49 protein-coding genes and 4 pseudogenes (1 of these 53 running past the window's edge) are annotated in these 57,671 nt (G+C 34.6%); 7 read left to right on the top strand and 46 right to left on the bottom strand.

Translation table 11 applies throughout. The features are described 5' to 3' along the window. The 9 genes from OCV31_RS04580 to OCV31_RS04540 form a co-directional block, all read right to left on the bottom strand. On the bottom strand, nucleotides 1-1,739 hold the beginning of the coding sequence (locus OCV31_RS04580; protein WP_148473019.1) for an S-layer homology domain-containing protein. 4,798 nt of this gene lie to the left of the window's left edge; 1,739 of the gene's 6,537 nt are visible here — the first part of the coding sequence; the start codon lies at nucleotides 1,737-1,739; its stop codon lies off the left edge, out of view. 323 nt (nucleotides 1,740-2,062) lie between these two features. Next, nucleotides 2,063-2,287: a 30S ribosomal protein S18 gene (rpsR, locus tag OCV31_RS04575; RefSeq protein ID WP_108831068.1), complete on the bottom strand. Its 225-nt coding sequence runs from the start codon at nucleotides 2,285-2,287 to the stop codon at nucleotides 2,063-2,065. Nucleotides 2,288-2,308: 21 nt separating this feature from the next. Further along, complete coding sequence (locus OCV31_RS04570; RefSeq protein ID WP_148473017.1) at nucleotides 2,309-2,803, bottom strand: single-stranded DNA-binding protein; 495 nt, start codon at nucleotides 2,801-2,803, stop codon at nucleotides 2,309-2,311. A gap of 20 nt (nucleotides 2,804-2,823) precedes the next feature. Next, nucleotides 2,824-3,117, bottom strand: a complete 294-nt coding sequence (rpsF, locus tag OCV31_RS04565) for a 30S ribosomal protein S6 (RefSeq protein ID WP_317246788.1) — start codon at nucleotides 3,115-3,117, stop codon at nucleotides 2,824-2,826. A gap of 53 nt (nucleotides 3,118-3,170) precedes the next feature. Continuing rightward, nucleotides 3,171-3,992: a metallophosphoesterase gene (locus OCV31_RS04560; RefSeq protein ID WP_148473013.1), complete on the bottom strand. Its 822-nt coding sequence runs from the start codon at nucleotides 3,990-3,992 to the stop codon at nucleotides 3,171-3,173. 3 nt (nucleotides 3,993-3,995) lie between these two features. Then, nucleotides 3,996-5,000 (bottom strand): ABC transporter ATP-binding protein, encoded by a 1,005-nt coding sequence (locus OCV31_RS04555; RefSeq protein ID WP_148473010.1) that lies wholly within the window; start codon nucleotides 4,998-5,000, stop codon nucleotides 3,996-3,998. Nucleotide 5,001: 1 nt separating this feature from the next. Beyond that, nucleotides 5,002-5,781 (bottom strand): ABC transporter permease, encoded by a 780-nt coding sequence (locus OCV31_RS04550; RefSeq protein ID WP_148473008.1) that lies wholly within the window; start codon nucleotides 5,779-5,781, stop codon nucleotides 5,002-5,004. Then, the gene (locus OCV31_RS04545; protein WP_148473006.1) at nucleotides 5,778-6,623 is read right to left on the bottom strand and encodes an ABC transporter permease; all 846 of its coding nucleotides are present in this window, start codon (nucleotides 6,621-6,623) and stop codon (nucleotides 5,778-5,780) included. Before OCV31_RS04545 ends, OCV31_RS04550 begins: the two co-directional genes overlap by 4 nt. A 54-nt stretch (nucleotides 6,624-6,677) precedes the next feature. Next, nucleotides 6,678-7,769: an ABC transporter substrate-binding protein gene (locus OCV31_RS04540; protein WP_148473004.1), complete on the bottom strand. Its 1,092-nt coding sequence runs from the start codon at nucleotides 7,767-7,769 to the stop codon at nucleotides 6,678-6,680. A gap of 272 nt (nucleotides 7,770-8,041) precedes the next feature. Between OCV31_RS04540 and OCV31_RS04535 the strand changes: the two genes are divergently transcribed. The 3 genes from OCV31_RS04535 (at nucleotide 8,042) to OCV31_RS04525 (ending at nucleotide 10,316) form a co-directional block, all read left to right on the top strand. Next, nucleotides 8,042-8,581, top strand: coding sequence for an EamA family transporter (locus OCV31_RS04535; protein ID WP_148473002.1), 540 nt, complete (start codon nucleotides 8,042-8,044; stop codon nucleotides 8,579-8,581). 8 nt (nucleotides 8,582-8,589) lie between these two features. Continuing rightward, entirely contained in the window at nucleotides 8,590-9,864 is a 1,275-nt protein-coding gene (locus tag OCV31_RS04530) for an ISL3 family transposase (RefSeq protein WP_148473000.1), read from the top strand. A gap of 77 nt (nucleotides 9,865-9,941) precedes the next feature. After that, a complete protein-coding gene (locus OCV31_RS04525; RefSeq protein ID WP_267303811.1) occupies nucleotides 9,942-10,316 on the top strand; it encodes a DMT family transporter in 375 nt (124 codons plus the stop codon). Between the two features lie 130 nt (nucleotides 10,317-10,446). On the opposite strand, the pseudogene OCV31_RS04520 reads toward OCV31_RS04525, so the two are convergent. The 9 genes and pseudogenes from OCV31_RS04520 to OCV31_RS04480 form a co-directional block, all read right to left on the bottom strand. Next, nucleotides 10,447-11,681: pseudogene (locus OCV31_RS04520) on the bottom strand (tyrosine-type recombinase/integrase). 77 nt (nucleotides 11,682-11,758) lie between these two features. After that, a complete protein-coding gene (locus tag OCV31_RS04515; RefSeq protein WP_006700838.1) occupies nucleotides 11,759-11,968 on the bottom strand; it encodes an excisionase in 210 nt (69 codons plus the stop codon). Between the two features lie 435 nt (nucleotides 11,969-12,403). Next, the gene (locus tag OCV31_RS04510; protein WP_009345230.1) at nucleotides 12,404-12,814 is read right to left on the bottom strand and encodes a sigma factor-like helix-turn-helix DNA-binding protein; all 411 of its coding nucleotides are present in this window, start codon (nucleotides 12,812-12,814) and stop codon (nucleotides 12,404-12,406) included. Between the two features lie 398 nt (nucleotides 12,815-13,212). After that, nucleotides 13,213-14,937: an ABC transporter ATP-binding protein gene (locus tag OCV31_RS04505; RefSeq protein WP_094208730.1), complete on the bottom strand. Its 1,725-nt coding sequence runs from the start codon at nucleotides 14,935-14,937 to the stop codon at nucleotides 13,213-13,215. Beyond that, on the bottom strand, nucleotides 14,937-16,679 hold the full coding sequence (locus OCV31_RS04500) for an ABC transporter ATP-binding protein (RefSeq protein ID WP_019132793.1): 1,743 nt from the start codon (nucleotides 16,677-16,679) through the stop codon (nucleotides 14,937-14,939). Before OCV31_RS04500 ends, OCV31_RS04505 begins: the two co-directional genes overlap by 1 nt. A gap of 16 nt (nucleotides 16,680-16,695) precedes the next feature. Then, complete coding sequence (locus OCV31_RS04495; protein WP_055318213.1) at nucleotides 16,696-17,307, bottom strand: TetR/AcrR family transcriptional regulator; 612 nt, start codon at nucleotides 17,305-17,307, stop codon at nucleotides 16,696-16,698. A 169-nt stretch (nucleotides 17,308-17,476) separates the two neighbouring features. Continuing rightward, nucleotides 17,477-18,961, bottom strand: coding sequence for an ABC transporter ATP-binding protein (locus OCV31_RS04490; protein ID WP_019132795.1), 1,485 nt, complete (start codon nucleotides 18,959-18,961; stop codon nucleotides 17,477-17,479). Continuing rightward, nucleotides 18,958-19,701 carry an energy-coupling factor transporter transmembrane component T gene (locus tag OCV31_RS04485; RefSeq protein ID WP_055318214.1) on the bottom strand — a complete coding sequence of 248 codons (744 nt, stop codon included), beginning with the start codon at nucleotides 19,699-19,701 and terminating at the stop codon, nucleotides 18,958-18,960. Before OCV31_RS04485 ends, OCV31_RS04490 begins: the two co-directional genes overlap by 4 nt. Continuing rightward, entirely contained in the window at nucleotides 19,701-20,312 is a 612-nt protein-coding gene (locus tag OCV31_RS04480) for an MptD family putative ECF transporter S component (RefSeq protein WP_019132797.1), read from the bottom strand. Before OCV31_RS04480 ends, OCV31_RS04485 begins: the two co-directional genes overlap by 1 nt. A 264-nt stretch (nucleotides 20,313-20,576) precedes the next feature. Here OCV31_RS04480 and OCV31_RS04475 point away from each other — a divergent pair, with 264 nt between their 5' ends. From OCV31_RS04475 to OCV31_RS04465, 3 genes are all read left to right on the top strand, one after another. Then, nucleotides 20,577-21,569, top strand: coding sequence for a helix-turn-helix domain-containing protein (locus tag OCV31_RS04475; RefSeq protein WP_019132798.1), 993 nt, complete (start codon nucleotides 20,577-20,579; stop codon nucleotides 21,567-21,569). Between the two features lie 281 nt (nucleotides 21,570-21,850). Continuing rightward, nucleotides 21,851-22,207 (top strand): plasmid mobilization protein, encoded by a 357-nt coding sequence (locus OCV31_RS04470; RefSeq protein ID WP_148472995.1) that lies wholly within the window; start codon nucleotides 21,851-21,853, stop codon nucleotides 22,205-22,207. Nucleotide 22,208: 1 nt separating this feature from the next. Continuing rightward, nucleotides 22,209-23,540, top strand: a complete 1,332-nt coding sequence (locus OCV31_RS04465; RefSeq protein WP_001018680.1) for a relaxase/mobilization nuclease domain-containing protein — start codon at nucleotides 22,209-22,211, stop codon at nucleotides 23,538-23,540. A gap of 482 nt (nucleotides 23,541-24,022) precedes the next feature. On the opposite strand, the gene OCV31_RS04460 is transcribed toward OCV31_RS04465, so the two are convergent. The 8 genes from OCV31_RS04460 to OCV31_RS04425 all read right to left on the bottom strand — a co-directional run bounded on the left by OCV31_RS04460 (nucleotide 24,023) and on the right by OCV31_RS04425 (nucleotide 31,464). Next, nucleotides 24,023-24,376 carry a transposase gene (locus tag OCV31_RS04460; RefSeq protein WP_001895960.1) on the bottom strand — a complete coding sequence of 118 codons (354 nt, stop codon included), beginning with the start codon at nucleotides 24,374-24,376 and terminating at the stop codon, nucleotides 24,023-24,025. A gap of 204 nt (nucleotides 24,377-24,580) precedes the next feature. Then, entirely contained in the window at nucleotides 24,581-25,012 is a 432-nt protein-coding gene (locus OCV31_RS04455; RefSeq protein ID WP_316533178.1) for an IS110 family transposase, read from the bottom strand. 1,014 nt (nucleotides 25,013-26,026) lie between these two features. After that, nucleotides 26,027-26,551, bottom strand: a complete 525-nt coding sequence (locus OCV31_RS04445) for a phosphotransferase (protein WP_001176020.1) — start codon at nucleotides 26,549-26,551, stop codon at nucleotides 26,027-26,029. 216 nt (nucleotides 26,552-26,767) lie between these two features. Next, on the bottom strand, nucleotides 26,768-27,499 hold the full coding sequence (gene erm(A), locus OCV31_RS04440; RefSeq protein WP_023079061.1) for a 23S rRNA (adenine(2058)-N(6))-methyltransferase Erm(A): 732 nt from the start codon (nucleotides 27,497-27,499) through the stop codon (nucleotides 26,768-26,770). A gap of 57 nt (nucleotides 27,500-27,556) precedes the next feature. After that, nucleotides 27,557-27,616 carry an erythromycin resistance leader peptide gene (locus OCV31_RS09775; RefSeq protein WP_146743586.1) on the bottom strand — a complete coding sequence of 20 codons (60 nt, stop codon included), beginning with the start codon at nucleotides 27,614-27,616 and terminating at the stop codon, nucleotides 27,557-27,559. Between the two features lie 616 nt (nucleotides 27,617-28,232). Further along, on the bottom strand, nucleotides 28,233-29,846 hold the full coding sequence (locus OCV31_RS04435) for an ABC transporter permease (RefSeq protein ID WP_025194366.1): 1,614 nt from the start codon (nucleotides 29,844-29,846) through the stop codon (nucleotides 28,233-28,235). A gap of 25 nt (nucleotides 29,847-29,871) precedes the next feature. After that, on the bottom strand, nucleotides 29,872-30,753 hold the full coding sequence (locus tag OCV31_RS04430; RefSeq protein ID WP_101749679.1) for an ABC transporter ATP-binding protein: 882 nt from the start codon (nucleotides 30,751-30,753) through the stop codon (nucleotides 29,872-29,874). A gap of 84 nt (nucleotides 30,754-30,837) precedes the next feature. Further along, nucleotides 30,838-31,464, bottom strand: coding sequence for a TetR/AcrR family transcriptional regulator (locus OCV31_RS04425; RefSeq protein ID WP_000587963.1), 627 nt, complete (start codon nucleotides 31,462-31,464; stop codon nucleotides 30,838-30,840). A 352-nt stretch (nucleotides 31,465-31,816) separates the two neighbouring features. On the opposite strand from OCV31_RS04425, the pseudogene OCV31_RS09770 reads away from it, so the two are divergent. Beyond that, nucleotides 31,817-31,933, top strand: a pseudogene (locus OCV31_RS09770) (hypothetical protein); the annotation flags it as partial. A gap of 89 nt (nucleotides 31,934-32,022) precedes the next feature. On the opposite strand, the gene OCV31_RS04420 reads toward OCV31_RS09770, so the two are convergent. The 20 genes and pseudogenes from OCV31_RS04420 to OCV31_RS04330 form a co-directional block, all read right to left on the bottom strand. Then, nucleotides 32,023-32,679, bottom strand: a complete 657-nt coding sequence (locus OCV31_RS04420; RefSeq protein ID WP_148472993.1) for a DNA-binding protein — start codon at nucleotides 32,677-32,679, stop codon at nucleotides 32,023-32,025. Nucleotides 32,680-32,722: 43 nt separating this feature from the next. Next, nucleotides 32,723-38,683: pseudogene (locus OCV31_RS04415) on the bottom strand (helicase-related protein); the annotation flags it as partial. Between the two features lie 461 nt (nucleotides 38,684-39,144). Then, the gene (locus OCV31_RS09765) at nucleotides 39,145-39,381 is read right to left on the bottom strand and encodes a TnpV protein (protein WP_394800640.1); all 237 of its coding nucleotides are present in this window, start codon (nucleotides 39,379-39,381) and stop codon (nucleotides 39,145-39,147) included. 968 nt (nucleotides 39,382-40,349) lie between these two features. After that, a complete protein-coding gene (locus OCV31_RS04410) occupies nucleotides 40,350-41,315 on the bottom strand; it encodes a DNA cytosine methyltransferase (RefSeq protein WP_148472989.1) in 966 nt (321 codons plus the stop codon). Continuing rightward, the gene (locus tag OCV31_RS04405; protein ID WP_148472987.1) at nucleotides 41,308-43,029 is read right to left on the bottom strand and encodes a DNA topoisomerase 3; all 1,722 of its coding nucleotides are present in this window, start codon (nucleotides 43,027-43,029) and stop codon (nucleotides 41,308-41,310) included. Before OCV31_RS04405 ends, OCV31_RS04410 begins: the two co-directional genes overlap by 8 nt. A gap of 89 nt (nucleotides 43,030-43,118) precedes the next feature. Next, nucleotides 43,119-44,102, bottom strand: coding sequence for a nucleotidyl transferase AbiEii/AbiGii toxin family protein (locus OCV31_RS04400; protein ID WP_148472985.1), 984 nt, complete (start codon nucleotides 44,100-44,102; stop codon nucleotides 43,119-43,121). Next, nucleotides 44,095-44,706: a DUF6088 family protein gene (locus OCV31_RS04395; RefSeq protein ID WP_050152885.1), complete on the bottom strand. Its 612-nt coding sequence runs from the start codon at nucleotides 44,704-44,706 to the stop codon at nucleotides 44,095-44,097. The genes OCV31_RS04400 and OCV31_RS04395 overlap by 8 nt, the downstream gene beginning before the upstream one ends. Nucleotides 44,707-44,824: 118 nt before the next feature. Then, complete coding sequence (locus tag OCV31_RS04390; RefSeq protein ID WP_094208738.1) at nucleotides 44,825-45,640, bottom strand: CD1107 family mobile element protein; 816 nt, start codon at nucleotides 45,638-45,640, stop codon at nucleotides 44,825-44,827. Between the two features lie 14 nt (nucleotides 45,641-45,654). Further along, nucleotides 45,655-47,238, bottom strand: a complete 1,584-nt coding sequence (locus tag OCV31_RS04385) for a stalk domain-containing protein (protein WP_112890530.1) — start codon at nucleotides 47,236-47,238, stop codon at nucleotides 45,655-45,657. Then, complete coding sequence (locus OCV31_RS04380) at nucleotides 47,225-47,464, bottom strand: hypothetical protein (protein WP_110058823.1); 240 nt, start codon at nucleotides 47,462-47,464, stop codon at nucleotides 47,225-47,227. The genes OCV31_RS04385 and OCV31_RS04380 overlap by 14 nt, the downstream gene beginning before the upstream one ends. 14 nt (nucleotides 47,465-47,478) lie before the next feature. Then, on the bottom strand, nucleotides 47,479-50,058 hold the full coding sequence (locus OCV31_RS04375) for a CD1108 family mobile element protein (RefSeq protein WP_148472983.1): 2,580 nt from the start codon (nucleotides 50,056-50,058) through the stop codon (nucleotides 47,479-47,481). 7 nt (nucleotides 50,059-50,065) lie between these two features. After that, nucleotides 50,066-52,489 carry a VirB4-like conjugal transfer ATPase, CD1110 family gene (locus OCV31_RS04370; protein WP_148472981.1) on the bottom strand — a complete coding sequence of 808 codons (2,424 nt, stop codon included), beginning with the start codon at nucleotides 52,487-52,489 and terminating at the stop codon, nucleotides 50,066-50,068. After that, complete coding sequence (locus OCV31_RS04365) at nucleotides 52,380-52,790, bottom strand: PrgI family protein (RefSeq protein WP_148472979.1); 411 nt, start codon at nucleotides 52,788-52,790, stop codon at nucleotides 52,380-52,382. Before OCV31_RS04365 ends, OCV31_RS04370 begins: the two co-directional genes overlap by 110 nt. 1 nt (nucleotide 52,791) lies before the next feature. After that, on the bottom strand, nucleotides 52,792-53,082 hold the full coding sequence (locus OCV31_RS04360; protein ID WP_148472976.1) for a hypothetical protein: 291 nt from the start codon (nucleotides 53,080-53,082) through the stop codon (nucleotides 52,792-52,794). A 9-nt stretch (nucleotides 53,083-53,091) separates the two neighbouring features. Next, a complete protein-coding gene (locus tag OCV31_RS04355) occupies nucleotides 53,092-53,955 on the bottom strand; it encodes a VirB6/TrbL-like conjugal transfer protein, CD1112 family (protein WP_039121395.1) in 864 nt (287 codons plus the stop codon). A 10-nt stretch (nucleotides 53,956-53,965) separates the two neighbouring features. Beyond that, nucleotides 53,966-54,181, bottom strand: a complete 216-nt coding sequence (locus tag OCV31_RS04350) for a Maff2 family mobile element protein (RefSeq protein ID WP_000394203.1) — start codon at nucleotides 54,179-54,181, stop codon at nucleotides 53,966-53,968. Between the two features lies 1 nt (nucleotide 54,182). Further along, entirely contained in the window at nucleotides 54,183-54,494 is a 312-nt protein-coding gene (locus OCV31_RS04345) for a single-stranded DNA-binding protein (RefSeq protein WP_000373440.1), read from the bottom strand. Between the two features lie 195 nt (nucleotides 54,495-54,689). Beyond that, nucleotides 54,690-56,159 (bottom strand): PIN-like domain-containing protein, encoded by a 1,470-nt coding sequence (locus OCV31_RS04340; RefSeq protein WP_001105422.1) that lies wholly within the window; start codon nucleotides 56,157-56,159, stop codon nucleotides 54,690-54,692. A 17-nt stretch (nucleotides 56,160-56,176) separates the two neighbouring features. Further along, nucleotides 56,177-56,713: a ClbS/DfsB family four-helix bundle protein gene (locus OCV31_RS04335; protein WP_001258251.1), complete on the bottom strand. Its 537-nt coding sequence runs from the start codon at nucleotides 56,711-56,713 to the stop codon at nucleotides 56,177-56,179. A gap of 61 nt (nucleotides 56,714-56,774) precedes the next feature. Then, nucleotides 56,775-57,584 (bottom strand): annotated as a pseudogene (locus tag OCV31_RS04330) (VirD4-like conjugal transfer protein, CD1115 family); the annotation flags it as partial. Nucleotides 57,585-57,671 lie beyond the last annotated feature (87 nt).

Genomic DNA, 57,671 nt, shown 5'->3' with positions numbered 1-57,671 from the left:
GCATAGTAATCGACGCCTGCTACAAAATTATCCCCATCTTTCTTAAAGGAGAAAATATATTTCTTTTCCGAGGGAATATACTTAACGGGACCTGCCAAACACTTCCCTACGGCATCATCTGAACAAGTTACGGGGATGGAGTACATCACTTTCCCTTGTTTTCCCGGCTCATCTTCCTTGATTTCAGGCGGTTGCACGCCGGGTTTCGCTTGCAGTTCATTGATCGCCCGCTCCAATGCCCTTATATGATCCTGTGTTTCATCTAAGCTCGGCGAATAGGTCGCATTATCTTTAATCCACTTTTTCGCTTGAATCTTTACGACATTAAACTTGGCAAAGGATTCTTCTTCATAATATTCCGCCTTGTACTTTTCCGCCTGATCTACAAGTTTTTGTAAGGCTTCCGTATTGTATTTCAGGATGTTATTTTGGCTGGCAGTTTGCACCTCACTGATCTTTGAAACCAATTCCGGCACATCCATATCGCCTGCTTCTTGTTCCGTTTTCTCGAGATAATTTCTAAAAGCTTCCAAGCTTTCCTTGGTATACTTTTTATCATTGTAAATGGTGCCCGAATCTAAATCGTCCATGGCTTCATAAATACGCTCATTTAAAATTTCAAGCAATGTAAATGTATTTTCGATTTCGTAAATCGGCTGAGCGATGTTTAAAGCTTCCGTCATCGACGGCGTCTCGGAATTGCGCAATTGGTTAAGCTTTTCAATGCTTTTCCGCACCGTTTTAATCCGTTCTTGATCCTTCGGCACATCGGCATCCAAATACTTACCGATTAAAATTTCACCGCGCTTAATCCAATATTTAATTCTCGTCTTCGTCTTTTTCTCGTAACGGCTGTAATTATCCGCTGATTTAGTCATGGTATTGTAGTCAATTTTAATACCGAAAGGTCCCGTTCGCTTTGTGGCACCTTGATTGTCCACATAACTCATGCTTTCGACGACGAGTTGCGAGCCGTCTAATTCAGCAGGAATGGGGATGGCGACTAAGTTCGTCTTCGTCGGATCTTGTGCGTCACCGGAGCCGAGGGAAACGCGAATTTCTTTTCCCGCTACGCTCTTCATTACCATACTATTGATTTTAGATACTTTGTTTTTATTGGCGACAAAAAGCACTTCCAGCTCATTGCCCCATTTGGTCACTTCCATTTCTTGGAAGAGATCCTTTACATCCGCTTTTTCCGTACCTAAATCTTTGTAGATATTCGTTTGCCCGTCGCTGTCCACTAATTGAACGTCGACAAGCTTGTAATTGCCTTGATAGTCGCCGTCCTCTTTTAGTTTCGTGTCGCTATTTAAAGCATAGATTTGTAGAATCGTATCCAGTTCGCTGAGTAAACGTTGTGCTTTCGCTTCATCTAGGCTATTTATACTTCCTTTGGCGCGAGCCACCAAATTATAAATTTCGTACCAAGGTGTTTCGATGATTTGATCCGGCGTTAAAATATAGGAATCCTTGCCGTAAAGCTTTCCCTTGCCTTCCACATCTTCGTAGTCGCCGAGATCGATGCCCGGCGTATAAGTAGAATTATGTTTCGGAGCCAAGTAATCGGTGCCCAACAAATGCTTTTGAATGGCGGGATTGGTTAAAATGGCATCCGCCTTTGATACAATCGCCTTCTTTGTTTCTTCTTTCGCCGGCGTAAAAGCGAAAATCGGTTGAGCTGAGCCCATGACCGTTAAAAAAGCCATGGCCAAGCTTAGTTTTTGTCTTCTCTTCATTCTGTCCTCCTGTTAATTATGAATGATACCGAGGTATCGAACAAACTCCGATTCTCTTTATTTGATATCAAATATCATTTATAGAATATTCGAAGGCTTTTTCTCGGTCAAGCTTTTTCTTTTAAAAATTTGCGTAATCCAGGGTTCTTTTTAATTCCATACTTCCCGTACAAACAGCTGATTTTCAACTTTTCATCCCGAAATAACTCCGGTTAACAATTGAAGGATGTTTTCTTTTTATCAAATGAAGATGCCTTGACGACTGAATTTTTTCAATAAAAAAACTCCCGCCGAAGCGGGAGCTGTGTGTATTTAAAATGTGATTAGTCTGCGCTGTAAGGCAGAAGTGCCACTTGTCTGGCGCGTTTAATGGCCGTGGTAATCTTCCGTTGGTGCTTGGCGCAGGCGCCGGTGACGCGACGGGGAAGGATCTTCCCGCGGTCGGAAATAAAGCGCTTTAATGTTTGCGTGTCTTTATAGTCGATTTGTTTTTCCTTATCTGCACAGTAAATGCAGACTTTTTTTCTGGAACGATATCTTCTTTGCATGTTCTCACCCCTTAACCTTGGTTAAAATGGGATATCATTGTTGTCGATCGGGTAATACCCTTCGTCGTCGGATTTCGGACCGAAGCCGGAAGGATTGCTCGCTTGAGCTTGATTGTTCGATTGATAAGCCATATTCGTCGGCGGCGCCATGTTTTGGCCACCTTGTGCATTGCCCGCTTCTTTCGCACTTTCGATGAAGTGGACGCGGTTGACGATGACGTCGGTGGTATAGACGCGTTCGCCGTTTTTTTCGTAGCTGCCCGTGGAAATTCGACCTTCCACGGCGATGCGATTGCCTTTGTGGAAGTAATTGCCTAAAAGTTCGGCAGTGGTTCCAAAGGCTTTAATGCCGATAAAATCGGCGGTGGGCCGGCCGGCCGCTTCAGCTTCCTGGCGCTTTTCGCGACTCATGCCGCGATCCACGGCGATGGTGGCAAAGGTGTTTGCCATGCCGTTTTGGCTATAGCGAAGCTCCGGATCTCTCGTCAGTCTCCCGTAAAGTACAACTAAATTCACGATATCACCAATCCCGTTTCTTATTCATCTACGCGGACGACCATGTGACGCATGACCGTATCGGAAATACTTGCAATACGGCTGAATTCTTTGATTACGCCGGGTTCTGCATCGAATTCGACGAGCACATAGAATGCTTCTTTGTAATCTTCGATTTCATAGGCCAGCTTGCGCGTGCCCCATTCGTCTTCCGATTTAATGACGCCACCTTCGGCAATGATGCCTTTTAAACGTTCGTATTGTTTTACACGTCTTTCAGATTCGGCGTCGGGATAGAACATAAGGATTACTTCATAATTGTTCAAGTCTGTCACCTCCTTGTGGACTGACGGCTCGATTGATCGAGCAAGGATAACTATCTGATCCATTATAAGTGAGATGAAAGCTCCGTGTCAAGGCTTTCTTCCACAATTCGACTTTCAACGCCTGCATCCGTAAGCTCGATGAGCCGCGCCCCCCGGGGCAAGTCGCCGTAGGCGTTGTAGCCGGTGATGCGGCCGTAGTAAAGGTTCATCCCCCGCCAATTGGCGGTGAAGTCGTTGTCGTGATCGTGGCCCACGAAAATGTGGCGGACGGTGCTTTCTTTTAATAAAGCGTCTACCAGGCCTGTGTTTTTCACCGGAGCACAGACGGTTTCGTCTTTGTTGCCCACGGCCAGGCCGGCTTTTTTCGCGTCGTCGAATTCCACCACGGGAATGTGCATAAACAAGAGGCCTTCTTTTCCTTCCCCGCCGTCCAGGGCGATAAGGTCTCGGATCTGCTCTTCGTAGACGTAGGCGTAGTTGTGGTCCTCGTCGTAGTCGCCGCTGTCTAAAAAGTACAGGCGGTAGTTTCCTGCGTCGAAATAGTAGAGCTCCCGCCCTTCCACGGAGGCGAGGCCCCGCTTTTCCACGTGGTGTTTCATGTGATACACCAGTTCCTTCAGCACCCGGCGATTATAGACGCTTTCGCTGTCGTGATTGCCCCAAGTAATGGCGATCGGGACGCGCAGGCTGTCGAAAAAGTCCAAAACGCCGGATAGAATCGTAAGACTTCCCGATTCCAGGGACCAGTGAATGTCGCCGGTGAGGACGAGGAGGTCCGGCTCCAGGGCCTTGACCATGTTCCGCACCAGGGCTTCCGTGCGCTTGTCTTCTCCTTTAAAGGGAAAGGAGCCGAAGTGAAGATCGGTGAGTTGAAGCAGTTTCATGGCCTACACCATCCCGATGATTTCCGATTTCGGCATATACACTGTCACCTTGTCGCCGACGCGCCGCATATTGGCGCTTCGGTTCAGCTGATCCAGCTTCAGCATCTTTTTCCCGTCCAATTCGATGTACAGGCGATAGATGGAGCCGCGCATGGAGGTGCGAATGACCTTGCCTTCGTAAACGTAGGCGTCGTCGATGGCTTCCAAGGAGAGCACTTCCGGGCGAATGGCCACGTAGCTGTAATCCGCGTGATCGTCGGCGCCCATGGCGGCCGCTTCTTCTTTCGTAAAGAGATTGTAGTCGCCGATAAAGCGGGTGGCGAATTCCGATTGGGGATGGCGGTAGATGTAGGTGGGCGAGCCTTCCTGCACGATGTGGCCCTGATTCATGACGAAAATGTAATCGCTCATGCTCATGGCCTCTTCCTGATCGTGGGTGACGAGGATCACCGTAATGCCAAGTTCCGCCTGAAGGGATTTAATGAGCCCCCGTAGCTGCACGCGGATCTGCGCGTCCAAGGCGCTTAAGGGCTCGTCCAAGAGAAGGACGTCAGGCTTGGTGACCAAACTCCGCGCCAGAGCCACCCGCTGTTGCTGCCCGCCGGAGAGATTGGTCGGATAGGCTTCTTCTTTTCCCGCGAGGCCCACCAGGTCGATCATCTTTTTCGCTTCCGTGTCTCGAGTCTTTTTGTCCACGCCTTTCATATCCAGGCCGAATTTTACATTGTCCAGCACGTTCATGTTGGGAAAGAGGGCGTAGTGTTGAAAGACCATGCCCAGGCCGCGGTCTTTCGGGGCCAGACCGTCGACGCGCCTGCCGTCGATAATGATTTCGCCTTCGTCGATGGTATTTAGTCCGGCAATGGCCCTGAGCAATGTGGATTTTCCGCAGCCGGAGGGGCCCAGGAGGGTGGCCAATTGGCCGCGGGCAATTTTTAGGTTCAATCCGTGAAGCACTTCCGTGTTACCGAAGGATTTTCTTAAATTGTTGATTTCGATAAAGCTCATATTACGCCTCGTATCCTTTCTGTTTTCTCGTAAGGCCTATGGCGCCAAAGGTAATGACGCTGATGACGATAAAGTAGAGAATGACAATGGCCGAGGCCATGTGCCCGTTGACGGAGAGGGATTTTCTTAAAAAGATTTGCACCGTTTCAAATTTCGATCCCACCACCAAGTTAATGATGACGAATTCGCCGAAGAGGGTGGAAAAACTGAAGAGACATGCGGAAAATACGCCGGGCATAATCGTCGGCAGGATGACTTTTCTGAAGGTCGTCCAGGGGCTCGCCCCGAGGATTTCCGCCGACTCCATCAGGGTCTGTGCGCCGATGGCCCTGAGGCTGTTTAGGGTGCCCTGGCGAATCATAGGATAGATGAAAAGAATGTAGGATCCCACCACCACGGTGAGCATGGGGATGCCCAAAGCGGCGTAGGTGTTCATTAAAGCGAATGCCAGAATGACACCGGGAAAGGCGTAGCATGCGATGACCATGCCCTCCGCCACCTTCTCGAGGCGCGGGTAGTAGACGTAAATGGCAAAGATGCTCGGCACGATGATCGCGGCGCCCAGGCTGACAGCGATAAGCGACAGAATGCAAGTGCGTCCCAAGGCGCGGAGGAAGGTTTTGTTCGTAAGAAGCTTCCCGAACCAGGCGAGGGTGGCGCCTCTGGGGAGCATGGTGGAAGACCAGTCCGTGGAGGTGGCGTAAAGCAATGTGGCCAGCAAGGGCACGAAGAGGTACAGAAGCATGAGGACGATGGCGGCGTTTTTAGCAAATTTTTTCATCCTTTACTCACTTTCTCGGCCCGCTTGGCCAGTTTGTCGCCCAGAATCATATTGACGAGAAGAATCATCGCCAGCAATACGGAGAGGGCCGCGCCGATTTCCGGCCGGGCGAAAATATCCCCGGTCACCGTGTTGGCGATGCGTATGGAGAGGAGGTTCACTCCGGTGCCCGTCAAGGCCTCGGCGGAAGCGTAGGCGCCCATGGCGTTGGCAAACATCATGGCGAAGACGCCGACGATGGAGGGCATGAGCACGGGCAGGCCGATGCGCCGCCAGTATTGAAAGCTGCTCGCCCCTAAAAGCTCCGCCGATTCCCTCCATCCCTTGTCCAGAGCGTCGTAAATGGGCAGAAGGAGGATAATGCCCATGGGCAGTTGAAAGTAGAGGTACACGATGCAAAGGCCCCAGGGAGAATAGAGATTGTAATTCGCCAACCAGTCGATGCCGGCGCGGCGGCCGAAGATAAGGAGCACGCCGGAGGAGCCCAGGAGAATAATGTAGGCGAAGGCCAGGGGAATGCCGGCGAAGTTTGAGGTCATGTTCGCGATGACCACAAAGGTTTCTCTGAGCTTTTTCGACCGGCTCACGATGGCGTAGGTAGTCACCGTGGTAAAGACAATGGCCACGACGCTTGAAAAGAGGGAAATCCCCACGGAATTTTTAATGGCCGCGGTGTACATGGACTCGGTGAGGATCTCTCGATAATTGGCCAAAGTCCATCCCCCGCCTCCCGTGGGCTTGAAGCTCATGAGGACCATATTCGCCGAGGGATAGATCAATACGGCTACGGCGATAAGAGCAAAGAGAATCATGGCCAGGTGAAAGGGCAGCCGTCGTTTCATAAATATCTCCTTTCGAAATAAAAAGGGGCCCGAAGGCCCGAAGTTGTGCTGTATCTACTTCATATAAGCCATGACGTTTTCTTGCCACAGCTGAGCCAGTTGCTTGGTGCTCTCTTCCCAGGCCTTGCTGTCTTTGACCTTGTAAATGTCCTTGTAGGCCGAGGGAGGTAGGAGTTTTTTCTTGGCTTCGTCGGAAATCTTGGCATTTTCGCGAATGGGCCGCGCGTAGCCCTTAGCCAGATTGTCCTGTCCTTCGTCGGAGAGGATAAATTCCCGAGCCAAAGCGGCAGCGTAGGGATTGGCGGCGTAGCGATTGATGATGGTGGTGTAGCCGGTCATAACCGTCACCGGCGGCACGGTAATCACGAAGCGATCCCGATCCACGGCATCGGCGTAGTTCAAGGCGTTAAAGTCCCACAACATGCCCACTTGCACTTCCCCGGTTTCCAAATTGGCCAAGGACGCGTCGGTGGTCTTCAGGCGGCCTTGTTCGGCGAGTTTCTTGAAAAAATCCAATCCGGGCTTGAGGTTTTTTTCGTCCCCGCCATAGGTGACTGCGGCATTTAAGAGGGCGAATTGACTTTGATTGGCCGTTTCCATATCGCCGATGGTCAAGACAAAATTGCCGTTTAAAATATCGTCGAAGGTCTTCGGCGCTTCGACCCCTTCAGGCAGATTTTGTTTGTCCGTAATGAAACACATTTGTCCCGTGTAGGCCAAGAGCCAGTCGCCGTCGTCGTCCTTCGCCCACTCGGGAATGTCGTCCCAGTAAGAGGTCTTGTACTTTAAGGACAGGCCTTGTTCTTCGGCCACGGGACCGAAAGCGATGCCCACATCCCCGATGTCCGCCGAAGCATTGGTTTTTTCCGCGGCAAACTTCGCAAGCTCTTCCGCCGAGGACATGTCCGTATCCGTGTGGCTGATGCTGTAGGTCTTTTCAATATCTTCCCAGGTTTCTTTCCAGTTGGCCCAGGCATCGGGCATGCCCACAGAGTGGACTTGGCTCTCTTCCTTCGCCTTCTTTTCCAACTCTTCCACTGTAATCTTGCTTAAATCCAAAGCGTCCGTGGCCGTGGATTCATTTGCGCAGCCCACGAGCAGCAGCATGCCCAAAGCCACAACCAACCATTTCATTCGTCGAATCATTGCATCCTCCTTGTGCATTTGTAAATTTTTCATCCCTCACAGCATAAACCATGTAAATTATAGGAAAAGCAAATCCTTATTAAATCCTCGTTAGCCCTTGTAAAGTTTCCGTTTTCTCCCATAAAAAAACCGACTTTCCCTTTCCTTCCCGGAAATCGGCCTTTCACCTTGACTTTCCTCGAAGGCGGCCCCCATAATAGACATAGTATTAGGTGATTTTCGACGGGCTTCGTCCGAAGATTGTGAACCGACGCACGGAGAAAGGAGTTGTCATGCTCAAGGGTATCCTTTTAATTTTCTTATGCACGTTTATGTGGGCACTCAACGGCAATGTGGGCGCGTACATATTTCAATACAAAGCCTTCACCCCCGACGTCCTCGTGGCCATTCGGCTGACGACCGTAGGCGTCATACTCTTTGTCCACGACCTGTACCGCAGCGGCCGTTACGCCTTTCGCGTGGTGCGCAAGCGGGAAAATATCCCCGCCTTTCTTCTCTACTCCATCGGCGGGATTTTATGCATGCAATACGGCTACTTCACCGCCATCTCCTATTCCAATGCGCCGACGACGACCTTAATTCAATACACGGGGATGTTTTTCGTCATCTTCGTCGTGGCCATCAAAGAGAGGACCTGGCCCAAGCCCATCGTCTATCCCATCCTGGCACTGTGCAGCCTCGGGCTCTTTCTCATGGTCACCGGCGGCGATCCCACGAGCCTCAAGGTGAGCAGCAAAGCGCTTTTCTGGGGACTGGTCTCCGCCGTGGGCTTTACGAATTTTAATGGCTCTATAATATCCATTGGGGAGTAAGCTCCTCAATGGATATTTTTGTGCAAAAAGATAGCACTTGTTTTCCCTATCGCCTAAAATTAAATCACCACAAAATAATAAAGGGGGTCAAACAAGTGCAAAACAATATTACCACATTACTTTTAGGAATCCAAGATGTTGAGGTCACCGGTGTTTCAAAAGAAAGACGGCTCATTACCATTGACTGCAAACCCGTTCATGATCGGGTTTGTCCTCACTGTGGCTCGACCCACGCCTGGGTCCACGATCACCGGGAGCAAGTCCTTCGGGACGCACCGATGCGGCGCAAGCACGTGTTTCTTCGCGTCAAGAAGACACGCTATGATTGCAAGGATTGCGGGGCGCGCTTTGAGGCACCTCTTTCCTTTGCCGCCAAGGGCAAGCAGATGACAAAGCGTTTAATTGCTTATGTGGTGGACGCCTTCCGGGATATCCGATCCGTGTCAGAGCTAGCTAAGGAGGTGGGGATCTCAACGACGAGCATTTTCCGCATCGTCGCTTGTCTGTTTGTGCCCCGTCAACGGCTGCCTCGCGTCTTTTGCATCGACGAGTTTAAGGGCGATAGCGGCGGAAGCAAGTACCAAACCACCTTGGCCGATGGGGAGGCCCATCGGATCATCGACATTCTTCCGACGCGCTACGGCAAGGATTTAGCCGCTTATTTCTCTTCCATTGATCGAGCGGAACGACGCGGCGTCGAGATCTTTGTCAGCGATATGTGCGGCACCTTTAAAGGCGTGAAAGAGGCTTTCTTTCCACAAAGTACCCATGTCATTGACCGCTACCATTTCATCCGCCAAGTCCATTGGGCCTTGGAAAATGTGCGGAAGCGGGAACAGAAACGGATGACGGCGACGGAAAGAAAATGGTTTAAACGAAGCCGCAGCCTCCTAAAAAAGCCGGCGAAAGACCTGACCGAAGCGGAGAAAAGCCTTGTCGCCACCATGCTTGAAAAGAGTGATGCCATTCGAACCGCCTACGTCCTAAAAGAAGGCTTTTACACCTACGTCCTTTCTCAGAAAGACAAAGAAACAGCGAGTGTGGCTCTTTCAAAGTGGATGGAAGAGGCAAAGAAAGGCGGGCTAAAGGAGTGGCGCTACTGCTTGCGCGCCTACAAAAACTGGTTCGATGAGATTACCAACAGCTTTGATTACCCGTGGAGTAACGGCTACGTGGAAGGAACGCACAACAAGATCAAGACGGTGAAGCGCGTGGCCTTTGGGATGCAAAACTTTCATCATTTCCGAACAAAACTGCTTTTTGTCTGTTCGAAAGATCGGTGATGAATGGCATTTGGGAAAACAAAAAGGAGCCTAGTTTTCACTAGACTCCCCAATGGTTGACATAGAACCATTTTAATCTGGCGCCCACCGGCCTATCCAAAACCTATCGCTCCATGGAAATCATGGGGCCCTCCATGCTCTTGGGCGGCCTGCTCCTCATCCTTCTGACTCGACCGGATTTCACCGCGCCCACTTGGGATGCGACCTCCATCCTTTGCGTGCTCTACACCATTATCGGCGGCACCATGATCCCCTTCTGGGCATTTCTGGAAGGGGCCCGCTACACCGGCGCGCAGAAATCCAGCATCTTCTCCCTGTCCGAGGCCGTGTTTTCCACCATCGTCGCCATGGTGCTCTACCATCTGAAATTTCAAGCCACCGACCTCGTCGGTATGCTCATGATTTTCGGCTCCGTGCTTCTGCTCTCTGTCGGAAAATCCCCTCTACCTTAGATAATTGTCTAAATCTCTATAAAAGTCTATTTTTTGGTACTTCTCCATTTACGACGATTTGCTAACCCTCTATAAGTGCCCATAGATTTCTACCAAATTGTCGTAAATTTGTCGTAAGCTGTCGTAAATTCTAAAATATAAATTTTATCGCTTTTTCAAATTCCCCCATCTGTTCTATCTTAAAATCTTCTGTTGCATCTACATATATATCCATTGTTATACTAATATCAGAATGACCTAGAATAGACTGCATTGCTTTTGTATTTATATTTTGTTCATTAAGCCTTGTAGTAAAGGTGTGTCTGAAAATGTGATTGCTTAATGTGGAACTAATAGAATATCATTAGAGTTCGATTTATTTTTATCCATTATACTTAAATTGCAATCTCTAACAATTCTTCTTAAAGCTTTATTAAGTGTTCCATTATTGTAAACCTTTCCGAATCTATTTAAAAATACAAAGTCTTTAAATCCATCGATTGAATCACAACATTCGATTCCAAAAGTCTTTTGTAACACTCTTTCCATAAGAAAAGCATCTTTTACTTTTTGAACCATAGGAATACTTCGCTTACCTGATGCTGTCTTCGGTGTATTAATAGCATATCTATTGTTTAATCCTTTACCTTTACTATAATATACCAAAGTCCTATTTACACTTATAAGACCATTATCAAAATCTAGATCGTCCCATTGCAATCCTGTAACTTCTCCAACTCTCATACCTGTCCAAAGCATAACAATGAATATTGGATACCATTTTTTATATTCATCACTATTAGATAAATATTCTTCAAATAGTACCTGTTCTTCTATTGTCATGGCTTTTTTCTTCGGAGATTCATTTCGATAAGCTACTTTCAGTTCCTTTAAAGCATTGTCAGACGGATTAAACCTTATATATTCGTCATCCACTGCTAATTCTAAAACCTGATGTAAGACAGTATGAACACAATCTATGGTAGAAACCATCAATCCCTGATCTTCCTTTAATCTGTTATAAAAACTTCTAACATCAGATCTTTTAATATCAGATAGTTTAATGCGACCAAAAGTCGGTTCTACAAATTGTTGATACATATAGATGTAATTTTTAAAGGTATTATCCTTTAAACCTCTTTTTACCTTTGTCCATAGCTTAAAAGTATCATTTACAGACAAGCTACTTCCTTCGTTGTTGATTCCATCTATAGTATTGCGTAAAATATCTAATTCTTTTTCTCTTAATTCTTTTAGAGTTTTCGCATAGATAGATTTTCTACGACCTATTTTGTCTTGCCACTTAAATTCATAAGTGCCATTTGACCTTTGATATTCACCGTCTTTTAAAACAACCCCTTTACTATCTTTGCGTCTTTTTACCATAAAAATTCTCCTTTTTTGATAAAAGACACGCTATAATTATTATACCGCATTAAGCGTGTTTTATATATAGTTTTAGATTAAATAGAGAACTGTCTATTTAAATATTCTTCCATTAACTTTTTCTTAATAAGACGCTTACTACCATTAAATAATACAAAATCGCAATCATCTTCATCCGTTAATTGTCTAACTTTATCTTGACCAATATTAAAATATTCAGATGCTTCTTTTAATGTTAGAAATGCTTTCTCAGAAACACGAACACCTTTTATATTTTCGTTAATCATAAATCCTCCAAATAATATATTTAAAATATTTATTTTAATATTTTTAAAGTTTTTTGACATTGACAAGTGCCTTGGATTAGCAACATAGGAATCTCACCTCCGCCTCTGTTCAGGATGAGCCGGCTTCAACCTTAGAAGTATCATTATCCTCATTTTCTTCTAAGCGGATAGGGTATCCATCCCTATATTCAAACTCTTACTTATCGCTCCCTTTCTTCTTCCCTTGCTTTTAGCTTAGCAGTACTTGTTTTGCCGAATTATTCAGCAGAAAGATCTTGGCGAATAGGTTATCACGCTCCAAAAATGATTAATGTCTTGTCTTGGTCTATTTAATTGTTATGGTTCAAGTATTGTTTAAATTTCTTTTAACATAGAAAGAGGACAAAACTCCCCTCACTTTATAAAGGAAAATTTGCCCTCTTTGGTAACCAGAAACTATATTTCTTCTATAAATTTCTTTAGTTTTTCTAAAATCTTATCTCGCCTTTTTATTAAAGCAGGATGTGATATATTTTGAGTCTTTGCTACTGCACGAAGTGTTTCATCATTGAAATATAATCTTTCGATTATTTCCCGTTCCTCCTCATTTAACTTTGACATAGCATTTCTTAGTGCTTCAATCATTATTTGTGTAGCTACAACTTTTTCAACATCAACATTTTTATCTTCTAGATTATTTTCAAAATTCCCATCGTGATTTAGAGATGAAAAAAAGAGCAAGTGGTTTTTCTTATCCACCTGCTCCAAATACTTTTCGTGTTCTTTTTCTCGCCAGTAGACTTTATATATCTGCTCGCTGACTTTAACCCTTTGTCCGTTGACATAAAGGTAATACTCTTTTGCCATAAAGTTTCCTCCATTTCTTTTTTGTCTATTTGTTATTCAGACAAAAAAGGAGGACTCCTGCATCTTGGCATAAGAAGTCCTCTGAAATGAAAGAAATCCGTTCTTTCTTTTACTATATTTAATTGTTTAGACGAGAATATATAAAGACAGACAACTACAAGAATTATAGAAAAAAGGAGTATTTTTATTCCATTTCAATTCTACAAGGTAACTTATACACTTGTTCATCTCCTTTTCCCTCCGTTCATTATAGATAAATATAAGCATCATAAGTACTCCATAAATAAGTGGATAAAGACCAATAACTATCATTGTTATTACTGCTGGAATAGATAACTGAAAGAATAAATCTATCGGTCTTTTGCTATTAATTGTTCTTTCATATTTAACTATTTCTCCTAATACGAATACATTTCAGTCAAATCAGATTTTTCAATCATATTTCTATATAACTGTGATTCATTATAAATTTCATCATGTGTACCATTTGACACAACTTTGCCCTCATCAAGCAAAATTATCTGGTTTACATTTTGAATAGATTTTAATCTATGTGAAATAATGACAACCGTTTTATTCTTTATAAGTTTATTTAATCCTTCTTGAATTTTTGCTTCATTTTCTACATCCAATGAAGCTGCAATTTCGTCAAGAAGAATAATTGGTGCATCTTTCAAAATGGCTCTTGCAATTGAAATTCTCTGTCTTTCACCTCCTGATAATTTTGCCCCATTTTCTCCCACAATTGTTTGTATGCCCTCAGGAAGCCTGTCTATAATTTCTTGACAACCGGCAATTCGAGCTACTTCTCTCACTTCATCGTCCGTTGCATTCGTATTTCCTATGCGTATATTTTCCATAATAGAAGTGTTAAACAGCACAACATCTTGAAATACGACTGAAATTTTTTTAAATAAGCACTCAGTATCTACTGTTTTAATATCATGACCCCCAATTAAAATCCGACCGCTATCATAATCGTAAAGTCTTGACATCAATTTTAATAATGTTGATTTTCCACAACCTGATGGTCCAATAAGTGCAGTAATTTGGTTCTGTTTTGCTGTAAAAGTAACATTATTGATAACTTTCTTATTTTTCCCTGAATATGAGAAATCCACATTTTGAAAACTAATATCATAATTATCAAAATCTACATTATTTCCAATTTGGGCTTTAGTATTTCTTAACTCTTTAATTCTATTAATTCTTGCATCAAGATAAAAAATTTCTCCAAGATACATATAAATACCTTCTAAACCTTCAGAGATTTTAGTTGCTGCAATAATATATCCAACTAAATATAACAAAGGCACCTCATTACTTATAAACATATGGAGTCCAACAACGCTTGTAATACCTATAGATAACTTTGTGATCCATCCAGCCAAGCTTACTGGGAAAGCTTGAACAATTTCTGCTCTCATTTGAATTTTTTCGGATTCGTCAAGCTTTTTAGAAATGTTTTCTATCGTATTTTCCTTTAATCCATAACTTTTTATTTCTTGACTCATTTCAATAGATGATTGAAATTCTTCTGAAATCTCTCTTAATTTTTCGTAATGATTTCCTCTCACCTTTATTTGGCTTTTTTTTGATAAATATAAAATACCTGCTGAAATAATCAGTGGAAGTAACACACAAATTCCAAGTTTAAAATCTCCTATTAACATCATCACGCCTATCACAATGAAAAAGTAAACATAGCCAATTGTATGACCTATTGCGTGAGCTAAAGCATGTTCAATTGCCGCAACATCTGCCATAACTGTCTGTGAAAGATCAGAGATATCATGTTTTGAAAAATAATCTAATGGCAATTTTTTTAGTATATCCGCTATTTCGATTCTTAAATTGGCAGATTCTTTATAAGTTTCGTTATATGTGGTTTTATAATTCATATTTGTTGCCACATAAACAAGTATTATGATTATCCCAATTCCTAAAACATAAGTTTCAAGTCCATGCCCTTTATTTTCTAAAATAGATTGCACAAAAAACATCATTAAAATCATTGGAAGCATATAAATAGCATAATATGCAAATGAAGACCATACGGATTTTTCCAGACCTTTTGCTCCGGCTTCAGTTAATTGAAATTTCTTTTGTAAATATTTTCTCATTACATTACCCTCCAATCATTTGCTTTTTCATACAAGTTTTGAAGTTCTCTATATCTTCCATTTAAATTCATTAGATTTGTATCATTACCTCGCTCAATAACTTTGCCATTTTCAATGAACAATATCTCATCAACATTTCTAATTGAAGATAATCTGTGAGCAATCATAATGGTTGTTTTCCCTTTCATTAAATTTGAAAAAGCTTGTTGAAGTTCATACTCGTTTTCGGGATCTGCGGCAGCTGAAGCTTCATCGAGTATAATAATCTTAGATTTTTTCAAAATAGCTCTTGCAATGGCAACCCTTTGTACTTCACCACCTGATAAATGCACTCCCTTTGAGCCTATAATGGTATTCTCCTTTTCAGGAAATTTTGCCAAAATACTTTCGCACTTTGCCAAATGCAGAGCATTCATAATTTCTTCTCTTGTCGCATTTTGGTCACCCATTTTTACATTTTCATAAATAGAGGCTTTAAATAATTTTGAGTTTTGAAATACAAATGAAATATTTTGAAGTAATGTTTCCTCGCTATATTCTCGTATATCATAACCACCAATTTTTATACTGCCACTATTTAAAGAATAAAAACCTGATATCAATTTCGCTATCGTTGACTTCCCTGACCCAGATGGTCCAACTAAAGCAAAAGTTTTTCCCTCATCTAACTTAAAGCTCAAATTTTCTATAATATATTTTTCATCATATTTAAAGAAAACCCTATCAAACTCAATATCATAATGTTTAAATTCTTTTCTTTCACCATGTTCTAATTTTTCATTCTTCATTCCATCTATCAAATTCTCTAAACGATCTATTACCTGTCCGGCATTAAAGTTATTTTGTGAAGCAAACATAACTTTCATAAATGATGAAAATATAACCCCAGAAAAACAAGTAAAGAAGATTACTTTTGCAAGAATCATCCCAGCTTGTTCTCCTTTTGTTATAAAATACATACTGCAAGGAATACATATCAAATAATAGGTATTAAATAACGTTTGAAATGACACATACGGCTTTCTGCAACTTAAGGAATATTCATAAGTGTTTTTTGAGTATTGGAGAATTGCATCCAATAAACTTTTATAGGAACGAACGGTTATCCCAAAAATCTTCAATACTTGCATTCCTCTAACATATTCAATTATCTCTGAACTCATTTTCTCCAGAGAATTAGAATATGCCATCATAAATTCTTCTCCACCATACATTGATTTGTATTGAAAAATACCTACTACAATTGTTATAGCCAACAAAATACCAAGTCTATAATCAACAGCAAAGGTCATAATAAACATTAAAATTGGCAACATTCCTGCAACAACATTATCAGGAATCAAATGTGCCACTGTAGAATGTGTTTCTCCAGCATTATCGTCAATAATCTTTCTTACTTTCCCTGACGGATTCGTATCAAAGAAAGCAAAAGAAGCATTGATTAGATTTTTTAACCCAGTTTTTCTGATATTTGTTTCTAATCTAAAACCAAGCATATGTGATACCATCAATGCCACAAAGTAAATAACTCCATACGATACCATATAGATTACAATCAATTTACTATCTTTTATAGCCGCACTATAATCTTTGGTAACTAATAATTCGCAAAACAAATCCCACAAATACCAGTAAGAAGCCATTAAACATATTGTGGAAATAGCAGCTAATAGCATTGAACCATATGCGAATGTTTTTCTTTCAGGAACATACTTAAATAATTTTTTGTATAATTTAAACATTTTTCTTCTCCAAATCTTATATTCTCAGCAAATCTTTCCATCCAGCATAGAAAAATTTTTTAACGTGTTGAATGTAAATATTAGCTTCATTTAAATTCATATTTTGGGAAAGAGGTACTAAAATTCCCTTTATATATGAACTGACTAATATATGAACAAGTTCATACAAAATAAATTCATCTACATCACTTTTATTGTTAGTTCTAATAAATTGTATGGTTGCATCTGTAATTATTTTAGAAATTTCATCAAAATAGAACTCATATTTTGTTCCACCTGATAAATTTAAAATCATTAAAAATTCTTCCTTGTATTCATATATCAATCCAATAAATCTATCTTCATTCTCCCAATTTTTAAAGACACAATTTATTTGCTCCTCTTTGGGTAATTTTTTGTAATCTCTATGTTCTTTATCAAGGAATTCTTTGAGTCTATTTGCGGGTTTTTCAACTAGGCTATTAAATAAATCTTCTTTAGTACTAAATCTCTTGTATAACGCTCCAGTAGTTATGCCTGCATTTTTACAAATTACATTTAAAGAAGTTTTTTCAAACCCATTTCGTTTAAATTCTTTTTTTGCATTTTCCAATAATCTAGGAGTAATGCTAATATCTTGGTTCGCCATAAAATTCCCCCTTGTACATTGATAATAGTACTATCAATTATGTTATTTTTTTTGCAAGAGGCATCTTAGTACCTCTTGCAAAAGCAAAATCAAAACAAACAATCAAAGTTGCTGATTTATTTTGTCCATTATTTTAAAAAAGAACCTAAAGCTTAATTCATCATTTCATCTACATGTAAACCTGATTCCAAAATTCTTGAAGTGTCTCCTGTATTGCCATATCATCTATATTTCCAATACATTTTACTTCCCCACATTCAAGAAATAGAATATAATCACAGCATCTTGAAACAAGCTCCGAATCATGCGTAATCACAAATTGCGTTCGTCTCGCCGCCTTCATACGCTTTATAGCATCTGCCACCTCAATCATATGCATATAATCAAGTCCACTAGTTGGTTCATCATATAGGAGAAATCTTTTATCAGATGCAAGCGCACTAGCCATTGCAACACGTTGTTTTTGCCCTCCGGACAAAGACATGGGATGAGAGTCTTTAAATTCTTCCAACCCTAACTCTTTCAGAATAATATTTGTTCTTTTCTCCTGTTCTTCATGAGACAATCCTAACCTCTCCATAGATAACCTGACTTCTTCAAATACACTTTCGGTAAAAAGCTGCTGATTTACATCCTGCATAACAATATAAGTACTTTCGATTCGATTTTTTCTTTTAAAACTTTCTCCATTTAGAAAGATATCCCCTTTCGACCTTTTTTCCAAACCACAGAAAGCATGTCCGAAAGTAGATTTACCTGCTCCATTGTTTCCAACAATGCCGATAATAGAGTTTTCCGGAAGGTTTATATAAGGAATAGAAAGAGCCGGTTTATTTTCTCCTTTGTAAGTATAACTAAAATCAACAAACTCTATTTTTCCAGCATTATCCGTTGCTCTATTCTCTTTTTGAAATTCAGGCTTACTTCTAAGCCCCATAATTTTTAATTGTTCTTTACTGATTTTCTTAAATTGTTCTATTGTATAATCATTTATAATTCGTCCATTTTTCATATATATCACACGATCAGCTAAATCCATAAGCCATTCCAAACGATGTTCAGCAATTATCACCGTTTTTCTATCCTGCTTCCATTTTTTAATAATCTTTCGCAGCTGTGCGATAGTATGCGTGTCTAAATTGGAAGTAGGCTCGTCCATAACGACTATTGGAGGATTAGGTGCTATAGCGGAAGCACAAGCAACCCTCTGTTTTTCCCCGCCAGATAGAGAAAAAAGACTTTTCCCTAGCAATGCAGTAATATCAAGAGCCTCAACAATATTTTCAAAACGTTCAAAAATAAGTTGTTTCTCCATTCCGAGATTTTCACATGTGAATACTACTTCTGTATCTGTTTTAACTGTATAAAACTGGGATTTTGGATTCTGAAATACTGATCCTACATAATACGCTAGCTGATACAGTTCACATTCAGCTACATTGTTTCCGCAAACAAAAACTTCACCTGACATTTCCCCTTCATAAAAATGCGGAACTAGACCATTTATCATTCTTGTAAGAGTTGTTTTTCCACAACCAGATTCACCACAAAGCAGGACAACTTGACCTTCCGGAATATTTAAGCTCACATCTCGCATACCATTATTTCTCTGCCCGTTCTTATATACAAAACTTGCATTTTCAAATTTAATCATAAAGCCCCCTTTTGCTTGAACATAAGAATAAAATAAAGGATATAAAAAATAATTAAACTGCCGAAAACAAGATAGTCTCTCCACGTAAACCCAATATTACTTACATTAGTTCTTTCATTAGGTGCTGCAAGTCCCCTTGTAAGTGCAGAAGCAGCCAAATCATTACCAATAGATACAATGCTTGTTAAAAATGGAACCATCCTAAACTCTAACATCATAAGAGGGTTGCGAAAAGAACCTATCCCTCGCAATTTCATAGCATCTCGCACATTTACATATTCTTCTCTAATGGTAGGAAAAAAACGAAATGTTACCGAAATAGGAATTGTAAGTTTTTTCGTAACATGCATTCTATCCATAGCTGCAATAAACTCGCCTACAGATGTTGTTGAAAAAATAAAATATGCCATCATATAACCAGGAATAATTTCTACCGAAAATGCAATTATTCCCGTAAACAAGAGGTTAAACCAAGTTGGTAAATGCGGTGCAAGAAGATCTGGAACAAATAGTGCAAAAAGATACAAAGCAAAAAAATAAACTACTGCTCGCACCTTCTTTAAAACAATCAAAAAAACAAACGGCAAAAGTGAAAGTATCGTGTGAAAAACTTTTAAGTATCCAACAGGAGAACCACTGAGCAAAGTAGTTGATACAAGCAAACACATCAATATCTTTGTTCGTGGATCAAGATATAGTTTATCCGCCGTTGCATTTTTCTGATATAGTTCAGAAATCATTACACCAACCCGCTTCTTTCAAAATGTTTCCTCAAAACCTTACGACCAATCATCCCGCCAAGAAAGCCGCCCACAAAGCAAGAAACAATCAAAAGAGGGAATAACCACCAGTTACTATGAAACCATCCATAAACAGAATACATAAATGTTTCTCCATAGCTAGCTGCCTTATTCTTTAACCATTCCTGACTCGCTGTGAGCCAATGTACATAATTTCCCGCAATACATATACTCGATACTGCATATGCAAGAACACACCCCATGCTCTTTTGGTATTTGGAAGCTTTCAAAATAAGTTCTCCAACAATTCCTGTTATGATTGCCCAAATCAATAGATCATATCCCATTCCTGTTAAAATCATGGCAATCCCAATTACTGCCTGTAAAATTATTAGCATTCCAAATTTCTTTATCTTTGTAAAATAAAGCATCATTGGAATACCTTCTACAAATGGGACAACAAAAGTGAGAAGTAAAAAGCCAATTGGAATCAACCCCAAAGTGCATGCGACTGCAATAATAATAACCACATAAATCGCTGAAAAAATCCCAGCATTGATTAAATCTTTACCATTTAATCTGTTTGGATTCAAACCTTTCTTATCTGTCATGTAATACATCCTCCTTAATTTTTTATATTTACGCTTGATACTCAAGAAACATCATTTAGTATTTTATCCAATACATATTATTAATTTATAAACTCATTTTACTTGATTTCCCTTGTGGTTCAGCATATAATATATACAAAAGGTTAGACCTAGCTAACTCATATATTTATTATAATATGCAAAGTTATCCTTTGCAATATCTCCAAATTTTGTTTGGACATTATACTAAAAATTTTGGACATTTTATAAAAAGGAGCGCCGCAAATGTATGCTGATAAATTTTATTCCGGTTTATTTTCTCAACTAAATCTAAATCCTGATAAATCTGGTATCAAACCCAGTGGTGGTTTTACCATGGTGCCAAAAGATAGTACTGGCGAAGGATATCTATGGACATACCCTGTAAATGCATTTTGTTCTATAAATATTTACCATCTTTGTTTTTATAATGAAATGCATTACAGATATTATCACCCTAAAATGTTGGTACTTTCCCAAAGTTCATTTTATGTTGCAAGAGCAATTAAAAAAAATTCTTGTAATCAAAAAAATCAACTTATTGGTTATTACCTTGATAATGGCGAGCATGAATATATAATTCCTGCTGGGATTTGGTTAGACAGTGTTGGAGTTTCAATTTTCCCTGAATATTATGAAGAATACCTTCCAAAAATATTTCATCAAGACTTTTCTTCACTTTCAGAAATAGTCCCTCGAATTGGTACAGACCTATTTATACCAAAAATCTCAACAATACTTGATGATATTGCCACATACACACCAACATCAGAAATCTCGGAACTATTCTATGAGGCTAAAATATTAGAAATAATCGAAGCATTTTTATCTTGGAAAAGCAATGCTGTTCACAATGTTATAGACAAAGAAGATTCAGAAGCACTTCATCGTCTTGGTCACTATTTAGAACAAAACTTTTCCAATCCAACGAACATTCAAATGTATGCACGCATGTGCAATATGAGCAAATCTAAACTGTCTGAACTATTTCACTCAATATATGGATATACAATTGTAGAATTTATTAAGAACTGCCGCATAGATAAAGCAAAAAGATTATTATTAGAAAATGATTTATCAATACAACAAATCGCTAGCGCTGTGGGGTATTCTCATCAAAGCAGTTTTACTTATATTTTCAAACAACATGTAGGATGCACGCCACGTGAATATAGAAAAGATAATTCTAATTTTCACAGCATTAGTTCTACAATTTCAACTTCTAAAAACCATTTATGATATTAACAGTTCTGTAACCTCAATCATTATCTGTATTTTGGCAATCTTTATATAGAATAGCCCACGATTATTTGTTATAATATAGTTACAAATTCAAAACTTGCTTAACGCTTGATATCTAATTTATTCTTATGTAGCTTATGTAGCAAGCACAGTAAGTGTACGGACACTTACGAAAAAATTAATGGAGCATACCTTTACGGAATGCTCCATTTTTTTAATTTTTACCTTGTTAGGGAGAACCCTAAGACCCCGAAATATATTTTATAAAGGAGAATAAGATGGCAAATAGATTTAGAAATGAAAGAATAGAAATAAAATTAACTAGAGAAGAAAAAGAAGTTTTTGAAAAGAAAATGAAACTTGCTAATTGCAAAACTATGTCCCACTTTCTTAGAAAATGCGTATTAGAAAAAGAAATTTATGTTGTAGATTTAGAACCATTTAGAAACTTACAATGGCTACTTTCAAATGCAACAAATAATATAAACCAGATCGCCAAGGCTACTAATACAACTGGTGTTATTTACAAAAATGAAATTGAAGCAATGAATAAAGAAATAGAAAAATTATCAAGAGAAATATGGCAGATTCATTCCCTACTTCTTAATAAATCAAAAGAAAGTTCTGGTGATTAATATGGCAATTACAAAAATAAATCCTATAAAATCAACTCTAAATTTAGCAATAGATTACATTACTAAGAGCGAAAAAACTGATGAAAAAGTCTTAGTATCTTCATTCAAATGTCATCCATCTACTGCCCATATTCAATTTTTGAAAACTCGAGAAGATAATGATACTAAAGGAACAGTCTTAGCTAGACATTTAATTCAATCTTTTCTACCAGGAGAGGTTGATCCTATAAAAGCTCACGAAATTGGAATGGAATTATGTAAGAAAATTTTAAAAGAAGATTATGAATTTGTTCTTGCAACTCATATAGATAGAGGACATATCCATAACCATATAATTTTTAATAATGTTAATTACAAGACTGGTAAATGCTACCAATCTAACAAAAAATCTTACCACAAAATCAGGTATCAAAGTGATGAATTATGTAAAGAAAATAAGCTTTCAGTCATTGATAAATACTATGAAGCTTACAAGAGAAAATATAAAACTGCTGGTAAGTCTTGGTACGAATATGATCAAAACAAGAAAGGAAATTCTTGGAAGTCTAAACTTCAATTTGATATAGATAGAATGATCAATAAGTCTAACTCGTGGGAAGAATTTTTAGATAATATGAAATCTATTGATTATGAAATTAAGTTTGGTAAACACATTGCTTTTCGTCATAAAGATAAGCAAAGATTTACAAGAGCTAAGACTATCGGAGAAGATTATACTGAGGAAAAAATCAAAGAACGAATAGATTTAGCAATTAAAAATAAAGCTAATCCTATTAAAAAGCGTGTAGGAAATGTTATTGATATATCCACTAATGAAAAAGCTCAATCCTCAAAAGGTTATGAAGTTTGGGCAAGAAAACATAATATCAAAACAATGGCTGACTCGATAATTAAGCTTAGAGAACAAGGAATTAAATCTATTACTAAACTCGATGATCTAATCAAAAAATCTGCTGATGATAGACAAGACTTGTTAGATAAAATAAAGAAAATCGAAAGTGAAATGAAAAGTTTATCCCAAGATATGGAAAATATAAATACTATAAATAAGTATCGTGAAATCTATAAATACCACAAGAAAAATCCTGAAGATAATCAGTTTGCAGAAGAATATTATAGTGAACTTTCTGTTTATAAAATAGCCGCTAAAGAAATTTTAGAAAACTATAAAAAGCTTCCAAGCACAAAAGAAATACTATCAAATCTCGATAAATTGCAAGAAAAAAAGAACACCCTTATGCAAGAGTATTCTTTGAATAAAGAACAATTTTCTGACCTTGTTCAGTATAGGAAAAACTATGAAAATTATTATGGAAAGGAAGTGGAGAGATAAAAAGCTATAAGCGGATAAACTTATAGCTTTTTTAAAATTATTTACAAATTTTTATTCTAAACTTATTATCTTACTTAAAGAGATCCTACTAGATGACTAGCAAACATTGCTATAGGAAGTAATAAGATAAAAAGGACATTTAATGCCATAAAAAACCTATCTTTTTCCCTTACCCCAAGTATTAAACCTACTAGTCCAATAATTGGACAGACAAGCATGTGAGAATAAGCAATAAATACGCATCTCATAATTTATTATATCATTTTTTATAAAAGAAACCTGCTAACAAAAGTCAAGTATAACCTGATATAAATTTCAGGTTATTTGATTATTTGAGTTATTAAATTAGCGTATAGCAAACAAGCCGAGTGTAATCAATCGGCTTGCTTTTTAGTGTTATTTTAAATCTTATGCTACTTTTAATTCTTTTTTCTCTGCTTTTGATTCCATAACTCTTGCATAGTAGATTCTTAAGAATTTGTTTAAGCCTGCAAATTTGCAAACGTTTTGGCTTTCCCTTCTTTTTCTTTTTTTATCATATACTTATATATTTCATTTTCTGGATTTTTAGCACTCATCATACATTTCATTGCTTGGTAGCCTACTTTTCTTAGTATTGCGTTTCCTCTTTTACTTATTTTTCTTTGATCTGCTTTAAAGTTTCCTGATTCATATGGTGGTGCGTCTATTCCTATAAAGGATATTAGGCTTTTTTTGTTTTTAAATTTTGATAGGTCTCCAAATTCTGCTACTATTTGTACTGCTAATTTTTCTGATATGCCTGAGAATTTTTTTGCTTCTTTATATTCTTCTAAGGGCTCGGATATTTCTATCATTTGTGATAAAATTCTATTTAGAATCTGATTTATTTGTTTTATCAGGTTTATTCCTTCTCTGATATTCGTTTCTAGTTTTGAGTTATGAGAAGGTTGTGTTGAGATACTATCCTCTGCTATTTTGTAAATGGTTTTTGCTTTGTTTGCATTTGGATGGTATCTCTTTTCCTTTGCCCAAGTTTTATATTCTTCTACAAATTCTTCTTATGTTTTTTCTAATACTAGGTCTTTATGCCACCATTTTTCTAGAAAGTCCAATAGTTTGTCTTTTGAAAAGTCTCCTGAATTATGTGGTATTAGTTTTTTTATGCCTGGAAATGTTTGATGTATTGTTTGATCTATGTAGTTCATTTGGTCGATTCTTAGCTCCATGTAATGTTGGTAGCTTCTATTTAATTCTTTTAGGATTCTGTAGTTCACTTCATCTATTTTGTATTCTTCTAATTCTTTCCAATACATTAGTCCATATTCTGCTATTTGTTTTGCATCTATCTTGTCGTTTTTTGCTTTTCTAAAGTTTAATGCTCTACAGAATTGTTTCATTTTTAATGGATTTATTACTGTTACAAAGTAGTCTTTATCTTTTAATTCATAAAGTATTGGGAGATGATATTTTCCTGTTGCTTCCATTGTTATTTTTACTTCTTCTTTTATTTTTTCTAGTTTCTCTAAAAATTTTTCTACTTCTGTTTTTTTAGAGAAACATCAAAGGGTTTCCAGATTATTTTGCTTCCTTGTCCTAATGCACAAACTGTGATTTTTTCTTTTGATATGTCTATTCCTACAGATATCATGTTTTTTCCTCTTTCTTTTTATTTTGTAGTTTCTACCTGCACCATTACACTCTTTTTAGCTTGTGACACGGGCGTTTTGCCCAACCTGCTTAACCGAATATGAATAATGAAAAGGTAGTTGACAGTTTTTGTGGCGGATGTTTCAACCCTAAAACAGCCTCGTCATACTACTTCTTCATTATACAAAAATAGTGCAAGATAGGAATTACTTCCTTTCTTACACTATTTATGGTACTAAAAAACAGCCCACAAAAATCTGTTTAAATCCTCTAATTGAACAAGTTATGATACTAGAACTGTAAACATTACATAGGAAGTAATAAGAGTGTTGGTAATTTAACACTATAAATAACTTGTTTTTTTCTTTCCTCTATTATTCCATGCTATTCTCCTGTAAATATCCCCACATATAGAGCAGTAGACAATACTTGAAAGGGCGTATTTACTGGAATAGATTCTTCTTTTCCCTTTGCCACTTACCATATTAGCTCGTCTATCCATTTCTTCTTAGACTTGCATGAAGATTTCTTTTGGTATGATCGCTTCGTGGCTATTTTCTATATAATATTGAGGTTCTTGATCCTCAATTTATTCTTTAATTATAATTAAGATATTTATCTAAATAGAAAAATGGCTTTTAGGATTTCTTCTAAAACCCCAAAACCATTAATTTCAACACTTTTATAGCCTATTATCTTATTTTCCTTGACATCAATACCACCGTCTCCACATGCCCTGAAGTTCCAAAGTTCCGTAACTTTTTATGATTAATTATACTGAAAGCAATTTGATATAATTCTTGTTTATTCATTTTCTTCTCCAATATTATTTAGCTTAATAATACATTATTCTTTTTTCAAAACACTAAGTTATTCAGTTCACCATCAAGAACTTTTATAGTTTCATTTCTTTCCTTATCCTCTTGATTGTCATATAAAAGTTGTTCAATAAACTCCCATATATCTTCTAGTTTACGTCTAATATGATAGAATAACAAAGCATCCGTATTGATTAAAAAATCTTTGTGTAATTTCAGGTATATGTTCATAAATACATCATAATATGGCTTATCAACAAAAAACATGAGATCAGCTTTTACTGGAGCCAATTTCAAGCCTTCCCAGTCAATTAGAACTAACTGCTCATCCCGTTGCATCAAGTTCCAATTATGAATATCTGTATGGCATAGGGCCATTTTAGGATTACTTCGTCTTAGAATCTCCGACAGTCCTTCAACTCTGTCAATAGATTGTTCAAGGGGTTTTATGTGTGCCCCAAGCAAGCATTTTAAGTCCATGGGAAGACTGGCGCATTCTTTACGCAATACTTGTTTTAGCTGTTTCAGAAATGGCAAGCTAAAATCTTCCCTAATTAGTTGCACATATACCTACTATATCAATAAATTTTGAGTTATCATTGACTATATTAGTTGCTATTATCAGAATAGTCGTCGATAACTATATTTTCGTGCAAATATGCAAATAAGTAAAATGATAGTTATGTTATATCATAATAATTGAAAATAATAGAATGCATTTTTCAATGTAATAAGATTAAGCGTTCTCTTAAAGTTAGAGAACGCTTAATTATTTTTAATTTATTGAAATAATTTGTAACTATTGAAAACAGACAAAAATTGTTCATTGGATAATTTATCAAGATCAGTAACATTCGCATGCTTCAGCACCTGTCTTAATTGATTTTTAGTAAAAAGAACATGATATTCCCTGTTTACCCATTTATAAACGAAAAATCTATACTTTTTGTAGTCCTTCTTTAAAATAAATGGTTTATGCCTTTCAAGTACAATCAATACAGAATCTACATTAGGCTTAGGGTGAAAATATGCTCGTGGCACTTTTTTAAGAATTTTTATATCCATTTCCACCATTAACAGCAAACCTAAAGCTCGTTGGGTATTTTGCAACCTTTTAGCAAATCCCCTCTCTACAATAAGGTAGCTATATTTCGCTTGACTATCAAAAGCAATCTTTTTTACAATATCAGTACTAATATTGTAGGGAATATTACCAAATATTTTATAGTCTGTATTTTTAGGAAAGCTAAACTTCAAAATATCCTCATGAATAACTTTTATATTCTGAAAAGGTTCAACTGCTTTTTTCGTGGCATGACATAAACCTTCATCAATCTCTATAGCATTCACCCGTTGACTCATTTCCACAAGTTCCTTGGTAAAATGTCCTTTTCCTGACCCAATTTCTATTATTTTATCTTGTTTATTGATATTCGTATATTTTAATATTTTCTTTACATGCTTTTTAGATGTAATGAAATTTTGCGTATTTTTCGGGTTTTTCTGTTTCATTATACCCTCCTCCTTGCCGGTTATAATGAACTAATCTTAAGAGCTCATTATAACCAATTATTTTTGGTTTGGTTGATAATGAAATCTCTCAATAACAAATATAGAAAACATACCCATACCTTTACCTCCTTTAATTTTTTTCATTATAAATGAGATAAAGTAATATCTACTACTGCAATACATGTACACATATTTAACTCCTCCTTATGCAACTGATTATATCACTTTTAATTTCTCTATTCAATAAAGTTCTGTGCTAATCTACCTCACCCTATGGATTTTTAATCCCGAAACATCAAATGTCATCTGTCAAATGCCCTATTTAAAAGGGTCAAAAAACGGTATTTTTTAGCCTGTTTTTGACCCAATTTTCGTACTCAAACCACTACATGTTGTGGTTGACTCCTATTATTCCTTGTCCAAACCACAATACGTCATCAGAATTGCTGCTTCAACGTGGGACGAGTTGATAGAATTGATGTATTTATGATTTTTAGCGAAACTGTTGTATATGGGAACATATCGACTAATTTGTACGTTCGTGGGAACATAACGACTAGCTTTCTAATGGTCGCCAAAAGAATCGAAATATAATTCTAGTTTAGAATACTTCTATCCTTATCAAATATATGAAACTGTAATAATAAAATTTAATTGCTTTCATCGACTAATGTTAAAACCTACAACACAAGAATTTAAATCATTAGATTACACTATTTACTATTCAATCAATTTAAGCTCCTTCATTCATATCCCTTCTACTATACCCCAAGAAACCTATTACTATTAAAGCAATGCTAATTATAGTAACTGTAAGAAAAACTGATGCTTCAAAATCATCCATTGGCATTTGAGGCATCCAACTTTGTATAGCAGTATTTAAAAACCATTCCGGGAGGTCTATTAAGCCGCTAAAATAATTTAATAAAAAAGAGAATGTAAGATAAATATACACTATTTTACCTAGTTTCGGTGCCCATCCAAGAGCTAACGCTGCCAGACCTATAAAGAATAAAACAGTAGGGAAAAGGTTAAAGCCAGCAGCAAAAAAGTCAACTATATCCATCTCTCCGCTATTCCCCATCGCAGAGATAGCAGTACCTCCAAGACTACCTGCTGCTAATAAAACTCCTAATAATCCGCTTAATATCGATAACCCTATACTAGTCCAATATAATTGACTGCGGGTTACTTTTGTTGCATAAATCTGACTTAAGTGTAATCGTCTTTCTTCAGAAAAGAGTTTATTTACAATCGCAATTGGTAGAATGGAAACTAAACCAATCAAAACCATCATAACTGTGCCTGTGAATGATTCTTCAATAGAAAATCCTGTATGAGAAAACATTTGTTTCATCATTTCATTACTTTCTAGGAATGTCTGCATATCTCCATAAATCGAACCATAGGCAGCACCCATAACAACATATGCGATTAACCAACTAATAATGACACCTTTATTAATATTTATAAATAATCCTCGGACGGACAGCAAAGACTGCTTTGCACTTTCACGCCCTTCTCTTTGCGGTAAATATCCAGCCCCCATATCGCGGCCACCTTCAAGTGAAAAAGCTATGAACACCACTATTATACTGAAAATTAAAGCAAAAATAAGTGGAAACCAATTATTATCTGTAAAAGGAAAAGTTAAATATGTCCAGCCCAAAGGATTCATCATAGATAAGTCAACATTGGAGACATCTGTTCCAGCACGAACAATGTATAGTAAGCCTACAATTCCTAATGATGATCCTGTTGCAGCCGATGACGTGGGCATAATTTGTGCCATTATTAGAGCAATCCCAGCACCAATAATCCCTGCCATTCCAATTGATGCCCCGTATAACACGGAACCAAAAATAGAAATCGTATCGGCACCGAAACTTATCATTACTACTGCAATAAAAAGTGCTAGTATACCATTGATAAAGACTATCTCTGCTATTGCTGCAAGAGAATTTGCCTGACGACCTATTTGAAAGGAACGCAGTAGCTCAGTAAGGCCAAGATCTTCTTCTTTACGAGTATGACCTATCACGTGTAAAATAGACATTATCATCGCAAACAAACCACAAAACAACAACATTTCATGTGCATACATTGCTCCTAAGGTATAATCAGCTCCTGTTTCAACTGGGGTCGGCCCTACCATAGATATCATTGCAGGGTTTTGCAAAGTTTCGAACATGCCGACTAAACCTTGCCCTTTTGCTATTTCTTTGAAAGCTGGAACAAATCCAGCCGAAAACATGCCAAGTCCCAATACCCATATAATAATTTTTTTCCAATCTCGTTTTAAATACTGTAAAAACAATATGTTCCAACGAGCAAATTTTTCTTTCATAATAATTTTTCCACCTTCCCACGGTTTAGCTTTCATAATGACGCATAAACAAATCTTCAAGTGTTGGCGGTATAGATTCAAACCTTGTGACACCTAATTTGCTAGCTTCAATTAAAATACTATTGAGATATTGATTATCGAAAGAGAATGTTGCTTGGCTATCATTTTGAACAAAATCATGTACTCCATCTACAAAAGCCATTTTTGATACATCTCCACTTGTCACTAAAGTGACAGTAGACCTAGTTAAATGTCGTAATTCATCAAGGGTTCCAGTTTCAACAATTTCACCTTGGCGTATAATTACAACCTTATCTGCTAATCGTTCTACCTCACTTAAAATATGGGAGGACAATAAAATAGCTTTACCAGATGCTTTAATTTTTTCAACTTCTTCTTGGAAAACTTGTTCCATTAGAGGATCAAGACCAGATGTTGGTTCATCAAAAATATATAAATCAGAATCAACAGATAATGCTGCAATCAATCCAACTTTTTGACGATTTCCTTTTGAATATCCTTTGGCTTTTTTCTTAGGGTCTAATTCAAAACGTTTAATTAAATAATCGCGCTTTTCTTTATCTCCACTACCATGTAATTTAATGAAGAGATCGATAATTTCTCCTCCCGTTAAAGATCCCCAAAGGGCAACATCTCCAGGGACATAAGAAATTCGCTTATGAATTTCAAGGCTATCCTTCCAAACATCCTTACCGAATATCTCGGCAATACCAGCATCACGTTTTATAATTCCTAATAGGGCACGAATAGTTGTAGATTTCCCAGCACCATTAGGACCAATAAACCCTACCACTTCCCCCGATTTTATCGTGAACGAAACGTCACGCAATGCTTGAAATTTACCAAACTTTTTTTGTAATCCTTGTACTTTTACTATATCGGTCATAATATAGACACACTCCTTTAAAATTTTTTTAGATAAAAATCTAAAGCTATTATATTTTCATTTCAATACACCTTTAATTTAGTTTTATTTATAAAAGCTGTATTTCAGTAATTCGGCATAAACGTTCCACTCTTCTAGATATTTCTCTCCAAATCTACCAATATCATCAAAGGTAAACAATTCCTTTAGTCCTTTCTCTCCTACACCAAACATCGTCCAATTCAAAATCTCAATTGCTTTTTCAATATCAACTCCTTCCCTGAATTTAGAGTAATCAATGTCTTTATATAATTTATTTATGGCTTGATTATAGATTGGATTGAGCCTTTGTTTAATGATATCCTTTACTTCTACAGACTCCTCTTGTTTAGTTGATGCCAAGAATTCAAATGCCTGTGGGTACTTTTGTTGAACATAGAACTTTTGTAAAGCAACTCTTTCGATTCTTTTAAATAAATCAGTTTCAGACAAATCAATTTCTTCATTTAGATTCACGATTGCTTTACTACTATACTCAATCAAGTACAAGTAAAGATCCTTTTTACTGTTAAAATAGTTAAACAGCGAGCCTTTTGAAATATTAGCTCTTTTTACAATTTCGTTAGTAGATGCTTTTTCAAAACCATTTCGAACAAATTCTTTTATAGCTGCGTTAATAATTTGCTTTTGTTTTTCTGGTTTTAAGTTATTAAATTTTGAATAAATGATCAAAACCACCTTTCTTTATAAACCGATGACCCAACTGGTCATTTAGAGTATATCAAAATTGACCGATCCAGTCAATATGAAATGAAGCAATTAAAAATAACATATACTTAAAAATAATATTCATTTACATCCATCTACATAATATGATAAAAATAAAAATTCACCTTTGTTAGATAGGTATTTTTTAAGCTTTAGCATTGCTCTTTACGTAAATTCACCTCAAAGCCTGATTATGTTTCATTTGATAAGATAGGATGTGAGATTCCTTAAACTCTTATCATCTAGAATTGATAAGGAATCAATAATTTTAACAATGAATTTGAACTTTGAAAGATGGGAGTAGGTTTTTAAAGATTCTATGCTTACTGGGGCTATCGTTGATAGACTTGCTCATAGGGCCCATATTATGGATATGTCTAGGGAGAAAAGTTATCGGATGGAAGATACAGTAGAGTGGTCAAAAAATATATGAAATATATTTAAAACGCCTTTCCCCTATTACGTCATTATACAACCTATATACATATAAAAAAATAAAGGCAGTCCGAAGACTGCCGATATTTACCTCTCTGCACCTTTGCTATGGTCTTTCTTGTTTGACTTAACTTTGTCATCTGTCTTAAAGCTTTTTATTTGCCCTAATATGGACTTTTTATCTTTATCTTGACTCTTTACTTGTTCTTTTGCTTTTAAGAGCTTAGAAGACAAAATACGAACATTCTTATGTTCCTTGCCGTTGTTATCAATGCTTGTTTTTACTTGTCCGAAGATTTTAACAAAATCTCCTTGTTTAAAGCTCTCTATATCTTTTGTCTTATCTCCATATGCGGAACAATTAGTATAAATTTTATTCCCATCGTCATCTTTTGAAACAATTGAAAAGTTGCTTACCTTGAACTTTTCTCCATTGGCATTTTCTCTTTCAAGATTTTCTACTTTGCCTGCTATATTACCCACGAGATTTATGAGGTCATCTTTTTCTTCAAGTTCATTGGTATTTTCAACAATCTTACCTTGTTCTTTCATATCATCAATCATATAGTCAAAGTCATCACTTAGTAGACCTGTTGTGTCATTGTTCATATATAAAACATAGACTTCTTCAAGTGCCTTTTCATCATTAACACCTTTTTCTATACTAACAAGTGCTTTTATAAAGTCCTTGTAATTATCATTCATCATTTCCTCTAAATTTTCTCTAATATCTTTGTATTCCATATTTTCCTCCTTGTACTAAATAAGGAGAGCTATTCGCCCTCCTCTACCTTTCTTGTCCTTTTTCACTTTTTTCTTGGTTTTTATCTTTTTCTTCTTCTGATTTGAATTTTGATATTTGTCCCAATATTGATGGTTTTTCTTCCTTTGCGTGAAGATTATCCTCTACATCATAAGTTGATTCAAAGTAATCACTATCTTTAAAATCATTGTCATACCTATCTGGTATTCCGTCATTATCAAGATCTTTTGCTAGTGGATCATAAAAGTTTCCATCATCATCTATTTCTAGTCCTAGTGCTTGTTTTAAATCTTCTTCATCTACTGATACCAGATCATCAAAACTTGACATCTTTATGGCTTCAGTCATATCTTTAATAGCTTGTGAGTTAGATATATCTTCCTCTACAAAAGATTCTGTTCTAATGGCTACATTATCTACATACTGAGTCCATGTTTTTTCTTCCAAATTTACCTCATATTGAATCGTGTGCTTACCATCAGGTGTTTCTGTATAGGCAAGTCCTATATGGCTTAAATCAGGATATAGTTTGTCAAAGTCTTCATAGCTATTAGATTCTGAAAACTCATAGTTAGAATAATCAACTATCGCCCTCTTTAAATTTTCTAATAGTGGTGATTGGTTTTCTAATTCTTCTACTTCTCCCATATCTAAAAGTTTATTAATCTCAGCTAGTCTTAGTGTCTTATCCCTTAACTCATCAGCTTTTTCAAATGGTTTAGTTAATTCTAACTTGGCATTTTCTAAAGATTCTTTATAGTTTTCAAGGTTTTGATTTAATCTTTCAAGTCTTGAAGACATTTTTTCAATTGCATTATCAAGCCTTGTTATATTGCCATCAGTGGAGTTTGAAAACTCTCCAAAATATTCTGCTTTTCCTAGGAGTTTAAAGGTGTGAGTATTAGTCATAAAGTTATATGAAACTTGTAAGTCTAAATTTCTATATTTACCAATAACCTTGCTATCATTTATCTTTACCTTTTTTATTTCTTCTAATAGCTTCTCTCCAGCCTCTTTCTTATCTAAAATTTTATTTTCTCCAAGACTGATTGAAGTAAATTTGCTATCTCCTTCTCCTAATTTTTCAATACTTGAAATATCTTCTTTAACTGCTTGTATTTCCATTTCAGTTTTTAAAATACTTTGAGGATAAATCTTATTTACCTTATCTTCAAGCTTATATTTATTAGACTTGTAGTTTGCTTCCAGCATTTTTAGTTTTGTAACTTCGTTATCTAAATCCATTTTTTCTTTAATTAGAGGATTGCCAGTAGCTAAAGCCTTAATTTCTGAATAAGATAGACTTGCTTCATCAACATCTTCTGCAACTCTTACTGGAGTTTTTGAAGTCATAATTTGAGAAATGAATTTTTGCTTATTCTCTATTGTCTGCCATAAATAAGAATCAAAAGTATTTTCTGTTACATATCTAAAAATATTTACCTTATCATTTTCATTACCTTGACGAACAATTCTACCACTTCTTTGCTCTAGGTCAGACGGTCTCCATGGGACGTCTAAATCGTGTAAGGCTATTAGTTTGTTTTGTACATTAGTACCTGCTCCCATTTTTTGAGTAGATCCTAATAATACTCTTACTTCTCCTCTTCTTACCTTTGAGAACAATTCATCTTTTTGTTTGTCTGTATCTGCCTCGTGAATAAAGGCTATTTCTTCTTTAGGTATTCCCATATTCACCAGCTTATTTCTAATATCATCATAGATATTAAATTCTCCATCCCCTTTTGGTGTAGACATATCTGAAAATACTAATTGGGTCGATGAATTTTCTTTTGTCTTATCCCAGATCGAAAAGATATTTTTAACGCATACATTTACCTTTGAATTAGGATCATCGGGTAGTAGTGGATTTATTAATCTTTGATCAAGGGCAAGTTTTTTACCATCATTTGTAATCTTTAGCATATTATCTTCTGTCGGCTCTACTTGGTTATTTCTAACTGCGTCAGCTCGTTCTGAAATAGCTTCTAATATTTCTTTTTGTTCCTCAGTAGGTTTTGTTTTAATAACTTCAAAATTTGCTTCAGGAACTGGCAAATTCAACATATCTGAGGTCTTTATATCTGCTACTTCTTTAAACATAGACATCAATTCTGGCAAGTTATAAAACTTTGAAAATCTTGTCTTTTGCCTATATCTAGTACCTTCTGGAGATAATTCAAAGGTGTTTTCTGTTTCTCCAAAAGTAGAAGCCCAAGCGTCAAAATGTTCTAATCCTCTTGCCTTTAAATCATCATACTGAAGGTATCTTTGCATGGTATAAAGCTCTGTCATTGAATTTGATATTGGTGTACCAGTAGCAAATACAACGCCCTTTCCATCTGTCATTTCATCCATATACCTACATTTCATATACATATCCGAAGACTTAAAGGCTTCACTTTGACCGATACCCGCCACATTTCTCATCTTGGTATGCAAGAATAAGTTTTTGTAATTATGAGCTTCGTCTATAAATAACTTATCTACTCCTAGCTCTTCAAAGGTTATAACATCATCTTTTTTAAAGTCATCATTTAGCTTTTCAAGTCTTACCAAAAGCTTCTTCTTTGTCTTTTCTAGTTGTTTTACTGTGAAATTTTCTCCTCTATTTCTTTTATTCTCATCAATAAAGGAAACTATATCATCTATTTGGTCTTGTATATGTCTTACCTGGTATTCCTTAGACATTGGTATTTTTTCAAATTGAGAGTGTCCTATGATGACTGCGTCATATTCTCCAGTTGCAATCCTACCAATAAATCTTTTCCTATTTTTAGGTTGAAAGTCTTTTTTATCGGCCACCATAATGTTTGCTGACGGATATAATTGCATAAACTCTCTACCAATTTGAGTGGTTAAGTGGTTAGGAACTACAAATAATGACTTACTTGCAAGTCCTAACTTTTTAGATTCCATAGCAGAAGCTACCATTTCAAAAGTTTTTCCTGCTCCTACTACATGGGCAAGTAGTGTATTTCCACCATAAAGAGTCCTTGCTATGGCATTTTTTTGATGTTCTCGTAGTCTGATTTCAGTATTCATTCCATCAAATGTTAAGTTAGAGCCATCAAATTCTCTATTTCTAATTGAATTGAATTTTTCATTATAAATCTTCTCTAGCCTATATCTTCTATCAGGATCTTCAAATATCCAATTCTTAAATTCTTCTTTAATCAGTTCTTGCTTTTGACTTGCAAGCATGGTTTCTTTTTTATTTAATACAGAAGTCTTAGAACCATCATCATTTATTACTTGGTCAAATACCTTCTTATCTTTTAGATTAAGAGCATTTTCAATTAGCTTATAGGCATTCACTCTACTTGTACCATAAGTCATGTTAGCAAGGTCATTAGTTGAGTCAACACTTTTACCTTCAATATTCCATTCACTTGTATGTGGTGAGAACCTAACATTTATATTCCATCTATCATAACCTGGTGTTTTTAAAAGATTGAAAGTAAAGTCTTCTATATCTTTTTGAGGTATCCAGGTTGCTCCTAACCTTACATTTATATCAGAAGCAGTTAGTTCTTCAGGCATAACTTCTTGTAATTTTTCTCTTTGATATTTGAGTTTGCCTAACTCATTTAATAATGTGTCTTTCTTTTCAGAAGGTGCTAAATCTATTACATTTTCAATTTCTCCGATATATGAATTGAGATAACCAATCTTTTCTCTAATATTGCCACTTAAATACTCATCAGCCGATACATATGAAAAATGAAAGGGATCATCATTGTTAAAGTTTTCAAAGGGCATTCTGTTATTTATTAGGTCTGTATCCTTAATATCTAAAAATATCTCGCCCTCAAGCTCACCAATTAAGGTGTCCCTATCTTTACTTGTGATAGATTCCATATATTCAAAATCTACATATCCTTTTTGTGAAACTGATAAGACTAAAGCTTCAAGGGAAGTGTCTACATGGTCTACTACTTTTGCCTTTGTGATTGTTCTTTTTGAAAATATATCACTCTTAGCTTTGAAATTATCCTCATCATCAAGTATTTCTATTGATGAAACCAAAGGAAAGTTCGAGTCTTCTTTTAAGGCTCTAGTGTTTGATAGGGAGTTAATAAAGCCATGTTTCTTTGAAAAGTTATCATAGACTTCATTTAACTCTTCTTGTGATTCTTTTATTTCTTCATCAGAAAAATCGTCCTTTTGTTTTTCTATTACATCTTTTAAAGCATTCATTACATCAAGGTAATCTTTTATCTTTTCTTTGTTTTTATCTGATATATTCTGCTTAATTAAGACTGAGTTTTCTCTTAAGTAGACCTCTTCATCAATAATAGTGTAAGAAAAGTTTTTAACATCATCTGTTGCTGGAAGACTTAATTCTTCATCTTCCAATAGTTCGACCTCTTCATATTTTGAATTTGAAGATATTTCCTTACTTGCAAGATCCATTAAATCCTTTAGATTTTCATCTTCTTTTTCATCACAAGTAATAGTATTTCCAAATCTACCAGATACTTCTTTCATATCCCCTAGTACCATTTGAGGGTTATCTACAAAGTATTTATTATAAGTCAAACCCTTTTTATCAGTTGAAAGGTGTATCCAATCGTCATCTCTTTCTATAACTGAATCTCTCTTTTTTAGAAAAATAATATCTGAAGTAACTTCTGTACCAGCAAGTCCTTTAAATGTTGTATTAGGAAGCCTCATAGCTCCTAAAAACTCACATCTTGCATTAATATATTTTCTAACAGATTCATCTTTTTTATCCATAGTTCCAGATGATGTTATGAAAGCAATAATTCCTCCATTCCTAACCTTATCTATTGACTTTGCAAAAAAATAATCGTGAATCAGAAAGTTATTTCTGTTATATTCACGATCGTTAACTTTAAAATCTCCAAAGGGAACATTCCCTATTACCAAGTCAAAGAAATTGTTTGAGAAGTTTGTTTCTTCAAAACCTTTAATTTGAATATTAGCTTCAGGATAAAGCTCTATTGCTATTCTTCCGCTTAGACTATCTTTTTCTACTCCATAAACTTTAGACGCTTTCATTTCACTTGGCATATTACCAATGAAATTACCGACTCCTGCAGATGGTTCAAGGATATTTCCAGTCTTAAATCCCATATCTGTTAGAGTCTTATATATTCCATCCATTACCTCTCTAGGTGTATAAAAGGATGTTAAAGTAGACTCTTTAGCATTCAAATACTCTTCATTTGTTAGATTTTCCTTTAAAATATTCCTTGCTTCAAGCCATTGACCTCCCTTTTCTTCATCAAAGACATCAGCAAGACCACCCCAACCTAGATAGTCAGCAAGATAGGCTTGTTCATACTCTCTTGGACTCCTATTTTCATTTTCAAGTCTTTTTAGCATTTTAATAGCTTTGATATTTTTATCTAACTTTTCTGATGGTGTTAGGTATTCTGAGTAAATATGATTTTTCAAGTCATAATTTCTAGCAAAACTTAGCCTTTCCTTATTAGGTTCATAGCCTAGATTTTTTAAATCCTCTTTACCCCTCAATAAGTTTTCGGCTGCTTCCCTTGGGACATCATACCTATCCATCATTTGGTCAATTTCTGGATTGTGGGTATCAATAAAGCTTTCTTGCTCTACTTGTCTTTCAATTTGATTTTCATGCTCAGATAATTTGTATATCTCATAGTTTCCACTATCTAAAAGGTCATCAATCTTTCTACTTTCTTCAAATGTTTCAGCCTTATATAAAGGAATTTCTTCTCCATTAACTTCTACCTTAGTTCCTGTTTCAATTAATTTAATTCCATTAAAGGTATTCTCATCTTCTAAAATAAATTCCTTACCAACCTTTACTGCTAGTTTTTCTGATGTTTGACTTAGATTTTCAAAGATTTCTTCAAGGTATGAATCGTTTCTATATGGAATTACTTCCGAACCCCTAATCATACCTCCCATATATTCCATATTATCTCTGATAGTGACAGTTTTAAGTCCTCCACTTAGTTCATCAAAATCTGTAATGGTAAAGTCCTTATCTTTATATCTAACCTGATCGCCTATCTTAAATTTAGGCTCTATCTTTTCTTTATCTTCTTGTAATGATTTTTCCTCACTTAGTGTAACTTGTTCTTCTAAATATGAAAATTCACGCTCATTTACTTCTTCACCATCACCAAGGTCAATCCTATAATGCTCGACAACTTCGCCATCAACATAGTGATCAAAATAGAATTTGAAATATCCAATATAATCATCTGTCATTTCTCCAAATTCATTTTCTCCAAGAGTTTGATTATGGTCTTTAACATCAATATCTTTTTGTCTTAGGACATTAATTAAATCTTTGGTTACTATCTGCCCATTATAATCGGGAACTAATTCGTGGTTTTCATTAAATTCTACAATCCAGTAGTCTTTTCTATTTTGAATGTTTTTGTCATCAAAAAAAGAAGCTTCATCAGCTTCCTTTTCTTGGCTTATTTCATTTTCTAAGCTTCTACGTATTCCTTGATTGCTATTCTCTTCACTGTTGCCATCAAGTTGTTCATCTGTCCTTGGTATTCCTCTGGATTCTCTCTCATCATCTTCTCTGTCAATCCTTGTGCTTTCATCATCTTGACTTTCTCTCTCTTGATAAAGTCCACTGCCTGATTCTGAATTTCCTTCAGATGGTTCAAAAGTGTTTTCTCCTCGTACATTTTCTGAAGTTTCTTCCAGTTCTCCATGTCCTCGCTCCCTACCAGGTAAGACAGTCTTAGAACTGCGTATGTTGGATTCGGAAATCTCTCCATAAATTCCAGATCCCTCTCCATCATGTCCAAGGTTTTCTCTTCGATCTTCATTGCTATTTCCTCTGTCGCTTCCATCTGTGAAAACTCGTCCATCTCTAATTCTTGACCTATCATCTCGTCTATATAAATCATCTTGACCTCCTTTATCTTCATTTATATTTTCTATATCTCTATTATAGTCGGCAGCGACCCTTTCTGTCAGCAGCCTAGCACGATCCATTCCCTTAGATTTTTCTATTGTGCTATCTATAATATCTTCGCTAACCCTTGATATTACAAGACCTATCTGTTCTAAAGAAATAGTATTAATCCTAGAAAAATTATTTTTTAAATTTTCCGTATCCATAGGATAGACTGTATTAAACCTATTAGCTACTGCATAAGATATTGAGTCTCTCATAAACTTTTCAAAACTCAGTCTATCCTCTATATCTATTCTCAAATCAGCAAGAGCCAAGTTAATATATTCATCTCCATAAATTCGACTCAAAGAAAATATATTTTCATTGAGTGAATCACTATCTTCAAATGAAGAATCTCTTATTATTTCTTTTAACGCCTCGTTATGGTTTTCGTGGTCAAACTGCCATAGGCTAACCTCATTAATATTCCTATCCATTGATGTGGTCTGACTAATATCAAAAATATATGAAACTCTTTGACTTATATCACTTCCAACTAAAATTGGAATACCCTTTTGACCTCTCATAACAACTCTGCCAAAATATTTCTTCCACATATCAAAGGTCGCACAAGCTCTAGCTTCAGGTTCTTTGTTATATATACTTAGTTGGCTTGAAAAATCATATTTCTGATTATTGCCTATAACTTTTAAGAGTTTTAAATATTCTTTTTCATCTTGTAACACTTCATACTTTATTGCTTCTTGTATATTTTTAAAATCATTTACTTGCATTTCCTACCTCCATTCTTTGAATTTCTTTTATAATAGCCATTAAAACATCAACCACAATAGAATTGCCGGCCTGCTTATATAGTTTACTTGAGGTGCAATTTTTTCTTCTTGGATGTACTTCTTCTAGTTTGTCAATATCACTATCATCAAAACCCATGAGTCTTAGGCATTCTCTTTCTGTTAAATACCTATATTTACCGTTTCCAATATCTATTATTCCAGAATTAGGTACTCTCATCTGTTTTGTAGAAATAGTATAAGAAAAAGCTTTAATCACTTTTAATCGCCCTCTAAAACTGTTATCTATGCCTTTATTTAAAAATTTCAGCATATAAGGTTGGGTCATTGTATAAAGTTCACTTACATCCTTTTCTAAAAAATCACTTAGTGGTCTTGTTTCTTTCCTCTCCAATTTATTAAAAGAAAAGTTATTTTTTCCTAGACATGAAACAACAAATATCCTTTCTCTTTTTTGAGGTATCCCAAAGTCCATTGCATTTAAGATTTCATACTTGCTTTCATATCCAAGGTCTTCTAGTTCTTTTAGATAAATAAAAAAGGAGTCCCTCATATTTCTATCAAGGACTCCCTTTACATTTTCCCAAATTATCCATTTAGGTTTTTCTTTCATTTCTTTTATTATTCTAATTGTTTCAAATAGTAAGCTTGATCTAGTTCCCGAATTCTTTACTCCTCCTTGCTTTTTTCCTATTCTTGAAAAGTCTTGGCAAGGACTTCCATGCATAATTAAGTCTATCTTTTCATTAGGAGCTTTATATCCTACTACTGATTTTGGCTTATAACTCTCTCCATAAAGTGCGTTGTATGATTTAACACAAGCCTTATCTATTTCTACATAATCAACAACTTCATAAGGTATCTTTAAATTAATAAAAGCCTTTCTAATAGCACCTATGCCACCGAAAAGCTCTAATATTTTTACCTTATTCATTTAGATTATTCTTGTACCTATCTACAAGCTCCCTTATACTATCTTCTATTTCTCTTAAAAAGTCTTCTTTATCTACTTCACCAGAGCTAATCTTTGCAAGTTTCATTTCCCATTCAGAAGTTGTTTCTGCTGATTTAAACTTATCCTCTACAATCGATACAAGTCTATTGCCTTTTTCTGTTACAAGTAAGTTTTTCTTATCTCTTCTTATGAGGTCCTTATGGATAAGATTTTCAATAATTCCTGCTCTTGTGGCTGGTGTTCCTAAGCCTTTTCTTTCTACTTCTATATCTTTATCCAGTGATTCAATCCCTGCATTCTCCATAGCCTTTAAAAGTGTATTTTCATTATAATGACTTGGAGCTTTTGTAAATTTCTCAGATATATTTTTAGAAGTTAGCTTAATTTTATCTCCAGTCTTTACATCTGGTAATTCATTTTCTTGTCTTTCCTTTCCATAAGGCTTTAGATACTTGGTATAACCTTCATCGATTATAGTCTTTCCACTTGCATTGAAGTTAAATTTATCATATTCATATCTGATTTTTCTACTAGATTCCTTTAAGTTATCCGAACATGAAGCAAGTAATTTATTCTTAACTAAATTATAGATTTTGCTTTCTTTATCAGATAAATCTCTAGCTTTTCCAATACGAGATATAGTAGGAATAATTGCATAGTGGTCTGTAACCTTAGATGAATCAAAAATAGACTTAAAATTTGATTCATTAACCTTAAAATCTTCTTCAAGTCCTTCTAATAATTCTTTCATAGTATTAACCATATCATCGGTTAAGTACCTACTATCTGTTCTTGGATATGTGATTAGCTTTTTTTCATACAAAGCTTGTGCTAGATTTAAAGTATCATTTGCTGAATACCCAAAATATTTATTTGCTTCTCTTTGTAAGGTAGTGAGATCATAAGGTTTATCTGGTTTTGTGCTTACTTCTTTGTCTTCTACCTCTGTAATAACTATTTCATCTTCTAGCAGATTTAATAGTTGTTCTGCAACTTCAATTTTATCAATTCTATCTGATACTAGCTTCAATCCTTTATAAGATAGGTCAACTGTGTAATATTTTTGCTTCTTAAATAGGTTTATTTCACTATCCCTCTTAGCTATTAAATATAGAGTTGGTGTTTGTACTCTACCAACTGAATATGTTTCCTTGTAAATGCAAGAATAAAGCCTACTTAAATTCATTCCTACAAGCCAATCTGCAATAGCTCTTGCACTTGCTGATCTATATAGGTCTTCAAAGTTTTCTCCGTCTTTAAGATTTCTAAAGCCATCTTCAATAGCCTTGTTTTCCATTGAAGATATCCAAAGCCTTTGAATCTTCTTCTTACATTTAGCTTGATTATATACAAGCCTAAAAATAAGCTCTCCCTCTCTACCAGCATCACAAGCATTTATAACTGTATCGATGTTCTTATTGTTTAAAAGTTTCTTTAAAACCCCATATTGTTTCTTAGTGTTTTTAGATACTTCATAAATATATTCTTCTGGAATTATAGGAAGAGTTTCTATTGTCCACTTCTTCCATTTTTCGTCTATCTTATCTGGACTTGCCATTTGAATTAAATGACCTACACACCAAGAAACAATGTATCCATTCCCCTCATAATATCCGTTTTTTCTTGTTCTTGCTCCAATTACTTTTGCAATTGTAACTGCTACACTTGGCTTTTCTGCTATTACTAATTTCATTAATACCTCCATAAATAAAAAAAAGAGCGAAAGATTTCTCTCTCGCTCAAAGTATTTCTCCCGAAGATTATATTATTTTCGGGAAAATTCTACTTATTAATTTCTTTTTCTAGTTCTTTAAGAACTTTTATAATCTCTTCAAAGTTTGGATAGTCTCCATATATCATTTCTGACATAGCCTTATAATCTTTCTCTATTTCAGAAAATCGGTACTCTCTTGGGACTAATCTTAATCTTCCATTTAGTGCTTCTTCATACCTTGCCCACTTTCTAGGGTAGAATTTCATTTTAAATTCAGTCACTTTTTTTAATAAATCCTTATCCTCTAAGGCTTTGTTTTTATAATCTGAATTTGCTATTTTATATAAGTCATAAAAGTGTCTTGCATACCTATGTGGCATAGGAGAAGATTCTGGTCTATTCGCTTCATGATGAAGTATAGTTGCCTTTTCCCAAAAAGTTCTCTCTGCTGATACTGTTCTTATATTAGTTTTTTCTTTAAATACGTTTGGATAGGCTTCTCCAATTATTGGTAATATTTCAACATCAATTGCAGGTGTCCATGCTGCAAGGCTTCCTATTTCAAGTCTTATATTTTGTGTCAAATAATTAGATTCAAAAATTTTAGGATATTTACAAAGAATTGTTTGTGGATCTATTGTATCTATAGAAAATTCAAAATCAAAATCCTTTAAATCTTCTTCTAAAACTTTTAAAAATTCATCTCTTAAAAAAAGTTCTGTCTTTTCATTAACTGTTTTGTTGAATTTATCTTGCTTGGTATTTGACCTTTCAATCCATGGTTCTTTTTCTTCATAGCCTAATAATCGCCAATCTAAGATTAGATCTATATCTTCAGAAAATCTTTCAATGAGTCCAAAACATTTTGAAAGTGATGTGCCACCTTTAAAGGTTAAATATTCTTTCCATTTATTTTCATTAAATAGATAGTCTAAGATAAAAGTAACCCAATAGTCTTTTTCAATTACTGCTTCAGATATATTTTTCTTTCTGGCTGTATTTACTATTAAAACTCTTAAATCGTCTTTGTTTTCTATATAAAACTTATTCATTTTTGCCCTCACAAATTTCTCTTATTACTTCATATATCCATGATGGAACTGATTTTGACTCATTCATTAAGTCTGTTCTTTCTTTTTCACTTAAGTTTTCTCTTATCTTTTGTATAACTTCACTAGTTATATTTTCTTTACCTAAAGACTTAATTGCTTGAATAACTGTTGCGGTCTTTAGGGACATATTAGCAATCTCTCCTGGATTTACTTTTTTAAATTCTAAAACCGTATCCCCAATTTTATATTCCTTATATCTTCCACTAGATATATATTTATAGTGAGTCGGAACTTGTGTGGATAGTCCCAACAAATTTAAGGCTGTGCTATTATATGGTGCAATATTCCAATTGTATTTTCTTGCTATGGCAAGTGCTAACTCGTGAATTGATACTGCTTCGTACTCTCCAATTAATTCGCTATATCTTGGATTGTAATAAAAGCCATCGATGACACGCTTGATTTTATCTTCATCTGCTAATCTTTTTAATATTTGTCTAACTGTAGCATTAGATGCAATATCTAAAAAGTCATTTGCAAAAAATACTTTATGTGAATCAAAACTATTTATTTTATCTGATATTATTTCCATATATGAACTCATTACAATTCTCCTTTGTCACGGATATTGTATCATATTCGTGACAAAAGTTCAATTGTACTTAAGTTTAATATCCTTATAATAGTTCATCATCTTCATCTAAAGATTCTTCATGACTTTCTTAATTGTCAGATTCATCTTCTGACTCACTAACATAATCCTCATCATCTTCTTCAAAGTCTTCCAACATTCTATCTTCCTTAGCTTTGACTACTTTAAAATAATATCCTGCTCCTATAACTCCTCCAATTACAAGTGCAACAATTAGAAATGAACCTATCCCGCTTTTCTTTTCTTCTTTTACTGGAACAGTCTTAGGTTCTTCTTTTTTTACTTCTTCTTTCTTAGGCTCTTCAACCTTTATAGTGTTTTTATCTTCTGATTCAATCATATTAAGCAGGTCTTGCTCTCCTACTTCTGTCAATAGCCTTACATTATCTTGATTTGATGAGTGATCTACTATTAGGTGCATAGTTTTTCCACTTTTGGTTTGAAATGTTAAAAATTGTCTTACATCAACTGGATTTTCTTTATCTTTTTCTGTATCTCCACTTGGTGTAATATCTTTTCCATTCCTATCTACATTTTCAATTACTGAACCTCTTGCCTTATTTTCTTGTGTTGCAAGATTATTTACTGCCTTTGTATTACCACCTTTTACAAGTGGGGTTTTCTTTGGTGGATTATTTGAAGGCTTGGTTGCTTCACTTGTATTTCCTTGTATTCTTGGAACATCTTGATAAGGAATTTCTTCTTTTGATGGTGTAAAAACATCATCTTTCAACATTTTCTCAAATTCTTCTTTTTGTGGTTCATAGATTGATTCGTTTTGACTTTCAATTTGTCCTTCATTTGTCATCGCAAATGTAGTTGCTGGTACTGTAAATGTAAAAAGGAGTAACGCTATGGCTACTCCTCGTTTAATACTCTTATTCATTTTTCTATCCTTTCTTATTTTACATTTTTAAATACATAGACTGCTTTTCTAGCATTGTCCCATTCTATTGTTTGGTTTTTGCCATCTTTAATATCTCCATGACTTGCTCCAAAAGCTTTAGCAATATTTGAAATTGAAGCATGAATTCTTCCATTTATAATCACTGGCTTAACATCTGAATTGTAGACCTTTCCATCTGAATCTTTCATAACACCAGTATCAATATTTAGTCTTAATGTCTTTTTTGCTAGGATATTATTCTCTTTATTTGAGAAAATAGCTTCACGAGTAGAGTTGTCATACTCAACATTAAAACCTAGAGTATAAGCAATATATCTTACTGGAATCATAGTTCTTCCTTGGTCTACATAAGTTTTTACATCCATATATACTGTTGTCTTACCATCTTTGTTGATAATGTTATAAAAGTTTTTGTCTACTTGGAAAACTGCAAATTCTTTTTCATCTTTAACTTGTTTTTTGTCCTGTTTTTCTTCTTGCTTTTTCATCTTGTTAAGATCAAATTGATTTAGGATATTCTTATCATCAGCTTTCAAAATTTCGTCCCACTTTTTATCTTGAGATTTATTATCTTCTTTCTTATCTTTGTTTTCTTTTTGGAGTTTTAGAAGTTCATCTAATTTCTTAGATAAGTCTTGGTTTAGATTTTTGTCTTTTTCATCTTTAACTTGTTTTTCAAGTTCTTCTTTCGCTTTTTTATTTGCTTCCTCGATTAACTTCTTTGCTTCTTCAATTTTCTTATCTAATTCTTCTTTTAGCTTTTTAATTTCTTCTTCAGAAGCTTTTTGTTTTTCTTCTAGTTCTTTAATTTTTTCTTCTAATTCTTTTTTAGTATTTTCAGAAGATTCTTTTAAACTATCAATAGCCTTTTGAAGCTCTTCAATTTTCTTAAAGCATTCTGACTTAGAATTTTCTGTCTCTTTCTTTTTATTCTCTAATTCTTTTATCTTAGTATCTTTTTCTTCAAGAACTTTTTCTAAGTCCTTAATTCTATTATTTTTATCCTCAATTTCTTTAGTCTTCTTTGAAAGTTCCTCTTCTAAAGACTCGAGCTTTTCTTGCATTTCTTTGACTTTATTTTCGTTTTTATCGGTCTTTTCTTTCTCAGCTTCTAACTCCCATTTTGTAGATGAATAATCTTCTTTTAGTTTTGCATTTTCATCTTGTAATCTTTTTAATTCATCTTTAAGTTGAGTAATTTCTGCTATTAGTTCATCATTATTGGAGTTTCTAAGATTCTCAATTTCTTTATTCAATTGAACAATCTTATTATCTTTATCTCTAATCTTTTCTTCTAATTTAGCCTTTTCTTGTTTCAGATTCTCTCCATTATCTTTGCAAGATTCTAACTTTTCCTTTAATTCATCTATCTTTGATTGGTCTTCTTGTTTCTTATCATTTAAGTCTTTGATCTGATTTTCTAAATCACTAATTTTACTTATAGAACTTTCTATCACTTTTTTACTACCATCTGTATCATCAGCTTTAGCTAGTACATTAGTAGTTGAGGTTGATGTTAAAACTAATAAAAGAGCCATAAAAAAGGCTCTTAGTCTGTTCGTATTAAATTTCTTCATTATGAATGTTCTCCTTTTCTTTTAATTTTTCTTCTATTTTTCTGTCATTAATTTTCTCCATTAATTCTTCCAAGCTAATATTGTTTCTCCTAAGAGTTACAATTATTTCTTCATTCTCAACTTGTATTTCTTCATCGCAAATTTCCTTGTATTTTGCATTTAAATCTTTTAACTTCTCTTCTATTTTTTTCTTTTTGTTCCTGATACTTATAAGTTTTCTGTTCACACAATATCTCCCTTCTATCTTGGTCTTCCAAAACCATAAAAGTGTGATTTCCAATATTTTGAATTTATTGATGTGTATTGAATTGGATCTCCTGCGTGAATCATCATTCCATTACCTGCGTATATTCCTACATGAGATATTGGAGTTCCACTGTTATATGTTGAATGGAAAAATATAATATCTCCAGGTTGAGCTTCACTTGGACTTACTGGATTACAATAGTCTTTGTATATTCTCCATGCAGTTGTTCTTGGCATACTCTTTACACCAGACTTTGTAAATGACCAACATACAAAACCTGAACAATCAAAGTTAGATGGTCCACTTGCTCCAAACACATATCTTTTGCCTATATGTTTTTCTGCTTCATTAAATAAGGCTTTTGCAGTAGCTGAATCAAAAGCAAGACCAGGATTTCCAAAGTTTGGATTGTCTACTATTTCTCCTAAGTCCCCATTACCCGATCCAAAAACATCTCCCATATTCCCCTTAGCTTCAAGAAGAGCTTCATAATGAACTACATTGTCTGGATAATCTTTAAATATTTCCCTAACAACTTCATCCATTTCTTTTTTCTTTAAAGTTACAATTAACTTTTTATATTCGTACTCTTCTTTTTCATAACTAGTATAAGGATTGCCACGACTATCATATCTAGTTCTTGCTACTGTTCTTGTTCTAATTTCAATTTCTTCCTTAAAATCAAGCTTATACATCTTATCGAAAAGTTCTTTTAAAATTCCTTTTACTTCAGATGCTGATTTTACTTCTCCACATCTTGAAGTTATATAGGATAAAAGTTCATGGGTATTATGACCAATTTCTCCTTCTTTATTTATGATATATTCGTCATATCCAGGATGACTTGTTTTTACACTTTCGATTTGTGATTGTAGGTCATATTCCATTGATGAAAATTCTTGATTAACTTCACTTAGAACTGTATCTTGTGATAGGTATGTTGTTGTCATTACTGAGTTTACTGAGTTACTTAGTCCACTCATACCAACACTTCCACCACCAATCATGATTGATAGCATAAGACCTAGTCCTATTACTAGAAATAGAACCATCTTACTTTTTCTTACGATTAGCTCTTTAGAAGCCTTACCTAAACTTAAAATAGCTTTTTTAACTCTATCTACAAGTCTTGTTTCGTGCTTTTTAGCTATCATGCTTTTCATTTGCTTTCTTTGGTAAAACTTCTTAAATCTATTTTTCTTTATATAGGCGTCTGACTTTTTTAAATCTTCCAAGCCGCTTTTAAACTCCAACTTGCTTTTTCTCTTTCTTATTTTCTTATCGAGTTTAGATAGCTTTTTTAAGGACTTTTTCTTTTTGTCTAGCTTATACTTCCTTATTCCATGCTGGAGTTTAGAGCTTACATTGGCGACCTTTTCTCCAGATTCTACACCAGTATTATCAGATCCTGAACTTAAATAATCTCTCACTAACTCTGAAGACTTAGCTCCAGATAATAAAACTCCAGAAGATAGACTTCCTTTAGTTTTATTCTTTAAGATATTATCCTTTAGCTTACTTTTAGACTTTTCAAGCTCTCCAATCTTTTTATCTGAGATAAAGTCTTTAACATCTTGTGCCTTCTTAGAATCTTTTCTTGTAACTTTCTTAGATTCATCTTTTAAGTCATCGATTTTCTTTCGAGTGAATTTATCACTTTCATAATTTTTTCTTTTGTAGTAGGTCTTCTTTTTGTTAACTTTCTTTTGTTCTGAAGCTTTAAGGCTTGTTTCCTTTTCATCTTTTATAAATTCTTGATTATTGTCTTTAAACTCAGGATTATCAAATGTTTTATCTGTATCAACTTCGCTTAGCTTACTTTCTTTATCTATCTCTTTAGAAATTTTTTCCTTATCTCTAAACTTCTTTTCTTGATAAAGTTTCTGCTTTTGCTTTTTATCGATATTAGTATTACTTTCGTTCTTACTTACTTCATCTTTAACAAGCTTATCTTTTCTATATACTCTCTTGCTTTTCTTTGCTTCGATAGGTTTATCTTCACTTGTCTGGATTCGCTTAGACTCTTTCTCGTTAATTTTGTCTTGGAATTTATCCTTACTATGGATAAGTTTATCCTCGTAATTTTTAAGAACTTGTCTTTTACTTGATTCCTTCTTATTGCTTATTGGTTGAGCCTTAGCTGAAATATCATCTGTTGTTAATTTATTAGAGTTAACATTTCTACTGTTTTCACTATCAAAATTTACCTTTTTGTAGTCTACATCTAAGTCTTCATCAAGTTTAAAGCTTTCATCTGCCCTTATTTCAAGATTAGTCTGTTTAACTTCATTAGCCTTATCCTTATTATCTAAAACTTCTTTTCTGATTCTTTCCTTGTTTTTAGCCTTCTGAAAATCTTTTAGTTTATCCTGTTTTTGATCTTTAGCTAATACATTCTCATGGATAAGTTTAGATTCTTTTTCTGAAATTTTATCTCCGAACCTATCCTTAGTCTTAATTATCTTATTTGTATAATCATCTGAATGAACAAGTTTACTTTCAAGATTCTTTTCAGGAGCGTCCCTATTTCGTATAATTTTCTTTTGAAAATCTTTTTTTAGTTTTTTATCCATATCACACCTACTTAGCTTCTTCTGGTTTAGTTGTCATTAGCTTATATAGCATAGTGTCTTTAGGGAATTTATCAATAAATGGAACAATAGTATTTCCAAAGAATAATAGTCCCTCACCTGCATTTGAGTTAGTAATATAGTTTAACTGATAAGGTGATATTTTTAATTTCTTAGCAAGAATATCTCTATCTCCAGATGCTTGATTTAACATTAGAACAAAGTCTGTATTATCAAAGATATTTTCAATTTCCTGACTTGTTAAAAGGTCTTTTACGTTTTGAGTTATACCTGTTGGAATACCGCCCCATTTTCTAAATCTTTTCCAGATTTCTACTGAATATGAAGCAGTTTGTGGGTCTTTTAATAAAAGGTGGAACTCATCTATATAGTATCTTGTAGACTTGCTTCCTCTATTAAGGGAAACCTTGTTCCAAACCTGGTCTTGAATTACAAGCATACCTATTTTTTTAAGTTGTGTTCCTAGCTCTTTTATATCAAAACAGAGCAGTTGTCTATTTAGGTCAACATTAGACCTATTATTAAATACATTAAGACTTCCTTTAACATAAATTTCCATTTCTGTTGCGAGTTTTCTACCAACTCCCTCTTCTTGAGATAGGAGCATATCGTATAAATCTCCTAATATTGGCATATTTTCTGGTTTTGGGTCTTCAAAATATTTTTGATATATCTTTGGTAAGCACCTATCTATAACGGATTTTTCTGCAGCAGTAAGACCAGATCCTCCTACTACAAGTTCAAGCATAGACATTATGAAATTTGCCTTATCCTTTAAAGGTGCGTCCCCATCTCCATAGTTCATATTAATATCTAGTGGATTTAGATAGTCCTTTGACTTTGCTGAAACTTTAATAACTTCTCCATTAAATTGTTTTACAAGGTTTGAATACTCGCCTTCAGGATCACAAATAATTACATCATCGTCTGTTACAAGAATTGCATTTGCCATCTCTCTCTTTGCTGAGAAAGATTTACCAGAACCTGGTGTACCTAATATTAATCCGTTAGGGTTCTTTAGTTTCTTCCTATCTGCCATAATCAAGTTTTGGCTAAGGGCATTTAATCCATAGTACAAAGAATTTGCTGAATCAATAAATAGCTCTTCGGTTGTAAAAGGCATAAATACTGCCGTTGATAATGAAGTTAAAAATCTTTTTATCTCGACTTGATTAACTCCCAAAGGTAAGACAGAAACAAGTCCTTGCTCTTGTTGGTGAGATAATCTTTTTACCTGACAATTATGTCTGTTAGCAATTGATGAGATTTGAGCAATAGTGTTTTCTAATTTTTGATTAGTTCTAGCAAAATTCATCATTACAATGGTAACTACAAAGAGCCTTTCATCTCTATTTTGTAAGTCAGATAACATGGACTTAACATCCGCACCAAAGGTATTTATATCTGATGGAATAATATCCATATCATATCCAGCACGAACTGCTTTTTTTTGTTCTTCAATTTTCATTCTGTCTAGGTCTGTGTTTTTTCTTTTAATGAGTTTAATAGCTTCTGCTTGTTCAACTACATCTATATGAAAAGCTACATAAATATTATCATCAATATCTAAAAACTCAGATAACATTCTGTCTGATAACTCACTTGCAAGTATTTGAAAATGACTTACTGCTCCAATGAATTTCCCAAATTTAAAATTATTTGCCGGTGCAAAATTAAAGATATTGGGAGTTATATGTGATTTTGTAGACTCTTTCTTCTTCAAATCTTTATATGAAAAATTAAAGTTCTTGTCTGGATTTAACATATCATGAACAAGTCTTAGTCTTTCTTCGCCATCAAGACTCTCTGCTCTTACTCCCATAGATTTAAAGTTGGATAAAATATCTACTTCAAGTCTATTTAGCTTTGCTCTTGCTTGCTCTAGGTTATCAGCTTCTGTCGTAAAGGTTATATACTTCATCTTTTTAAGTCCGTTATTGCCCTTTGCAAGTTGAAGCTTTAACATCTCCCTAAACTCTTTTCTTACATCGTCATAGAAGTCTCCCTTATCAGCAATTTTAATTGCATCTTGTAGGTCTTTATTTCTTCCTAATTGATTTACATATGAAAGTTCAATGTGGACACTTGGATCAAAAGAATTTAAAAAGTTGGCAAATTGGTTAAAGATTAAATCTCTATCTTCTTCCAATGCCAACTGGTAATTTATATCTTGAAATGAAATTGTCTTTGAATAATTTTTTTCATCTAACTGGCATATGCCCTCTGGTAACATTCTTATATATGGAATAGTATCCTCAACAGTAAATCTCTTCTTCTCTTTCTTTAAAAGTACACTTAGAAGACTATTTGTTGAATCTTTCTTTGTTTTTAGCCTTCTTACTTCCTTTCGGTCTTTTTTTAATTGTTTTTCCCTTAGATTTAAGTCGCTGATTTGCTTTTTTCTTTGCTTCAAGGTATGCCTCCTTTCTTATTCTCTTAGTTGGTTGATAAAACTTATGAAGATAGAAAAATTTAAAATATTTTTCAAAAGTTAAGGTGTCTTTTTCATATAAGGTTATAAAAAAGATTGGCAGGGTTACTATTAGCATTACAATGATTGAAACATCATTAGGTAGATATTTCTTCATAAATAAATAGGTTGGTATGCCAATTACTCCTGCCACAGAAAAACCTATAAGTTGTCTTTTAGTTAAGTTAAAGGCAACCTTTGTTTTAATCTTGTCCAAATCTTTTGGTATTGGTACATATGCCATTTTAATCTCCCTCTACTTCTTCTTTGGAAAGTTCAAGTATATGGTCATAATTAGATGTTGTTTCTTCTTCTAGGTAGCTAATTCTTTCTTCTAATTCTTCTTGTTTTTCTTCATTTCTGTCATTGTATTCTCCTTGATACATAACAAATTCATTGTGACATCTTCCGAGCCTATTTATTCTCCTCTTTAAGTTTCTAATCTCTTCATTTCTTTTCTTCTCTTTTACAATTTCATAAGTTCCTCCTAATAAAATTCCAAGTCCCAATAAAGCACAATTTTTCTTTTTTAACATTTATTCCTCCTAGTGCGTATTCATAATACTTTTTGCAACTGTTCCACTCTTAAACATCATAAGTCCAAGAAGTAGAGCATATCCTAATATACTAAACAAGCTTGCGTGAATATCTGTAACCTGCACCGTCCTTATTAAAACAGTGTAGATACCTAAACATACCATCAAAAACAAACCTTGTAGTCCCAAGGCAAAAAGTCCCTTGATATAATTTGTTCCAATCTGACCCCATTCTTTATTTCCCATAGTCGCAAATGGAATGGATGATACTGATGAGTAGACATATATTTCAAACATACGCCCATATACTATTAATGTTATAACTAGTGATATTCCTTGAATTGCAATCCTTACAAGGCTCGTTTCAACTAGTATCATTAAAAGCTCACCTATTTCTTTTTCTTTTAATGTATCAACCATTGCAACTATCTGATCTCCTGAAACAGTGGCAGAAGTAGTGATTACCCCTGCCGCTTTGTTTACAAGATTTTGTGCCACATCAAAGACTGCCATTGAAAATTCAAAGGCATGGCTTGCAAGGTAGACTGCTATAAACATCTTTATAATGTATTTGAAAAACTCAAATGTATCCGTATCGTGCATATTATTCTTTTGCATAACCATATTTATGAGTTCAATACATAAAACTGCTGTTATGATAAGACCTGCTATTGGAACAATCACATTATCATTAATGTTTTTTATGAAGTTATATACTTCTCCATTCCAACCCATTGGTGTCTTCCCAACATCAGTTGCAATAACTCCTACCTTGTCATTTATATCTAAGAACATGGACTCAAGATTTGCTTTGATACCTCCGAGTAGCATATCCTTAAAAAATTCAGTTAGCTTGTCAAAGATACCAAACATAGACTTTCTCCTATTTTAAAGCATTTGCAAGTAGTGGAATTAATTTGATACCGATTAGCACAATTCCTCCACCAGCCATAAGCTGCTTAATACCTTGAGATTTAGCACCAGGGTTATCATTACCATAACCTTCCATTAAGTTAATAACTCCCCATGCTCCTAAACCTGCACCAATTGCAGTTACAAGTGTTTTTAAAACTCCAACTCCAGCTGTAAAAAATTCCATATTATTCCTCCTCGTTTTCTTTCTTATTTTCTATTTTGTTTAGTGATTTAACTATAAAATTCTTGTAGACCTTATCTCCTTTTTTGTTTTCTTTGAAATATCCAAAGACATGGATCAGATCTCCTTTTTCAAATTCTTTTGCAATTTCTACCTTTTCTCCATATACTGAGCAATTTGTATATTCTTTGCCTTTTCCATATTTTTTTACAAGAGCAAAATTTGCTACTTGAACACTTTCTCCATCTTTTTCAAATTCTGAAAATTCAGCTTCCTTAACTAAATTTGCATTAATATTTATCATTTCTCTATCCATTAATTTCTTCTCCTTAATCTATAAATTTCAATTAAAAAAGCGACTGGATCTATTTATTTCCAATCGCTATACATTATTCCTTATTAAATTGTTCTAAGTAGGAGCTCTTATCCTTAACATCTTAACCTCCTAATTTTGAGTATAAAAAAAGCAGTAAACTTTATAATTACTGCTTTAATAAAATATCCTATATTATTAATCATTAAATGAACAATCTCGACAAATACCACCTACATCTTCTCGCCTATCCTTAAATCCCTTTCCACATTTAGAGCAAATAAATGCATAATCATTATTGTAATTCTCCTCTTCTAAATAAGAGTCATCGTAGTCTTCTTCATTTTTGTTTATAGAATCTTGATCTATCTGAATTTCAATTATTTCAATATCTGTATATTCTTTATCATTATTAATATAAAAAGAATCTTCTTCGATATCATCTTTATTAATTAATCTTGTGACATTAACTATGACACTTCCACTAAATTCTTGTTCTATTGGTGGTGATTGTATGACTTCTTTTGTATCATCATCACGTCCCCAATAATCAAAGGATACACAACTTAAATTTATTAAATATTCTAGCTCATAAGTTATACTAACAATCTCGTCTGTAAACTCTTCATAAGTATCTAATATCTCATTGAATTCACAATTATTTATATCTAATTCTTCAATACCCTCACTTCCAATAACATACGATTCTAGATAATAATAGTTGTTATTATAAATACTGTCAACTATATCATTAGAAATATCTTGTTTTACTCTTTCTACATATGACACATCTTTTCTATTTAAATCTACATAAACATTAAAATCATATCTATCATATACTTTTGAAGCGAAATTCTGAAACATTCCTGTTGTTAAAAATTCAATATTTACATTTGGATTTTTTTCTTTAAATTCACTTAATAATTTATCGTGAACTACTAAATTATCTTGACTATCCTTACTCCACCAGTCTTCTTTTATATCATTCGTAATAAAAATAATATCTTTTACTGATTTTTCAACTGGTAAATCTAATATCTCTTTCCAAACAAATAAATCTCCAAATTTTTCAACTCCATCTTTATTAATGTCCTCATATCCAGGCGGAATTTTATATTTATACCTAAGTTCACCCTCTCTAATAATTTTTAATTGTTCACTAAACCTTATCCTATTACCTATCCTATTATTTTTTTCTAAATATGAAATAAGATTATCTATATCTTTAATTATTTCAGGAGAATCTGTTGTTATTTCATCATATTCAATACCAACACTATTTTTATAAGATTTGATTATTTGTTTTAATTCAACTAACTTGTTATTTAAATCATTCTCCAAATTTTTTCTTCCAAAATAATTATATTTAGATGATTTAATCAAGACACTCTCTAAATTTTTTTGACTCCTTTCAATTACTCTTAGTAAATCTTTTTCAAAATTTTGATACTTTTTTTTCAATTGTCCGAATACGCTATATTTATTTTTATTAAATTCTTTATACACTTGATTCGGAATCCATATTAAATCCTTACACTCCTTGAAAATTTCTAATATGTTTTTGCTACTATATAATGAATATCGAGCTAAGTCAAGTATTACATTTGTATCTAATACTATTATAGAGGTTTTTCTATTTATTATTTTTTTAAATTTTTCATAATTCAATTAAAGCACCAACCTTATTATTTAATTACATTCACAAAATTATTAAGTTTTTTCCATTTTCTAATCTTAGTCCTAAATGTTCCAAATGGTGCTACTGTATTTACATGGATAAATTTATATACTTCCCAAGTTGCAGTTTTTGTTGCTTCATCTGCCCATTTTCTCATATGTGGTTTAAATAATTCTTCCTCTGTAAGATTATCTATCAAAGAGTAAATATCTTCTATATTCTGTGATAGTTGTTCTTTTAATTCCTTTAACGATTTATGAGCATAGGTATCTGTAAACCATTGATACAATTCTCCAAGTTGATTCCACTTAAATTTGTCAGATGGCGTTTTAACCTCAATTCCCTTTTTTTCATCTTCTTCCCATTTCAAAACTAAAGTTGTCCAACCTACTTGATAGGCAAGATTTTCAGCTGGTGTCCTATCAACTTGATCTACTCTTTTATCTTTTAATTCTTCTGGGATATTATCAAACTCTGAAATATATTTTCCAAAAGTTTTCTTTATCTCATTTTTTAATTCTTCCTTACTTTCATAAGACCTCATATGCCTACCTCCATGGTTTATATAGATATTATACCAAAAATATTTTTATCCTAGGCTTAATTCATAATCTTGTAATCAAACTGTTCCTGTTTATTTTTATTTTATCTCTATTTGTTAAATACTCTTCCACATCAAACAAGTTTTTCTTATCATAATCTTCCAACAACTTGTAATTCTTATGCTTTGTAATATCGAATTTATCAGATAGAAAAGGTCTTACTCCTCTTAACTGATAAATACACTTACCGCCATCCATTACAGTTATTTCATCTTGACTCATAAGTTCCTTGCCAGTTTTTTGGTAATTTAGACCAAAAGATTTTTGATTGGATCTTGTTTCTGATGTGTTATATAGGTCTATGGTTTCTTTTCCTAAGGTTTCAGATAATTCTTTTACTGTTGTTTTTTCTTTTCCTCCTAAAAAGAGTGTAGAGTCGCAGTTACCAACTATTGTATCTGCATGGTCTTTATAGATTGCTTTTAATTGAGATTGTGCTTGCAGTATTATGCTTGCCGATATTTCTCTTGAACGAATTGTTGCAATCAATTTTTCAAATTTAGGAATTAATCCTATATTTGCAAACTCATCAAGTAGACACCTAACATGAACTGGAAGTCTTCCACCATACACATCATCTGCCTTATCACATAGAAGATTAAATAGTTGAGAATACATTATTGAAACTACAAAGTTAAAGGTATCATCTGTATCTGATATTATTACGAATAAAGCAGTTTTTCTATCTCCAATTTTATCAAGCTCTAATTCATCTTCGCTCATTAGTTCTCTAAGCTCTCTTATATCAAAAGGTGCAAGTCTTGCTCCACAAGATATTAGAATTGACTTGGCAGTTTTTCCTGTAACAACTTGTCAAGGACTTTCTAATCATTTTTATCGACTTTTTGATGTTTTTCTCTCTCCATTTCTCTAATCATTATGCGTTTTAATTTGTCTTGC

Origin of the sequence: Aedoeadaptatus acetigenes (genome assembly GCF_025566985.1) — a bacterium.
In the GTDB taxonomy this organism is placed as follows: domain Bacteria; phylum Bacillota; class Clostridia; order Tissierellales; family Peptoniphilaceae; genus Aedoeadaptatus; species Aedoeadaptatus acetigenes.
This window is presented reverse-complemented; position numbering and strand designations above follow the sequence as displayed.

Excerpts from the sequence above, each read along its gene's own strand:
- OCV31_RS04495 (WP_055318213.1), bottom strand. The coding sequence starts at position 17,307 with ATGGCGAACCAAGATATTAGCATTACTCCTAGATTATTGGAAAATGCA.
- OCV31_RS04535 (WP_148473002.1), top strand. The coding sequence starts at position 8,042 with ATGCTCAAGGGTATCCTTTTAATTTTCTTATGCACGTTTATGTGGGCA.
- OCV31_RS04510 (WP_009345230.1), bottom strand. The coding sequence starts at position 12,814 with ATGGCAAAAGAGTATTACCTTTATGTCAACGGACAAAGGGTTAAAGTC.
- OCV31_RS04350 (WP_000394203.1), bottom strand. The coding sequence starts at position 54,181 with ATGGAATTTTTTACAGCTGGAGTTGGAGTTTTAAAAACACTTGTAACT.
- OCV31_RS04460 (WP_001895960.1), bottom strand. The coding sequence starts at position 24,376 with ATGATAGAAATATCCGAGCCCTTAGAAGAATATAAAGAAGCAAAAAAA.
- OCV31_RS04475 (WP_019132798.1), top strand. The coding sequence starts at position 20,577 with ATGTATGCTGATAAATTTTATTCCGGTTTATTTTCTCAACTAAATCTA.
- OCV31_RS04345 (WP_000373440.1), bottom strand. The coding sequence starts at position 54,494 with ATGGATAGAGAAATGATAAATATTAATGCAAATTTAGTTAAGGAAGCT.
- OCV31_RS04540 (WP_148473004.1), bottom strand. The coding sequence starts at position 7,769 with ATGATTCGACGAATGAAATGGTTGGTTGTGGCTTTGGGCATGCTGCTG.
- OCV31_RS09765 (WP_394800640.1), bottom strand. The coding sequence starts at position 39,381 with ATGGAGAACTGGAAGAAACTTCAGAAAATGTACGAGGAGAAAACACTT.
- OCV31_RS04505 (WP_094208730.1), bottom strand. The coding sequence starts at position 14,937 with ATGAGAAAATATTTACAAAAGAAATTTCAATTAACTGAAGCCGGAGCA.
- OCV31_RS04410 (WP_148472989.1), bottom strand. The coding sequence starts at position 41,315 with ATGAATAAGGTAAAAATATTAGAGCTTTTCGGTGGCATAGGTGCTATT.
- OCV31_RS04560 (WP_148473013.1), bottom strand. The coding sequence starts at position 3,992 with ATGAAACTGCTTCAACTCACCGATCTTCACTTCGGCTCCTTTCCCTTT.
- OCV31_RS04515 (WP_006700838.1), bottom strand. The coding sequence starts at position 11,968 with ATGATTAACGAAAATATAAAAGGTGTTCGTGTTTCTGAGAAAGCATTT.
- OCV31_RS04555 (WP_148473010.1), bottom strand. The coding sequence starts at position 5,000 with ATGAGCTTTATCGAAATCAACAATTTAAGAAAATCCTTCGGTAACACG.
- OCV31_RS04485 (WP_055318214.1), bottom strand. The coding sequence starts at position 19,701 with ATGATTTCTGAACTATATCAGAAAAATGCAACGGCGGATAAACTATAT.
- OCV31_RS04335 (WP_001258251.1), bottom strand. The coding sequence starts at position 56,713 with ATGAGGTCTTATGAAAGTAAGGAAGAATTAAAAAATGAGATAAAGAAA.
- OCV31_RS04390 (WP_094208738.1), bottom strand. The coding sequence starts at position 45,640 with ATGAATAAGAGTATTAAACGAGGAGTAGCCATAGCGTTACTCCTTTTT.
- OCV31_RS04420 (WP_148472993.1), bottom strand. The coding sequence starts at position 32,679 with ATGGAATACAAAGATATTAGAGAAAATTTAGAGGAAATGATGAATGAT.
- OCV31_RS04500 (WP_019132793.1), bottom strand. The coding sequence starts at position 16,679 with ATGTTTAAATTATACAAAAAATTATTTAAGTATGTTCCTGAAAGAAAA.
- OCV31_RS04360 (WP_148472976.1), bottom strand. The coding sequence starts at position 53,082 with ATGTTAAAAAAGAAAAATTGTGCTTTATTGGGACTTGGAATTTTATTA.
- OCV31_RS04430 (WP_101749679.1), bottom strand. The coding sequence starts at position 30,753 with ATGACCGATATAGTAAAAGTACAAGGATTACAAAAAAAGTTTGGTAAA.
- OCV31_RS04355 (WP_039121395.1), bottom strand. The coding sequence starts at position 53,955 with ATGTTTGGTATCTTTGACAAGCTAACTGAATTTTTTAAGGATATGCTA.
- OCV31_RS04470 (WP_148472995.1), top strand. The coding sequence starts at position 21,851 with ATGGCAAATAGATTTAGAAATGAAAGAATAGAAATAAAATTAACTAGA.
- OCV31_RS04490 (WP_019132795.1), bottom strand. The coding sequence starts at position 18,961 with ATGATTAAATTTGAAAATGCAAGTTTTGTATATAAGAACGGGCAGAGA.
- OCV31_RS04365 (WP_148472979.1), bottom strand. The coding sequence starts at position 52,790 with ATGGCATATGTACCAATACCAAAAGATTTGGACAAGATTAAAACAAAG.
- OCV31_RS04465 (WP_001018680.1), top strand. The coding sequence starts at position 22,209 with ATGGCAATTACAAAAATAAATCCTATAAAATCAACTCTAAATTTAGCA.
- OCV31_RS04435 (WP_025194366.1), bottom strand. The coding sequence starts at position 29,846 with ATGAAAGAAAAATTTGCTCGTTGGAACATATTGTTTTTACAGTATTTA.
- OCV31_RS04405 (WP_148472987.1), bottom strand. The coding sequence starts at position 43,029 with ATGAAATTAGTAATAGCAGAAAAGCCAAGTGTAGCAGTTACAATTGCA.
- OCV31_RS04480 (WP_019132797.1), bottom strand. The coding sequence starts at position 20,312 with ATGACAGATAAGAAAGGTTTGAATCCAAACAGATTAAATGGTAAAGAT.
- rpsR (WP_108831068.1), bottom strand. The coding sequence starts at position 2,287 with ATGCAAAGAAGATATCGTTCCAGAAAAAAAGTCTGCATTTACTGTGCA.
- OCV31_RS04395 (WP_050152885.1), bottom strand. The coding sequence starts at position 44,706 with ATGAGTTCATATATGGAAATAATATCAGATAAAATAAATAGTTTTGAT.
- OCV31_RS04385 (WP_112890530.1), bottom strand. The coding sequence starts at position 47,238 with ATGAAGAAATTTAATACGAACAGACTAAGAGCCTTTTTTATGGCTCTT.
- OCV31_RS04375 (WP_148472983.1), bottom strand. The coding sequence starts at position 50,058 with ATGGATAAAAAACTAAAAAAAGATTTTCAAAAGAAAATTATACGAAAT.
- OCV31_RS04550 (WP_148473008.1), bottom strand. The coding sequence starts at position 5,781 with ATGAAAAAATTTGCTAAAAACGCCGCCATCGTCCTCATGCTTCTGTAC.
- OCV31_RS04530 (WP_148473000.1), top strand. The coding sequence starts at position 8,590 with ATGGATATTTTTGTGCAAAAAGATAGCACTTGTTTTCCCTATCGCCTA.
- OCV31_RS04545 (WP_148473006.1), bottom strand. The coding sequence starts at position 6,623 with ATGAAACGACGGCTGCCCTTTCACCTGGCCATGATTCTCTTTGCTCTT.
- OCV31_RS04400 (WP_148472985.1), bottom strand. The coding sequence starts at position 44,102 with ATGAATAAGTTTTATATAGAAAACAAAGACGATTTAAGAGTTTTAATA.